Below are 57671 nucleotides of genomic sequence, written 5' to 3'. Positions count from 1 at the left end.
TCAACAGTACCTTATTTACCATGATGCGTTATGCCAGTAAAAACACCTTTTTAATTGAAGAACAAAGGCTTCAACAAGAATTAGCGAAAATGATTATTGCCTTTTTAGCGACGGATTAAATACTACATTCCGATTATCAACACACAGTAATGTGTAGTGTATTGGTGAGCAAAGTGGTTGATGATTAGGTGTTCAGTACATTCTTTGTTACCCTAAAAATAACCGACATAGTGGTTTTTTATTGGAAAGTTATCATTTCTGTACTCACAGTTTTGATTGTTCCCTTTATAAACTCTGATGAGTTTTTTTATAGATTAGACGTTTTTTATTATTCACTTTCCGTCTTCTAGTGTGCCTAAGCAACGCAACAGCTATTAGAATAGTATGGAGAAAATATGCATTCCAAAACATCATCTTGGTTGTCCAACGTCAACCGAAATGTTTTCTTTAGCACGGTATTGATTATCTCTTTATTTCTATCGTTTGCTATTTTTACCCCTGGTATTTTTGAGAGTTTATCTGCCCAAGCAAAGCAATGGATTACCGATTCTTTTAGTTGGTTCTATATTTTATGTGTGGCGATTTTCCTTGTTCTTTTGGTTTATATCGCTTGCTCCGCGAGTGGCAATATTAAACTAGGCCCAGATCATAGTCAGCCAGACTATAGTAAAGGTTCATGGTTTGCGATGCTGTTTACCGCAGGGATGGGCGTAGGACTCATGTTCTTTGGTGTGGCTGAACCTGTCATGCACTATGTAACCCCACCAAATAGTGATCCTGAAACTGTTCAAGCAGCCAAAGAAGCATTGAGAATTACCTTCTTCCACTGGGGAGTACATGCATGGGCTGTCTATGCGTTAGTAGGTTTGTCACTGGCATATTTTGCTTATCGCCATAATTTACCCCTTAAAACACGTTCCGCTCTATATCCGATTATCGGTAAACGAATTTATGGGCGTTGGGGGGATGCAATTGATACCTTTGCAACAGTTGGTACGATTTTTGGTGTTGCGACTTCATTAGGTTTTGGTGTGTTGCAGGTCAACGCAGGCCTAAATTATTTATTCGGTCTTGATCAAAGTACTTCAACACAAATCGTACTGATTATTTTTGTCAGTATTTTGGCTGCTTTATCTGTATTTGCTGGTTTAGATAAAGGTGTAAAGCGTTTATCTGAACTGAACTTGATCCTTGCTGTTGTTTTGGTCACCTTTGTTTTTTTAGTTGGGCCGACATTACATTTACTGCGTACAACGGTTGAGAATACGGGGCAATATCTATCTAACTTATTTGTGATGACTTTTAATCTTCAGGCATATGAGTCAACAGGTTGGATTGGCGGTTGGACTGTATTTTATTGGTCATGGTGGATTGCTTGGTCGCCGTTTGTGGGGATGTTTATTGCCCGTGTATCTCGTGGGCGTACCATTCGAGAGTTTATTCTTGGAGTTATTCTTATTCCAACGGGTTTTACAATCGTTTGGATGGGATTTTGGGGAAATGCTGCACTATTTAGCATTATGCAAGAAAACAATATTGCATTAATGCAAATGGTGCAAAAAGATTCATCTGTAGCTCTTTTTGAATTTTTAAATCATTTACCATTCTCTGGTGTAATGAGTCTGTTGGCTGCATTACTAGTTTTACTCTTCTTTGTGACTTCAGCCGATTCAGGTGCATTAGTAGTGAACTACTTAACTGCTAAAAATGAAGAGACACCAGCATGGCAAAGAGTATTTTGGGTGGTGCTGATCGCCACGCTGACGATTTGCTTACTCTTGGTTGGCGGTTTATCAACATTACAAGCATCAATGTTAGTCAGTGCGTTACCGTTTGCATTAATTATGCTATTGATGGGGTGGGGGTTATTGAAAGCTTTAAATCTTGATGCAACCAAAGCCAAGATGTTGATCGAAGCACGCACAACACCAAGGGCAATGAATAATCCACGAAGTTGGCAGCAACGTTTAGGCTTGATTATGCATTATCCTCATACTGAAGATGAGGTGAAGCAGTATATTGCAACACAAGTCAGAAAAGCATTTGAAGCTGTACAAGCGGAATTTAAACGCCGTAAATTACAAGTCAGTATTGATGAAACGGAACAGGGCTTACGTTTACGTGTGGATCATCATCAGGAAATTAATTTTGAATATACGGTTTTTTCTCATCAAACCACACCACCTAGTTTTATGTTGGGGCAGAGTGAGGCTGAGGATGAAGACCGAGAATACTTTCAAGCTGAAGTCTTTCTAAGAGAAGGTGGTCAAAATTATGATGTAATGGACTGGACACAGGAAGATTTGATCCAAGATATTATTGATCAATATGAACGGCATTTATATTTCCTCAATGTGGTTCGTAGTTAGGCCAATCGATCAATCAAAATGAAAAAAAGATGTCCGAAAGGATGTCTTTTTTCATTTAGAACGAGAAAAAAATCATATTTTCGTGGATAAAATAGACAAACTCGCTTTTTTTGTAGAAAAAAGAAGCATGCAAAAGGAAATAAGAAGAAAAGGGGTTGTGTTGTTATGTGAATGCTGTAGAATGCACATCCATCGGCGGTGATGCGGATAAAAACTTGTTGATAAACAAGGATTTGGCTTAAAGTGGTTAGATTCTTGGTGTGGTTGATAAGTTGATAAAATATCTAAATTACCAGTTGACTTTAAAGAAATTTAGAGTAATATAGCCGACCTAGCTTGATGATGACGAATCATCGAGAAGATCATTAAGAGAATAGAAGAACAACTTGTGTGGATTTTTACTGGTTGATCGATCGAATATATTTTCATTGATTAATTGGTTTAAATTTCTCGAAGTTTATTTGAGCGAATATTAAGTCAGTAATTGATGAGCCAGAATTGGCACCTTGTCTTAACTAAGGTGCAAATGATTTTAACTGAAGAGTTTGATCATGGCTCAGATTGAACGCTGGCGGCAGGCTTAACACATGCAAGTCGAGCGGGGGAAGGTGCTTCGGTACTGGACCTAGCGGCGGACGGGTGAGTAATGCTTAGGAATCTGCCTATTAGTGGGGGACAACATTCCGAAAGGAATGCTAATACCGCATACGTCCTACGGGAGAAAGCAGGGGATCTTCGGACCTTGCGCTAATAGATGAGCCTAAGTCGGATTAGCTAGTTGGTGGGGTAAAGGCCTACCAAGGCGACGATCTGTAGCGGGTCTGAGAGGATGATCCGCCACACTGGGACTGAGACACGGCCCAGACTCCTACGGGAGGCAGCAGTGGGGAATATTGGACAATGGGGGGAACCCTGATCCAGCCATGCCGCGTGTGTGAAGAAGGCCTTATGGTTGTAAAGCACTTTAAGCGAGGAGGAGGCTTACCAAGCTAATATCTTGGATAAGTGGACGTTACTCGCAGAATAAGCACCGGCTAACTCTGTGCCAGCAGCCGCGGTAATACAGAGGGTGCGAGCGTTAATCGGATTTACTGGGCGTAAAGCGTGCGTAGGCGGCCATTTAAGTCAAATGTGAAATCCCCGAGCTTAACTTGGGAATTGCATTCGATACTGGATGGCTAGAGTATGGGAGAGGATGGTAGAATTCCAGGTGTAGCGGTGAAATGCGTAGAGATCTGGAGGAATACCGATGGCGAAGGCAGCCATCTGGCCTAATACTGACGCTGAGGTACGAAAGCATGGGGAGCAAACAGGATTAGATACCCTGGTAGTCCATGCCGTAAACGATGTCTACTAGCCGTTGGGGCCTTTGAGGCTTTAGTGGCGCAGCTAACGCGATAAGTAGACCGCCTGGGGAGTACGGTCGCAAGACTAAAACTCAAATGAATTGACGGGGGCCCGCACAAGCGGTGGAGCATGTGGTTTAATTCGATGCAACGCGAAGAACCTTACCTGGCCTTGACATACTAGAAACTTTCCAGAGATGGATTGGTGCCTTCGGGAATCTAGATACAGGTGCTGCATGGCTGTCGTCAGCTCGTGTCGTGAGATGTTGGGTTAAGTCCCGCAACGAGCGCAACCCTTTTCCTTACTTGCCAGCATTTCGGATGGGAACTTTAAGGATACTGCCAGTGACAAACTGGAGGAAGGCGGGGACGACGTCAAGTCATCATGGCCCTTACGGCCAGGGCTACACACGTGCTACAATGGTCGGTACAAAGGGTTGCTACCTAGCGATAGGATGCTAATCTCAAAAAGCCGATCGTAGTCCGGATTGGAGTCTGCAACTCGACTCCATGAAGTCGGAATCGCTAGTAATCGCGGATCAGAATGCCGCGGTGAATACGTTCCCGGGCCTTGTACACACCGCCCGTCACACCATGGGAGTTTGTTGCACCAGAAGTAGCTAGCCTAACTGCAAAGAGGGCGGTTACCACGGTGTGGCCGATGACTGGGGTGAAGTCGTAACAAGGTAGCCGTAGGGGAACCTGCGGCTGGATCACCTCCTTAACGAAAGATTGGTGACTGGTAAGAATCCACAACAAGTTGTTCTTCGAAGATGTATCTGAGGGTCTGTAGCTCAGTTGGTTAGAGCACACGCTTGATAAGCGTGGGGTCACAAGTTCAAGTCTTGTCAGACCCACCACTACTGACGAAGTGATGAATAATCACAAGCTGCTAGATAAAAAGATATATCGTTCATGATGATTGTAAGCTGGGGACTTAGCTTAGTTGGTAGAGCGCCTGCTTTGCACGCAGGAGGTCAGGAGTTCGACTCTCCTAGTCTCCACCACGTACTTTACGAAGTACGAGCTAAAGATTACAGAACTTAGTAAGTTAAACGCTTATTAACTTCTGTGATTTATCACAGTTTACTGCAAGCTGACGAGGCTGTAGTTAATCATTAACAGATTAGTAGAATTGAGTCTGAAATAAATTGTTCACTCAATTCATTCGAAAGAATGAAATTGAGAACTAGCAAAAACACTGAATCAAGCGTTTTGGTATATGAATTTAGATTGAAGCTGTATGGTGATTAAGTTCACAGACAACAAACCAGTAGCAATTAAGTTTGCAACGATAACACTCACTTGTATGTGTTAACGACTGTTTGGGGTTGTATAGTCAAGTAATTAAGTGCATGTGGTGGATGCCTTGGCAGTCAGAGGCGATGAAAGACGTGATAGCCTGCGAAAAGCTCCGGGGAGGCGGCAAATATCCTTTGATCCGGAGATATCTGAATGGGGGAACCCACCCGCTAAAAGGCGGGTATCAATAACTGAATACATAGGTTATTGAAGCGAACGAGGGGAAGTGAAACATCTCAGTACCCTTAGGAAAAGAAATCAATTGAGATTCCCTTAGTAGCGGCGAGCGAACGGGGATCAGCCCATTAAGTTGTGTGTGTTCTAGTGGAACGCTCTGGGAAGTGCGAACGTAGAGGGTGATATTCCCGTACACGAAAGGGCACACACAATGATGACGAGTAGGGCGAGGCACGTGAAACCTTGTCTGAATATGGGGGGACCATCCTCCAAGGCTAAATACTCCTGACTGACCGATAGTGAACCAGTACCGTGAGGGAAAGGCGAAAAGAACCCCTGTGAGGGGAGTGAAATAGATCCTGAAACCGCATGCATACAAGCAGTGGGAGCACCTTCGTGGTGTGACTGCGTACCTTTTGTATAATGGGTCAGCGACTTATATTCAGTAGCGAGGTTAACCGCATAGGGGAGCCGTAGAGAAATCGAGTCTTAATAGGGCGTATAGTTGCTGGGTATAGACCCGAAACCAGGCGATCTATCCATGAGCAGGTTGAAGGTTGGGTAACACTAACTGGAGGACCGAACCCACTGTCGTTGAAAAGCCAGGGGATGACTTGTGGATAGGGGTGAAAGGCTAATCAAGCCTGGTGATAGCTGGTTCTCCCCGAAAGCTATTTAGGTAGCGCCTCGGACGAATACCATTGGGGGTAGAGCACTGTTTCGGCTAGGGGGTCATCCCGACTTACCAAACCGATGCAAACTCCGAATACCGATGAGTACTATCCGGGAGACAGACTGCGGGTGCTAACGTCCGTAGTCAAGAGGAAAACAATCCAGACCGCCAGCTAAGGCCCCAAAATCATAGTTAAGTGGGAAACGATGTGGGAAGGCATAGACAGCTAGGAGGTTGGCTTAGAAGCAGCCACCCTTTAAAGAAAGCGTAATAGCTCACTAGTCGAGTCGGCCTGCGCGGAAGATGTAACGGGGCTAAAACTATGTGCCGAAGCTGCGGATTTGACTTTTAGTCAAGTGGTAGGGGAGCGTTCTGTAAGCCGATGAAGGTGTATTGAGAAGTATGCTGGAGGTATCAGAAGTGCGAATGCTGACGTGAGTAACGACAAAACGGGTGAAAAACCCGTTCGCTGAAAGACCAAGGGTTCCAGTCCAACGTTAATCGGGGCTGGGTGAGTCGACCCCTAAGGCGAGGCCGAGAGGCGTAGTCGATGGGAAATTGGTTAATATTCCAATACTTCTGTGTAATGCGATGAGAGGACGGAGAAGGTTAAGTCAGCCTGGCGTTGGTTGTCCAGGTGGAAGGTTGTAGGCATGTATCTTAGGCAAATCCGGGGTACTCTATGCTGAGAACTGATAGCAAGCTGTACTTGTACAGTGAAGTGGCTGATACCATGCTTCCAGGAAAAGTCTCTAAGCTTCAGTTACACAGGAATCGTACCCGAAACCGACACAGGTGGTCAGGTCGAGTAGACCAAAGCGCTTGAGAGAACTCTGCTGAAGGAACTAGGCAAAATGGTACCGTAACTTCGGGAGAAGGTACGCTGCTGACGGTGATGGGACTTGCTCCCTGAGCTATTGGCAGCCACAGAAACCAGGCCGCTGCAACTGTTTATTAAAAACATAGCACTCTGCAAACACGAAAGTGGACGTATAGGGTGTGATGCCTGCCCGGTGCTGGAAGGTTAATTGATGGGGTTAGCGTAAGCGAAGCTCTTGATCGAAGCCCCAGTAAACGGCGGCCGTAACTATAACGGTCCTAAGGTAGCGAAATTCCTTGTCGGGTAAGTTCCGACCTGCACGAATGGCATAATGATGGCGGCGCTGTCTCCAGCAGAGGCTCAGTGAAATCGAAATCGCTGTGAAGATGCAGTGTACCCGCGGCTAGACGGAAAGACCCCGTGAACCTTTACTGCAGCTTGACATTGAACTTTGACCTTACTTGTGTAGGATAGGTGGGAGGCTTTGAAGTTGGAACGCTAGTTCCAATGGAGCCGTCCTTGAAATACCACCCTGGTAATGTTGAGGTTCTAACTCTGTCCCGTAATCCGGGACGAGGACCATGTCTGGTGGGTAGTTTGACTGGGGCGGTCTCCTCCTAAAGAGTAACGGAGGAGTACGAAGGTGCGCTCAGCGTGGTCGGAAATCACGCGTAGAGTATAAAGGCAAAAGCGCGCTTAACTGCGAGACCCACAAGTCGAGCAGGTACGAAAGTAGGTCTTAGTGATCCGGTGGTTCTGTATGGAAGGGCCATCGCTCAACGGATAAAAGGTACTCTGGGGATAACAGGCTGATACCGCCCAAGAGTTCATATCGACGGCGGTGTTTGGCACCTCGATGTCGGCTCATCTCATCCTGGGGCTGAAGCAGGTCCCAAGGGTATGGCTGTTCGCCATTTAAAGAGGTACGCGAGCTGGGTTTAGAACGTCGTGAGACAGTTCGGTCCCTATCTACCGTGGGCGCTGGAAATTTGAGAGGATCTGCTCCTAGTACGAGAGGACCAGAGTGGACGAACCTCTGGTGTACCGGTTGTGACGCCAGTCGCATCGCCGGGTAGCTATGTTCGGAAGGGATAACCGCTGAAAGCATCTAAGCGGGAAGCCTACCTCAAGATAAGATTTCCCTAGGAATTTATTCCTCTAAAGAGCCGTTCGAGACTAGGACGTTGATAGGTTGGGTGTGGAAGCACGGTGACGTGTGAAGCTGACCAATACTAATTGCTCGTGAGGCTTGACTATACAACACCCAAACAGTTGTTGTATTCAAGATAAATTCAATACATAACTTGATTTAGTGTTAAAACTAGTTACAATACAGACTCATGAGCGAGGATAAGCAAAGATTAATAATCTTTGCCCGAGCGCAAGACATAAAGCTATGCTTTATGTTCTACTAATCCGTTAATAACTCTTTCGGTACTAAGTGGCATGAACTTAATAATAAGTTTAAAAGTAAGACCACCCAAAGCCAAAACAGTTTGCTGGCGACAATAGCAAGAGTGAACCACCTGATCCCTTCCCGAACTCAGAAGTGAAACCTCTTCGCGCTGATGGTAGTGTGGCACTTGCCATGTGAGAGTAAGTCATCGCCAGCTTTTAAATTCAAACACCCCCAACCTAATGGCTGGGGGTGTTTTTTATGGCATGAAGAAAAGGTTGAAAATAAGTGCTTAGCAATTTTTATTGTGGTGGTACTAAATTGTATTAAAAACACTTTATTGTCATATCTAAATCAAATATAAATATTTAAATAGAACAAATGAAGTTAATCCTAAGGCTATATAGATTTTTTATCAGAAAATTATAAAAAGGACGTTTTTGTGCTCAATGTCATTGTTCAATTAGTAGGTGGAATTGGCTTATTTCTTTTAGGCATGTCTTTGATGACAGATAGCTTAAAAGCAATTGCGGGTGAAGCATTACGACAATGGCTGGTTCGATTTACCAATTCCCCGATTAAAGCTGTTTTATCAGGGATTGGTCTAACAGTTGTGGTTCAGTCTTCTACAGCAACGACACTAGCTACCATCGGCTTTGTCAGTGCGGGTATCTTAAGTTTTAGTCATGCAATAGGTGTGATTATTGGTGCAAATATTGGGACCACAAGTACAGGCTGGATGGTTGCATTATTAGGATTAAAGTTTTCAATCGCGAGCTTTGCTTTGCCGCTTGTTGGTATTGGGGCGTTACTTAATTTATTCGGCAAAGAAAAGGTCACTTTTATTGGCCTAACTTTAGCTGGTTTCGGATTACTGTTCTTAGGTATTCAATTTCTACAAGATGCTATGAGTGGATTGGCATTACTCATCGATTTATCGCGTTGGGCAGAACCAAGTTTAATGATGAAGTTTTTTTTGGTGCTCATCGGTGTGTTAATGACCATTCTATTACAATCTTCGAGTGCAGCAATTACAACAACATTGGCTGCATTGTCTACTCAAACGATAAATCTTGAACAAACATTAGTTTTGGTAATCGGACAGAATATTGGAACGGTTGCCACAGCTGTATTGGCTGCTATCGGAGGTACAACAAGTGCAAAGAGAACAGCTGCTGTTCATGTGATTTTTAATGTTGTGACTGCTGTATTTGCTTTTATTTTACTATCACCTGCTTTTATTTGGGCATACCAGCATTTTGAGAGTGTTCAGCAATTAGGTCCTGTATTGTTGGTGGCTGCATTTCATACTACTTTTAGTTTATTAGGGGCATGTATTTTTATGCCTTTCTTAGCTAAGTTTGAACAATTGATTATTCGATTACTACCAGAAAAAGAGCATGCCACTACACGTTATTTAGATGAGTCGCTTTATAGCGTTCCAGCACTTGCAATTGCAGCTGTTGAACGTGCCTTATTACGATCGATTTCGGATATGTATGGTATTTTTGTGCGCTGTATTCGTGGACGAATGGTGGCAGAATTAGTCAAAACAGATGAGTTTGACTATACATTAAGCAAAATTGAAAGTTATCTTGATAAAATGTCTGCTCCACAATCTATAGCTGATCAACATCGGTTGTTGATTTTGCTAAGACTGGTTGTATATGTACGAGTGCTAAAAAATGATTTAAGTAGTGTGGCTCAAATAGAAAGTATCCAAAATCAAAGAAACATTGAAGCTTTAGCCAATCAGTTTGCCATGATTCTTGAGCAAATTATTCCTCATTTAATGCATGAGCCATTTTCTCGAATTCCTAAAGCCTTAGTAGATGAGTTAGCTAGTTTTTCTGCAGAAATGCAGGCCCATCAAGATTTAGTTCGGCAAAAAATAATTGAGGAATCCTCATCAAGAATGGTATCAGCGGCTTACACATTAGAACAATTGGCAGCACAGCGTTGGTTAGAGCATTTAGTGATACATTGTAGTCGTGTCACAATTTTATTAGGTGACAATGAACAAGTATTGGTCAATGAGCAATTAGAGGCTACGCAATCCTGACACTAAATTTTTATGTTCTAAAAGGATAGTTTTTCGTAAAAGCAATTGCTTTAAGCTTTCTTCATTTGCTGACAAGCCTATAATGATTGAGAATCATTCCAAATCTAATAAGGAAATAAATAACATGTCTACTGATCAACAATTTCCGACACCAGCCAATCTTGGTATTGCAGTGTATTCAAATAATGCCGAAGCAATTGGTAACACGCCTTTAGTGCGTATTAATCGTGCTATTCAAACAGGTGCAACGGTACTGGCAAAAATTGAAAGTCGTAATCCTGCATTTTCAGTAAAGTGTCGTATTGGTGCGGCATTGATTGCTGATGCAGAGAAACGTGGCGTACTTAAAGCTGGTATGCATATTGTTGAGCCAACCAGTGGTAATACAGGGATTGCGTTAGCATTCGTTGCGGCAGCAAAAGGTTATCCGATTACTTTGACCATGCCATCAAGTATGAGTTTGGAGCGTAGAAAAGTTTTGAAGGCGTTGGGCGCAAATCTCGTTTTGACTGATCCTGCGAAAGGTATGAAGGGTGCGGTAGATGAAGCAGTACGTTTAGCCACTGAAAATCCTCAGCAATATTTTTTACCACAACAATTTGAAAATCCGGCTAATCCTCAAATTCATGTGGATACCACGGGTCCTGAGATTTGGCAGGCAACCAATGGCCAAGTTGATATCTTAGTAGCTGGCGTGGGAACGGGTGGAACGATTACAGGAATTTCCCGCTATTTTGAGCAAGTTCAGAACAAGCCATTATATTCAGTCGCAGTTGAGCCTGCTGAATCTCCAATTATTACCCAGACTCGGAATGGTGAGAGTATCAGCCCTGCACCACATAAGATTCAAGGGATCGGTGCAAATTTTATTCCTAAAAATTTAGATTTAGATTTGGTCGATGAAGTTGTACCTGTAAATAGTGCCGATGCAATTGAGTGGGCAAGAAAATGTGCAACTCAGGAAGGGATTTTGGTGGGTATTTCAAGTGGTGCAGCATTAGCTGCAGCGGCAAAAATTGCTGAACGTCCTGAAAATGCAGGAAAAACTATTGTGGTGATCTTACCTGATAGTGGCGAGCGCTATTTATCTTCAGTCTTGTTCGAAGGAATGTTTGAAGAAGCTTAGTATCTTTTTAAAATCCAAAACCATGCTTGATCAGCATGGTTTTTTAAATATTACAGTGTACTTTTGAGCTCTTTTTTATGTCGCTCAACAGAGCGGGCATATTTTCTGGCTTTGTATCGATTGCTAAAACTGCGTTGATAGCCTGTCGGACCTACATAGTAATAACCCAATGCTTTGTGCCAACTGCCTGCGGATTTGTAATAGGTTGCAAGGACATGTGTACCACAATTGATATTGATATATTCATTGTATAAATCACCTGGGCAATCTTGTCTCCAATGACTTGGGATAATTTGCATCAGTCCAAGTGCCCCCGTTGGTGAGCGCGCATTTGAGCGATAACTGGATTCTTGACGAATCACCGCTGCCACTAAGAGGGGCGGAACATTGTGCTGTTTAGCACTTTGTAGAATAATGGGGGAAAGGCGGTCAGCTGTGGTTGGAGAAACAGAATAGGCTTGCTGAATACCTTTGGATAGTTTTGGGGCATTTAAACTACTACATGCGGTTAAACTCACAATGGATAAAAGCATTATCAATTTGAATGGAATCAAAAAGTAATTTTTGAGTGTAAAAAGAGTCGTCGTGTTAAAAACAACCAAAGTAATTCATCCACGTGCCAAAAGTTGGTCCGATGTTAGAAATTATGGGGTTGAAGATCAATAGAGATTCTGTTGTATAAATAATAAAACAAGAGCATTGTTTAGCGTTTTTCAATCGCTTCAGGATAGGCGTATACTGTTTCCAGTCAAGGAGTCACGATGTCTAAGCCTGAAGCACTGCCTACTCATATTGAGTATGGGTCTAAATCATTTACTGCAATTCTATGGTCGTTGTTCTTTGCAGGTTTTGCCTCATTTTCATCTTTGTACTGCGTACAACCGATGATGCCGATTTTTGCAAAATTCTTTCAGGTTTCACCTACACATAGTAGTTTCCCACTTTCTTTTTCCACCGTGGCTTTAGCCATAGGTTTATTGTTTACGGGTTTTATCTCTGATCGCTTTGGGCGAAAACCCATTATGGTTTTTGCTTTGTTTTTGGTTTCTCTTCTCTTGCTCATCAGTGCCTCATTTCCGATTTGGGAAGTCTTTTTGACTACCCGTATTTTTATTGGTTTGGCGGTGAGTGGCGTTGCTGCGGTTGCGATGACGTATATCGGGGAAGAGATTGCCCAGCAAGATATTGGTTTTGCTATGGGATTGTATATCTCCGGCACCGCCATTGGTGGGATGGGTGGGCGTTTGATCGCGGGTGTTTTAGTTGACTTTATTTCTTGGCAATCGGCTACTTATATCATTGGATTTTTGAATCTGGTCATCGCTTGTTTATTTTATTTGCTATTACCAAAGTCTCAACATTTTCAACCTTATCCATTTCGATTTTCCCGTTTTAAAGCTGCATTTGAACAGAACCTTAAAGATCCAAAATTACGGATTTTATTTGCTCAAGGTTTTATCTTAATGGGCTGTTTAGTGACGGTATTTAATTACATTAGCTATCATTTATTAGAAGCGCCATTTCATTTATCACAAACATGGATTGGTGTGATCTCAATTGCTTATCTAGCAGGTATTTATAGTTCACCTAAAGCGGCACAATGGGGCTTTAAATATGGACGTGATAAGGTGTTGCCTTGCTTGTTATTGAGTATGATACTGGGATTATTCATCACGCTTATTCCATCGCTATGGGCGGTTTTACTCGGTTTAACGATTTTTACTTTTTCCTTTTTCGCAGCACATTCAACAGCCAGCAGTTGGGTTTCTGTGCAAGCGGTGCAATATCGTGCGGTGGCCTCGTCCTTGTATTTATTCTGCTATTACGTTGGTTCAAGTTTGCTTGGTAGCAGTGGTGGTTTGATTTGGGAAAATTTTGGCTGGGTTGGGATTAATCTGAGTGTAGGGATGGTGTTGGTGCTTGGTCTGGTTTTGGCAGTACATTTAATGCTTAAAGAAAAAAATTAAAATAAAACGACAACTATAGTCGCACCAACTTGATAAAAGTTTTTGAAATTTAGTAAGTTAAGCCTATGTCATGTTGGCATAATTTTGATATTAAAATTGGGGAAAATAAGATGGAACTGCACAGTCGCGTTTACTATAAGCATCCTGATACCAAAGTAATGGGGCTATTAGAATCATTATTTAAAGATCATGCAGGGAGTGCAGAAAAGTTTCTAGAAGCTGCACTAGAGATTAATGCTGACGGTACGGAACTAACGCAAGCTTTATTAGATCAGATTGATTCAATTCAATACGATTTAGATCCAGAGCACTTAGATTATATTGTGGGTTATGCCGTTCTAGAGTTTACACATGGTTCAAATGGCGATGAAAATATTGAGAATATTCTATTATTTTTAAAAGGCTTATTACCTGATATTCATGCACAAGCTTGGGGTTGTGGAGATGATGATCCATGGGAGTTTTGGTTCAAATTTGATGGTGATGAACTTATTCGTGAAGATGATGAACCTTATAATGACCCTGATGAAGATGAAGAAATTAAAGCTTCTATTTACGTATGGTGGCATCAAGACTTACCTGTAGAAATTAAGGAAGGTTTCTTGAACGAAGACGAATAATTATCAACGCTTTATATGTGTATTTCCTCGAATAGTTACAAATTCTTTTTGAGGAAATGCTTTTGTTTATTTTTTAATCTATAAAAATGAATGAAATTCATGTTAAAATGATCGGCTTTCATCTTTGATGCTATCCCAGCATTTCAGCTAGCCGAGATTCGCAAGCCATGTCTACTGCCTATACCAAGCAAACTGCGCCAAAAGCGCTGTTTGATTACGACAAATATTGGGCGTCGTGTTTTGAACCTGCACCATTTTTACCGATGTCACGAGAAGAAATGGACTTACTCGGCTGGGATGCCTGTGACTTTATTTTAGTTTGTGGTGATGCTTATATTGATCATCCTTCATTTGTATCGGGCGTGATTGGTCGTGTGCTTGAGGCACAGGGTTTCCGTGTGGGGATCATTGCTCAACCTGATTGGACCAATGTTGAAAGTTTCCGTGTTTTAGGGAAACCGACTATTGCTTGGGGTGTAACCGCAGGCAATATGGATTCGATGATTAACCGTTATACGGCAGATCGTAAAATTCGTTCAGATGATGCTTATTCGCCAAATAATGAACCGAATAAACGTCCAGATCGTGCTGCCACGGTGTATTGTCAGCGTTGCCGTGAGGCTTTTCCTGATGTGCCAGTATTGCTCGGTGGGATTGAAGGTAGCCTACGTCGTATTGCTCATTATGATTATTGGTCAGATAAAGTTCGCCGCTCAATCTTGATGGATTCTAAAGCCGATTTATTAATGTATGGTAATGGTGAGCGTGCCATTATTGATGTGATGCACCGTTTAGCTAAGGGTGAAAAAATCCACGAAATTACCGATGTTCGTGGTACCGCATTTATTATTAATAAACACAATAAAGCATCGAAAGCACAATTCGTTGAAATCGCAAGTAATGACGTGGATAGCATTGGTCGTGTTGATCCAATTATCAATCCTTATGTCATGACTGAAGATATTGATGGCTGTGAAGTTGAAAAAGAAAAAGGCAACTCACTCGCACAATATCAAAACTTCCAAAAAGAAATTGTGACCAATCCAATCGTTCGTGAAGGTGATCAACTTGATCCAGATACGCAGATCGTACAGTTAAAACCTGCACCATCCAAAGCAATTAAACATAAATTACCGCCACGTGAACTCGCTGTGATTCGTTTGCCTTCTTTTGAAGAAGTAGCCAATGATCAAGTGCTTTATGCGCATGCCAACCGTATTTTGCATCTGGAAACCAATCCGGGAAATGCTCGTGCATTGGTACAACGTCATGGTGAACGTGATGTTTGGATTAATCCACCACCAATTCCGTTAACAACGGAAGAAATGGATTATGTCTTTGATTTACCTTATGCACGTTTACCACATCCAGCTTATGGCAATGCGCGTTTCCCTGCATTTGATATGATCAAATTCTCTGTGAATATCATGCGTGGTTGTTTTGGTGGTTGTACTTTCTGTTCGATCACTGAACATGAAGGTCGTATCATTCAAAACCGTTCAGAAGATTCTATCTTACGTGAAATTGAAAAGATTCGTGATACTGCGCCCAACTTCACTGGTATTATCTCCGACTTAGGTGGTCCAACAGCAAACATGTATCGTTTGCATTGTAACGACCCTGAAATCGAGAAGAACTGCCGTAAACCGTCTTGTGTTTATCCAGGTGTTTGTCAAAACTTACATACTGATCATGCGCCATTGGTTCAGCTTTATCGTAAAGCACGTGAAATCAAAGGTGTGAAGAAGATTTTGATCGGTTCAGGTCTTCGTTATGACCTTGCTGTGTTAAACCCTGAATATGTCAAAGAGTTGGTACAGCATCATGTTGGTGGTTATCTAAAAATTGCACCTGAGCATACCGAACATGGTCCATTATCCAAGATGATGAAACCAGGGATCGGAACTTACGACCGCTTCAAACAAATGTTCGAGCGTTTTAGTAAGGAAGCAGGGAAGGAGCAATATTTAATTCCTTACTTCATTGCTGCGCATCCGGGTACAACGGATTACGACATGATGAACTTGGCGATTTGGCTGAAAAAGAATGGTTTCCGTGCCGATCAGGTACAAACCTTCTATCCATCGCCAATGGCAACTGCGACCACCATGTATTATTCAGGCAAGAATCCATTGTCTAAAGTGGCGCGTTATACCGAAAATGTCGATATCGTGAAAGGTGAAAAACGTCGTCGTTTGCATAAAGCCTTCTTGCGTTACCATGATCCAAATAACTGGCCTTTATTACGTGAAGCATTGAAAGAAATGGGTCGTTCAGATTTAATTGGTAATTCGAAACAACATTTGATTCCAACCTATCAGCCACAAGGCACGGCTGAAGGTGAATATAAGTCTGCGCGTAAGAAAAACTCGAGTGTTGCTGGAGATTCTGCTAAACGTGGTCAATCATCTCGTCCAAAGTCTCATTCTGGTCAAAAACGTCCACAAAAAGGACAGGTGTTGACTCAGCACACTGGTTTGCCACCACGTGAAACTGGTGAGAAAAGACCTTTTTCGGGTAAACCAAAATCGAAAGTAAAAGCGCATCGTTAATTACGGTGCTCAAATGAAGAGAAGAGGACATCCAAAACGATGTCCTCTTTTTATTAAAAAGTGATAATTGTGTCGCAGTTCAATTTCAAAACTATAATTTATAGAAACATATACTGACAATATTGACTTGAATATTCAGTGTATGCTGATTATAAGTAGAGCTAGGGTAAGCTTTTACGACTTTGGTCGCCTAGTATAAAACGATTAAAAAATTTAAGTTTACGCTGTTGAAATAACTTTACTATCGTTTGTTATTGATTAAAAAATTGGCATAAAGCCAAAAAATGATTATAAAAAATCTAAAGGGATTAGTTAGAAATGTATTATTTCATAACCATTATTGGTTTGCTGCTCATTACAGCACTTGCACTTCGACGTTTACATCAAAATCGGCGTCAAGACAGTCCATTAAAGCGACGCGGTATATTAAATATTGCTGAACAAATTACTTTGATGCGTTTGCAGGCAGTGTTGCATCGTCATACTGTGCTTGCACATGTTTCTTTTGATGCATTGTTGACGACTAAATTTGCACATACACGACGCAAATATCAGGGCTTAGTTGCTGATTTTGTAGTATTGGATCAACAACTACAAGTTTTGGCAATTATTGAGATTGCAGACGAATCTTATGTGAATCGTCTGCATTTAAAACATTATCAAGATAGCTTGTTAGAGTTGGCTGGATATCGCGTATTGCGTTATAGCAGTATTCCAACTGAGCAAGAGTTGCGAGAAGATTTGTTACCTGATTTATTTGATCCAATGGTTTCATCGACTAGCACATTTACTGCCATGCCTCATACCGATCGGATGATGAAATATAATGTGCTTGCGGCAAAATCTTAATGGGCATCAGGTCGTACAGCTGTTACAGTCATTTCGACTAAAACATCAGGTGCATAGAGTTTAGATTCAACACAGGTACGTGCTGGGGGATGTCCCTCAGCAATCCATGCGTCCCACACCGCATTCATTGCTGCATAGTCTTTTTCAATGTCTTTCAAGAAAATCAATACAGACAAGATATGAGTTTTATCTGTGCCTGCTTCTGCCAGTAACCGATCAATATTGTCTAAGGTTTGTTGAGTCTGTGCGCTCACATCAACGCTGGTATCATCTGCCAGTTGGCCAGCTAAATGAACGAGATTTCCTGAAATTGCGACTTCGCAAAAACGTGATGTAACATGCAATCGTTGCACAGACATAGTGAAACTACCTAATTAAAAACTGTATCAATAAGATTGTACTTGAAGCATTCTGAGCACAGTGTAATTTTGTATAAATCAAGCTAAAAAAGTTTCTATTTCCATTAAATTAGGTTGTTGAATAAAGTCATGCGGCATGACAAGAAACAAGTTATCGCGGAAATTATTGTTTTGAAAAACTGAACAGATGAGAGGCTTTTGAGAAGACAGCTAAAGTGCCCTGTAATATTCGGATTTGATCGTCACGCCAACCACAGGAGCAAATGCTAAAAGCGAGGATTTCTTTAGCAAAGCAAATAACATGGATAATGTTACTGCGTTGCTTAGAGTACTGAAAACTGCATAAAAAGCAAACATAAATTTGAGCTAAAATCTTACTGTTGTATAAAAAAACAACATTACCATAGGGAAAGTTGTGATTCTTGCTGTAGAGCTTGCAGTTGATAAACACCAACGCCGACGAGGCGAAATTGAAAGCTTGGATCAATGTGCATTTCATTGAGCAGTTGTAAAACCACTTGCTCTAAATCTTGTTGCGAGCGAAGTGGGAGTTTAAAACTTTTACTATGCTGTAGGGTTTGGAAGTTTTTGAGTTTCAGTTTGACGTTAACGCCACGAGCTGTCAGTTGTTTTCTTTCTAAACTACGCCAAACTTGTTCAGCTAGAGGTTGCCAAGCATGATTGCATTCAGCGAGTGTATAGTCATCATCAAAGGTAATTTCTTTCGAGATTTGTTGCCGCTCACGCTCTGCTTTGACAGGACGATGATCAATACCTTGAGCATATAAGTACAGTTGTTTGCCGTATTTACCAAAATGATGAATGAGTACATTTTCTTCTATTTTTTGTAGGTCGCCTAAGGTGTGCAAGTTTAATTGATTTAATTTTTCATAGGTGACTTTGCCAACACCAGGGATTTTCTTTAGTGCCAAGTCTTGTATGAAATGTTGGATTTGATGAGGTTTAATTACAAATAAACCATTTGGTTTATTCCAATCGGAGGCAATCTTGGCCAAAAATTTATTCGGTGCCACTCCTGCAGAAGCTGTTAGCCCTGTTGCTGCAAAAATATCTGCACGAATTTGTGTCGCAACTTCAGTTGCACTCGGTATATTCTTTAGATTCTCTGTCACATCCAGATAGGCTTCATCTAACGACAAGGGTTCAATGATGGACGTATATTGCTGAAAAATTTGATGAATTTGTGCTGAAACTTTTCGGTATTTTTCAAAGTTAGGTTCAATCACAATCACTTGTGGGCATAGTTTTTTGGCTTGCCCCATCGACATGGCAGAGCGTAAGCCAAACACACGGGCGGGGTAGGACGCTGCGGCAATCACTGCACGAGGGTGATGAGAAGAAATCACCACAGGCAGATCTTTAAGATCTGGTCGATCTAGAAGTTCGACTGAAGCAAAAAAGGCATCCATGTCGATGTGAATGATTTTACGTATTTCATTTACCATCGAGGATGCCTTGTTTTTCTAGAAAAACACGCCACTGCTGTGGTGACTCTGCGTAAACATTTAAGTCGACAGCTTTAGGAATTCCGTCAATTTTTCCTGTTTGGCTATGTTGCCAAAATAACCATTTTCGGCCGTCTTTTAATTCGGGCTTAGCCTCGTAATCACGTACCCACAATGGTGTGTCATTAAAGCTTCCCATCAATACGATATGATAAAAGTTCTTCGAAATATAGAAAATTGGCTGTTTGCCATAATGTTGATGCAACTGATCATGCATGATCTGAATTTCTTTGAGTAGCTGCTCTTTGGTATAGGTATTAATACAGTTGCTGTCATATTCCAAATCAATGACGGGGGGGAGAGCATCCACTTTGTTCGGGACAGTCGCAATAAAATTTTCTGCTTGTACCTTGCCATCACGGCATAAACGATAGAAATGATATGCACCAACATGAAGACCTTGCTCTCGTGCTTTAAGCCAGTTGTCCTGAAATTTTCGATCTTTAAAATCACCGCCTTCAGTTGCTTTTACATATACAAATTGATATTGCAGCGGAGAGATCTTTTTCCAGTTAATTTCACCTTGATGATGTGATACATCAAAACCACGAATAGCATAGTCTTGCGCTGAAGCTTTTTGCTGGTAAAACAAACCGAAATAGCTCAGTACCCCCAATATGACAGCCAAACCGATACTGACATAAGTTGGATAATGTTGAGCATGTGGATGTTTCGCAGCTTTCTTTGCCATATTGTCTTTAACGTTATAAGCCCGCGATGAGCTAAGTAGAAATATCGATTATAGATTGATTGTTGCATTTTGGCTTTATTTTGGCTCACTCAGCAAAGCATTATTTTAGTCAGCAACTTCTTTAGGAATCTGCCAAAATACCATCGCAGTGATAATGTTAATACAACCTAATGCGATGAGGGCTGCATGGAAGGCATTTGTCACAGAGGCAGTCGGATAATATTGACCAAAGAGGTTGATCAATGTTCCTGCCAGAGCGACCCCGATACTCATCGATAGCATCATGATCATCGACAAGAAACTATTGCCACTACTAGCATCATGCTGCGGTAAATCTTTTAAAGTCAGCGTATTCATGCCGACAAATTGTAAAGAGTTCAACGTCCCAAAGATAAAGAAATGCAACACTTTTAGCCACAATGGTGTGTCTGCAGTCATCAGTGAAAAACTGGCGATACATAAACCCACTAATACGGTATTGGTCAGTAAAAACCGACGATAACCGACACGTTGAATAATTGGACGAATAATCGGTTTGGAGAATAATGATCCTAGCACCAAAGGAATCATCATTAAACCTGTGATAAATGGTTCAAAACCAAAGGCGACTTGTAGCATCAATGGCAAAATAAAAGGAATTGCATTGCTACCTAAACGCGCAAAGAAATTGCCTAAAATGCCAATTGAAAAAATTTTATGGCGGAACAATCGTCCATGAAACAAGGCATTCTGATGGTTATGTGCATGATAAGCATAGCCAAACGTTGCTAAAGATCCAATTACCAGTAGAGTGATGCTGATCCAGCCAGAATATTGTGGCGCAGCGATATTCTCAATCCCAAGAGACAGACCCACCATAGCAATCATCAATAAGATAAATCCACCGAGATCAAAGGATTTGACGGTTGGTTCTTTTTGATTTGGCATGACTTTAAGCGCCATGATTACCCCAAGTACGCCCATGGGGATGTTAATGAGGAAAATCCAGTGCCACGTGGCAACTTCGACTAACCATCCACCCAAAGTTGGCCCCATCAAAGGACCTATGAGACCAGCCAGACTCATTAAGCTCATCGCTGAAAGAAATTGGCTACGTGGAATAATTTTAAGTAAAGCCAAGCGTCCAACGGGCATCAATAATGCACCACCTATCCCTTGAATAACACGACAAATTAAGAGTTGATCTAAGGTCTGAGACAGACCACAACCGAGTGATGCCAGACTAAAAATCACCATAGCAGTAAGATAAGTATTGCGGATACCAAAGCGGTCTGCCAGCCATCCACTTAATGGAATAAAAGCAGCAACTGATAGGACGTAGGCAACAATTACCCCATGCATTTGTAATGGATTTTCATTGAGCTGAATTGCCATCACAGGAATCGCCGTGTTGACAATCGTGGTATCCAAGGCCTGCATAAAAAAGCCGATAGAAACCAATAGCACCAATAAACGAAATTCAGGCTGTACGGCTTGATGAGTGGTTGTTGTCATGAGTGGTGACGTGTGAAATATCTGCTTTAGTTTAATGGAATTGTATTGGAAATAAAGCCCAGAACTGTCAAAGATCTGTCATTGAATAGATCATGCAATATAGTCGAGTTTAATGCCTGATGTACGATATGAGCTTCGAAGAGTCGGTTGACATAAAAATGCGGATCTAGATTAATCCGCATTTTTTTTATAGGTGATGTTTAAACTTCAATGTGTGTTGGTGCATTGAGGTTCTTGATAACATTTGAAATTTGTTCAGGATTTTCACAGATAATAACTTTCGCACGATGCTGTGGTGGTAAGAAGCCCTCTTCAACAGCATGATCTAGCTGCGCAATTAAAGCATCATAAAAACGATTTACATTGTAAATAATCATCGGTTTTTGATGCTGGTTTAATTGTCCCCACGTAGCAATTTCTAAAATTTCCTCAAAGGTGCCTAAGCCACCGGGCAAGGCGATAAACGCGCTAGCACGTTCAGCCATTAAAGCCTTACGTTCATGCATGCTTTGAACAATATGTAATTCAGTCAGTTGGTTATGTGCAATTTCATAATCGAGCATAAATTCAGGAATAACGCCAACAACTTCCCCACCATGTTCAAGTACAGTATCTGCAACTTGTCCCATAAGACCAATACTTGCTCCTCCATAAACGATACCGAAGGACTGGTTAGCAATATGTTGAGCGAGTTCAATCGCAGTGTCACGATAAATAGGTTTGTTACCAGTGCGGGAACCGCAATACAACGCGATGAGGGGTTGGGTTGTCTTTATGGGAGTAGATATAATCGTTTTCTTTTCAGTCATTATTAGAACACTATTCATTTGGTTTATTTTTACCTTATCATTTTCATTGTGCTTGTCTAGTTTAAATCACGCATATGACAGTTTTATGCACATTTCGCATACAAAGGTATGAAATTGATTGAGTAATGAATTGAAAAAACATCCCTATAAAAAATGATGAATTTTATTTTGATCTTGCCTATACTGAAAATCCGTTAAGTAAAAAATGTACTTCTATGAGTAGTGGTTGTTGTCACTCCGCTTTGATATTTTATATTTCTAAAAAAAATGTTTTGGCTGTCAATGCTAACCTTTTAAATCAGCAAATCCATGCCGATCTTTATGATTCTGTAGGGGAGTCACATCTATGATTTTTGAATGGATGTCTGATCCCGCAGCATGGGTCGGTTTGGCGACTTTGGTGGTGCTTGAAATTGTATTGGGTATTGATAACCTTGTTTTTATTGCAATTTTAGCTGAAAAATTACCGCCAGAACAAAGAAATGCAGCTCGTAGAATAGGTTTGATTCTTGCGTTACTGATGCGCTTAGTCTTGCTAGCGTCCATTGCTTGGGTGGTCACTTTAACAGCACCATTATTTCATATTTTCGATCATGCTTTTTCAGGGCGAGATTTGATCTTATTACTGGGTGGAGCATTCCTTTTGTTTAAAGGAACTATGGAGCTCCATGAGCGTATCGAAGGTAAGCAGGCTTTAAGGCAGGAAAATCCTGTACATGCTGTGTTCTGGGTGGTTGTGGTTCAGATCGTCGTGCTTGATGCAGTTTTCTCACTGGATAGCGTGATTACGGCTGTGGGCATGGTGAAAGATCTCTCGGTAATGATGATTGCAGTCACCATTGCAATCGGGATTATGCTAATTGCCTCTCGACCATTAATGGATTTTGTAAACAAACATCCAACGGTTGTGATTCTGTGTCTTGGCTTTTTGATGATGATTGGTTTCTCATTGATTGTAGAAGGCTTTGGATTCCATATTCCAAAAGGTTACTTATATGCCGCAATTGGCTTCTCGGTTTTGGTCGAGGCAGTCAATCAAACCATGCGACGCAATCAAGAGAAATTGGTAACGACCACGGATTTGCGTTATCGCACTGCTTCTGCGGTGTTGCGAATGCTCGGCAATAAAGGTATCAATAGTGATAGTCAACACAAAGAAACCGAAGATGTATTGGCAACGCAGGCCTATGCCAATGAAGTATTTGATGAAGATACGGGTGTTTATCACAGCGTTCTAGTACAAGGTGTATTAGGCTTGTCTGAGCGCCCTGTGAAATCGGTGATGACGCCACGACCAGAATTGGAGTGGTTGGATCTCGATGCAGATCCAGCTGAATTAAAAGAACGTTTAATGGCAATGACCCATTCGCGTTTAATTATTGCCCGTGGTGAGTTGGACAATATTGAAGGTGTTGTACTTACTCACAAAGTGTTAAATGAATATATTGAAACAGGAGCAATTGATTTCGATAAACATTTACGTGAACCTGTGATTGTGCATGAAAATGCACAAGTTCTCATGGTCATGGAGCAATTGCGTCAAGCACCATTGCAAATGGCAATCGTACTCAACGAATACGGTTCGATAGAGGGGATTGCAACACCGATTGATATTCTTGAAGCGATTGCTGGTGAGTTCCCAGATGAAGATGAATTAGAGGCAGCGGCTGAAAGTCTAGAAGATGGCTCACTTTTATTGGAAGGCTCAACGGATATTCGACACGTTTCACTTTTGTTGGCGAAAGATTTGGTTGATGAGAGTGAAGAATACTCAACATTATCCGGGTATATTTTATTCCATCTAGGGCGCTTACCTGAAAATGGTGAAGCGGTGGAAGCCGATGGATATTTATTTGAAGTGGTAACGATGGATGGGCACAAAATTGAAAAAGTGCGTATTGTTGCTAAAGAAAAGCCTGAGCGAGGTTGAGCAAACATTTAAGTATGGCTTAGACGTATAACGTCAGAAAACAAGGCTTTGTTCTATTGTATTGATAAGTGACGAAAGCTTTTTAATAAGATGAATCGCTTAGCTGTAATTAGAATAGTAAATAAGTTAAATAGCCCTAGGGTTTGGCCATCGTGACAAGATGATGGTTTTTACTCGGGCTATTTTTATTTGAGAAAGAAACATGACACTGTTAAAGAACTGCCCATGTGGACGCGGCTTATATGTAGAATGCTGTCAACCGCTTCATTTAAAACAGCAAGTTGCTGAAAGTGCTGAGCAATTGATGCGCTCGCGCTATAGCGCCTTTGCCCTACAGCAAATTGACTATATTTTGGAAACAACGGCTCTGGGGCAACAAGCATTGTTAGATCGAGAGGCGATTGCTGACTGGAGTCAGTCTAATCAATGGTTAAAATTAGAGGTGCTTCGACATCAACCCAAGCTTGATAAAACACATGCATTGGTTGAGTTTAAAGCGCATTACTGTGATAAAAATCAGGATGGAAAACAGCCACATATTCATCATGAGGTTTCGCATTTTGTCTTGTATCAACAGCTTTGGTATTTTCTTGATCCTACTTTAGATATGCAAATCACCATGAAACAAGCATGTATTTGTGGCTCAGGGAAAAAATTTAAGCAATGTTGTGCACAATTCATCTAAGTTTGTCTTAAAATAGCGCACACTTTTCCGCCTTGTTTAAGGATTCAGGCAAATGTTACTCACCGTGATTTATATTATTGCCATTACTGCAGAAGCAATGACAGGTGCACTGTCAGCAGGCCGCCGTAGTATGGATTGGTTCGGTGTGACATTGATTGCTTGTGTTACTGCTTTGGGCGGTGGTTCTGTACGTGATGTTTTATTGGGGCACTATCCTTTAACTTGGGTGAAGCATCCAGAATATTTGGTTTTGACGTGTTGTGCTGCCTTTGTCACGATCCTTATTGCCAAATGGATGAAGCATTTACGTAATATTTTCTTGGTACTTGATGCACTTGGTTTAATCGGATTTACGATTATTGGCTGTCAGATTGCCTTGGAAATGGGGCATGGTTTTGTCGTCTCAGCAGTCGCTGGTGTATTAACTGGTGTATCAGGCGGTATTTTGCGCGATATTTTGTGTAATGACGTGCCTTTGGTGTTCCGCCGTGAGCTATATGCCAGTATTTCCTTTGTAGCGGTGATTTGTTATTGGGTATGTTTGCAGTTGGGGTTGGGCTTAGAGTTGACTGTGATTGCGACTTTGGTTTTTGGTTTTTCACTGCGTTTGATTGCGATTTATTTTGGTCTGGAAATGCCGAAATTTATCTACCAAGATGATGATGCCGAGTCTGCTTCATCAACTGATGAGCATTGATTAAGAATTACCTCAATTGAAGGTGATCATATGTTAAAGAAAATTAATATAAGTACTTATCACTATCATTCGGTCGAAATAGATGGATACGTACCCTTTGATATTCATTTTAATGAAAAATCCCCAGATTTATATTGGAGAGGGGGGAATGGCTCTACGTCTTTGATTGAAATAGGGCTTTTAAAAACAGGTGAATTATCAGCTATCAAACTTATCAGCTATGATCCGCAGCTAATTATTCAAACGATAAAATCATCTTCATCTAGCGATTTGAAAAAAGCATTGTTCCCTGTTTTTGATGTTTCGTCTTGGTCAGATGATTCGAATGATTTTTCAAGCAGATTTAAGGATGCATTTGATACAGAGTTCCAATTGTTTATTGGTAAAAATTATATTGAACTCGTATTTTTACCTTTAGAAAATACAATTGAATATGTGCGTGATTGTAATTTCAGTTTTGGTTTTAACGTTAATAATGAATTGACCTCCTTGCAAATCTTGAATATTGATGAAGTTAAAATGAAGTTATTCAGAGAAAGTCTCTGATTTGATAGCTGAAAAGTTGGTTCAGTACCTTATTCAATACAAATTCTCCGAACAAGACACCATTTGACGTTTAAACAACAACAAGGGCTTGTCACAACGCCTTCATCCACATAGCATACAAAATATTGACGATAACAAATAATTTTGGATGAATCGCTGAAATGACCAGCCTTGCACATCATGCAACCGAAAACCGTTCCGTAGCTGAATTCACAGAACAAGCTTACCTTAACTATGCCATGTACGTGATTATGGATCGTGCATTGCCGCATATCAGTGATGGTCTAAAACCTGTACAGCGTCGTATCGTTTATGCGATGAGTGAACTCGGTTTAAAATCGACAGGTAAACCGAAGAAATCGGCACGTACCGTTGGTGATGTACTCGGTAAATATCACCCACATGGTGACTCTGCTTGTTATGAAGCAATGGTGTTGATGGCACAGCCATTCAGTTACCGCTATCCATTGGTTGAGGGGCAAGGCAACTGGGGTTCACCTGATGATCCAAAATCATTTGCAGCAATGCGTTATACCGAAGCTAAACTCTCAGCGTATAGTGAACTATTACTGAGTGAGCTTGGGCAGGGTACCAGTGAATGGCAAGATAACTTTGATGGTTCGCTCAAAGAGCCAATTACCCTGCCAGCACGAGTACCTAATATTTTACTCAATGGTACAACAGGTATCGCAGTTGGGATGGCAACGGATATCCCACCACATAATCTTCGTGAGGTGGTCAAAGGAACGATTGCATTGATCCGGAATCCTGAAACCACAGATGAAAAATTGGCTGAATATATTCCAGCACCAGATTTACCGACTAAAGCTGAAATCATTACACCGCCAGAAGAATTACTTAAAATTCAAACCACAGGTCGGGGTAGTTACCGTATGCGTGCGGTATATACAGTCGATAAAAATGAAATCGTGATTACAGAGTTGCCATATCAAGTTTCAGGCTCAAAAGTGATTACTCAAATCGCGGATCAAATGATTGCGAAGAAATTACCATTAGTGAGTGATGTTCGCGATGAGTCAGATCATAAAAATCCAACGCGCTTGGTGATCGTCCTCCGTTCTAATCGTGTCGATGCTGAAACGGTAATGAGTCATTTATTTGCAACCACGGATTTAGAATCAAGCTATCGTGTCAATCTCAACATGATCGGTGCTGATGGTCGCCCACAGGTAAAATCTATTCGCCGTATTTTGTTGGAATGGATTGAGATTCGTAAGCAAACCGTGACACGTCGCTTGCAATATCATTTAACCAAGATTGAAAAACGTTTACATATTTTGGCAGGACTTTTGATTGCTTATCTCGATATTGATACGGTCATCCGTATTATTCGTGAAGAAGATCAACCAAAACCTGTGTTGATGCAGCATTTTGGGATTGATGAAATTCAAGCCGAAGCGATTTTAGAACTCAAACTACGCCATTTGGCTAAACTTGAGGAAATGGAAATTCGCCGTGAACAAGAAGAGTTAGAAGCAAAAGCGGCAGTAATTCGTGAGCAATTGGCAAATCCTGAATCATTAAAAAGTTTGATTATTAATGAATTGAAAGAAGATGCGAAAAAGTTTGGTGATGATCGACGTTCGCCGATCGTTGCCCGTGCTGAAGCGGTACAAATTCGAGAACAAGATTTGATGCCAGCTGAAACGGTCACGGTTGTATTGTCAGAAGCAGGTTGGGTCCGCGCTGCGAAAGGTGCGGATGTCGATGCTGCCAATTTAAACTATCGTGCAGGTGATCAATATCTCAGTCATGCTGTGGGTAAAACCAATCAGCGAGTCTACTTTTTAGATCAAAAGGGTCGAAGCTATGCTTTGCCGATTAGTAGCTTACCTTCGGCGCGAGGTTTAGGAGAACCGTTGAGTTCAAAACTTTCACCTGCAAGTGGTGTGTCGTTTATTCAAGTCTTGGTCGAAGATGATGCGAATGAATTACTGGTGGCAAGTTCGAATGGCTATGGTTTCAAAACTCAAGCAACACAGTTAGATACCAATGCCAAAGCAGGTAAAGCTTTCCTAACTGTGATGGAGAAGGCAAAGGCATTACCATTGTTGCCAATTCAGCAAGCAACGCATGTTGCAATCTTGAGTTCATCGGGCCGTTTACTGATTATTGATTTAGCAGAACTTCCAGTTCTGAATAAAGGTAAAGGTAACAAGTTGATACAACTTGATGAAAAAGAGCAAATTTTATCCATGACAACGCTGGCATTAGATGAAATAATCCAAGTCGCTGCAGGACAACAGCACTTAAAACTGAAGGGAGATGATCTCCAAAAATATCTAGGAAAAAGAGCAACAAAGGGCCAACTTTTACCACGGGGATATCAAAAAGCAAATAGACTCTTCATTCAGAGATAGGGCTAGTATTCTGTGATATAAATACGTTATATATGACGATGTATTCATATTGTTTGGATAGATTGACAGGGCAATTCAAAAAGTTAAAAAGAATGTTTTGCCATGGAAAGTAACGTTGTTACATTTTTAAGGATTACCACTCGGAGATAATGGCATTATGGAAAAGATTTGGTTTGCAGAATACCAAAAGACAGGAATTCCAGAAACAGTTGAACTGCCTGCTGAAAACACCTCACTTGTTGATATTTTTGAACGCAATTTCCAAAAATTTGGGTCACGTGATGCCTTTATCTTTATGGATAAAGTTTTAACGTTTAATGAATTAGAAGTTGCTAGTCGCAAATTTGCAACGTATTTACAAAGCTTGGGGTTAGCGAAAGGAACACGTGTTGCAGTAATGATGCCAAACGTTTTCCAATACCCTGTAGTTGCATTGGGTGTATTCCGTGCGGGTCTGGTACTTGTAAACGTAAACCCACTCTACACTGCACGTGAGTTAGAACATCAATTGAATGACTCTGGTTCAGAAGTGTTGGTGATCATTGAAAACTTTGCGAGTGTTTACCAAAGCATTATTGGTAAGACACCTGTAAAACATGTTGTTGTTGCTACTGTTGGTGACATGCTTGGTACTTTAAAGGGTACAATTGTTAACTTTGTTTTGCGTAAAGTACGTAAGCAAATCCCTGCATGGAATATTCCAGGTCACACCAAATTTAATGCGGCTTTAAATAAGGAAAGTCCAAGCAACTATAAACGTCCAAGCTTAACTTTGAGTGATACAGCAGTACTTCAATACACGGGTGGTACCACTGGCGTATCTAAAGGTGCTGAGCTTACGCATCGTAACTTAGTGGGTAACCTTTTACAGTGTGATGCCATTTTCTCAAGTAAGTTTGGTGATGCTGATGGTGGAAAAGAAGATCGTATTGTTTGTGCTTTACCGCTTTACCATATCTTTGCATTTATGGTTTGTGCGATGTACGGTATGTACAAAGGTCAAGCAAACATTTTGATCCCGAACCCACGTGATTTACCTGCTGTTATTAATGAGCTACGTAAATATCGTCCTTCGTTCTTCCCTGCTGTAAACACATTGTTTAATGCATTGGTAAATAACGAAGAATTTAAGCAACTTGACCATAGCAATCTTAAGATGGCTATGGGTGGTGGTATGGCGGTATTGCCATCAACTGCTGAAGCTTGGAAAAAAGTCACAGGTACAATCATTATCGAAGGCTATGGCTTATCTGAAACTTCTCCTGTGGCAACAGCAAACCCACCAGCAACAACTGAGTTCAGTGGCACGATTGGTATTCCATTACCATTGACTGATGTTGCGATCTTAGATGATGACGGTAATGAGCTTCCTCAAGGTGAACAAGGTGAGATCTCAATTCGTGGTCCTCAGGTCATGAAAGGTTACTGGAATCGCCCTGATGAAACTGCCAAAGTGATGACTGCTGATGGTTTCTTCCGCACGGGTGATATCGGTATTATGGATACACGTGGTTATTTCAAGATTGTGGATCGTAAGAAAGACATGATCTTAGTATCTGGCTTTAACGTATATCCAAGTGAAATTGAAGAAGTCATTGCACAACACGAAAAAGTATTGGAAGTTGCTGCGATCGGCGTTCCTGATGAAAAATCAGGTGAAGTTCCAAAACTATTTGTTGTGAAAAAAGATGACTCTTTAACAACAGAAGAAATTCTTGCTTTTGCGAAAAAGAACTTAACAGGTTATAAATGCCCACGTTATGTTGAGTTTATCGATGAGCTACCAAAGTCGAACGTAGGTAAAATTTTACGTAAAGATTTACGTAAATAATGTTCGAAACAAAAAAAGCGCCTTCTGGCGCTTTTTTTATCAACCAATTTTAGTTTGATTTTTTCATAAGCCAGCGATCAATATAAGGGCGGCCAATACCAACAATACCAACAAAGATAAACATCGTAATTAATTGAAAGCGCAATCGTGTTATATCAAAACCGTTGAAACTGAAGTAATTGTCTGCAAAAACATAAAGCACAATAATTGTTAACCAATGCCAAAGTGTGAGACGTTTAATCCCAACTGCATAAAATGCAATCGTTAAAATCACAAAAGTACCTAATGTTGATTGCCAGTTAAGATTTGCGCAGATCACACTTAATAAGAAGGCAACGATTGGAAGTACAATTTTTAGAATACGATCAACTTTGAGTTGGTGTTGTCGTTGTAATGCGAGAACATCCAACATTTCTTTTTGATCTTGGTTTTGCATAAACTGATCCTAAAAATAAAAATAGCATAGCTTTATTCAGATTAGACTGCATTACGAGCAGACCTGTAAAAATGCTTGTCGAACAAGTACAAATGAAAGTTTAAGTTATGATAGCATGATGAGACGAACTTCAAAGATGGGTGTCAAAGCATGCAAGGTATTAACGGTATTATATTGATTATTATCATCGCATGTTTATTACCTTATATTTTTACTTTGATTGCAAAATCAACGGGTGGCTTCCAAGCCAAAGACAATCAAAATCCTCGTGAATTTTTAGCAAAAACCACAGGTCTTTCAGCACGTGCGAATGCTGTACAACAAAATAGCTTTGAAAGCTTACCATTATTTATCGCTGCAATCTTGATGGCGGAATATATGGTTATTCCTGAACGATTCATCTTGACGTTGGGCTGGGCCTATATTGTTTTCCGAGTCATTTATGGGATTTGTTATCTCGCAAATTGGGCAACTTTACGTTCAATCATTTGGCTCTTTTCTATACTTTGTCCAATTTTTTTGTTTGTGATCACTATAAAAATGACTTAAATCAAATTGAATGTAAAATTCATCATCTCTAATACCAATATACAGCATCATTTTACTGGTATTCACGTTATAATCTGACCGATTTTTTATATTCAATTCAAATACACGAGTGTTGATATGAGTTATAGCAATATTCCTGCGGGTAAAGACGCACCAAATGATATCTATGTGATCATTGAAATTCCTGCAAATGCAGCACCTATCAAATATGAAATCGATAAAGATTCAGATGCATTATTTGTAGACCGTTTTATGGGAACAGCAATGTTCTATCCAGCAAACTACGGTTATGTGCCAAATACACTATCTGAAGATGGGGATCCATTAGACGTATTAGTTGTTACTCCACATCCTGTTGCTGCTGGCTCAGTGATTCGCTGTCGTCCAGTTGGTAAATTGAACATGGAAGATGATGGCGGCATTGATGCTAAACTCATTGCGGTTCCACATGAGAAGCTGTCTCCACTGTATAAAGATGTTCAAGAATATACTGATCTTCCGCCATTGTTGATCAGCCAAGTAGAACACTTCTTTGCTCATTATAAAGATTTAGAACCTGGTAAATGGGTTAAAATCAGCGGTTGGGAAGGAGCAGATGTTGCTAAAGCAGAAGTGTTAAAAGCAATCGAAGCGGCAAAGAAGTAATCTTTCAAGAAGATACGGCCTAATTTTATGCCTTAAAGTTAGGTATAAAAAAACCTCCATTCATTTGAATGGAGGTTTTTTTAACTCTTGACTAACGAAGAATTAGAAAAACTTCACAGGAATATCAAGCCATAGACGCCATTCATTGGTATCACCAATGTATGCGTTTTCATATTCGTTACTTGCACGGTAATACGAGTGGCGTACACGTAAGCTTGCATCTTTCGCAAAACCTGATTGAACTGTGTATTTCACTTGGTTAAAGAATTCACGTTCAGTTGCATTATCCGCAGTACGTACGCGACCTAATACAGTATCACCTACTTTAACAGCTGAACTAGTATCAATATCCCAACCATAAACAAATGCTGTAGTCCAAGTTAAACCTGGTACGCCGAAGCTTCCAAAGTCAAGACTATATTGCAGTTGAGCAGATTTCTCATCATTACCGATGAAGTCAGAAAGATATGAGTTTGGTAAATGAATAGTTTGGTGACCGTCTCCAACACCTTTACCTAGTCCATAGTCATAACCAGCATTACCACTGTTTTGTTGATAAGCGAGCATTACTGTATGTGGACCAGTGTTGTAAGTGGTTGAAATAGCCCAAATAGAGTTTTGATATTTGTCATCAGCTGAGCCGATATAAGAGTACAAACTGTTATTTGCTTGGCGATCCCAATCAGTGTGATATCCACTGAAATCATAAGTCAATGAGCTATTATTTGCTAAAGTTTGCTTATAATTCGCATTAATATAGTGGCGCTCTAGGCGATCTTTAATATCCGTACCATAATAAGCTGTATTTAATTGATCATTTACTTTGTATTTTGCGCCCCAAACTACAGCACGGTCTAATTCATTACCATCAGAATTAATTTGGTCAGAGTATTGGTTCTTGGTAAATTTACCGACGGTAACTTCCAAACCATCAATCTCACGGCTGTTTGCTAAAACACCTTCAAAGTATTCAGGTACTAAACGAGCTGTATTGCTTGAAAGAACTGGAAGATCGAGAATTTGAGTACCATAAGTAACGGTAGTGTTCGATACACGTGCTTTTACATAGCCACCGCCACGCGCCCAATGGTCATAAGCTGAACCATCTGGGTGCTTAGGAATCATGCCGTTACCCGCATTATTGTTTGAGCCTAATTTAAAAGATGCATCACCAATAATTCCGGCACCGAAACCAATAACACCTTGAGTGAAGCCAGAGTCTAGCTTAACCATCGCAGTTTGCGCATATGAGCTCGTGTCTTCCTTGCCGTGTTTTTTGTCACGATGTAAATAACCAGTACGGAAAAGAACATTTCCGCTTGCATCTTCAACAAATCCTTTTGCTTCGCTTTGTTCGCTTGCATATGTTGAGGTGATTAACGCAGCATTAATTAATACCGCTAAAGTAAGTTTCTGTGCCTTTGGCATAGCTAGCCTCATAAAATAAATTAATTTTGGGAAGAAACCGAAATTTTGACCAATTGTATAAGTTATACATGAAAAAGATAGATTTTTATTAAAAAATTTTAATTAATTTTAAATAAAATACTTATAAAATATTATGATTTATTTACTGTATAAAAATAAATCAAAATAAAATTAAGATAATGATTTTTATGTATAAAAAACTATATGTTGCATGTAATAGATGGTTGTTTTTGTGGGATTTGTTTCTCATTTAATGTGTGATAAAGACATATATTTTCTTTTTAAATTTAATGGCTTATTTAGACTTTGATTAAAAAACTATCAAACTAATTTGCAAAATATGACAACCCGATGAATGGCATTTTTTTGCCTACAAAAAAGAACAGCTTTTTCAGACATTATTAAGATTTTGGTGGTGCACTTTTATTGTGCTTTCTCTAATCTTGGACTAAATAACTTATATTCCAAAAGATCTAGTATTGAGAAATGTGTCTTGTTGCATCTTTATTGTGCAATAAGTGACCTAAAAGTGTTTATTGCTTTTAAATAGCTCATAAAACAAACATTGAATTTCTATTTTAGGTCGTTGATGAGGCACTTCATCTATTAAAGCAGCACTTTTATGGAACGAGAGCACTATTTTATAAGGAAACTTAAAAGTTGGCATAGCATTTGCATATGATATTTCGATGCAATTTAAAACATAAATCAGTCGAATATCCATCATGGGGGAGATCAATATGATGAAATTTGCATGTAAGGCTATTGCTTTAGGTATTTTTGCTGCGGCTTCAGCAACAACGATGGCTGATGATAAAACTTCAGTTTACGGTATTACCGCAGAAGGTGAAGTCACCGTTGTTACAGATTATCGCTTCCGTGGTGTTACTCAATCATCAAACAACCCTGCTATTCAAGGTGGTTTCACATTTTCTCATGAGTCTGGAGCATATTTAAGTCTCTGGGGGTCAAGTGTTGACTTTGGTATTTCTGGTGTGTCAACGGAAACTGATGCAACACTAGGTTATAGTAATAGCTTTGCACTAACACCAAATATGCAAGCAACCTATGATGTCGGTGTCATTCATTATGGCTATATTGGTTCTAAGTCAAATTATACGAATGAAACAAATGGCAAAGATGGTTTGGCATTTACTGAAATTTTTGCCAGTTTAGCTTTCCCAAATACAATCTTTGCAGACGATGAACTGAGCGTAGGGGTAAGTTATTCACCAGATTATTGGGGGAGAACAGATGACTTCTGGTATTTTAATGTTGGTTATTCAGCACCGATTGCAGATACAGGTTTAACAGGTGTTGCTTCAATTGGTTACAATAAATTGAAGAATAAAGATGCCTTAGCAATTGTAGCTGGTGGCCCTGGCAAAGATGATGATTATATTGACTATAAGGTTGGTGTTGGTTATAGCTTCTTAGGTCTAGATGCTGGTTTGGATGTTGTTGGTACCAACATCAGCAAATCTGGTATGACGAAGAACGATAAGAAGCCTTATGATACAGGTGTGATTTTTAGTTTATCTAAGTCTTTCTAAAAGCGATTTTCATGAATAAAAAGCCAGCAATTGCTGGCTTTTTATTTAAATAGAGTTCTAAAACTACCCTTTTGCAGATTTAAACGCCCCATAAAGTTCTATATTGCTTCAGTTTGGCTATTTCTTTTAATCCTAATGATATTTTTATATATGGAAGATTGAAAAGTAATGTAAATTATTTATTAAGTATTTGTTTTTAATGGGTTTATATTGATTGGTATAGCATTTGCAAATTACACCGTGATGCAATTCAAAACTTAAATCAATTGAATATCTAAATCATGGGGGAAAATCAATATGATGAAATTTGCAGGCATGACCGTTGCACTAGGGGTATTTTCAACACTATCTACTTTAACGTTAGCGGAAGAGTTGAAGCTTCCATTTCCAGGTTCTATTTCAGGAAATATTAATGTTGTATCGAGTTATAACCTGCGTGGGATGACCAATTCACCTGAAAGTGATACACCTGCAATTCAAGGTGGATTGGATTATACGCATGACAGTGGATTTTATTTGGGTTATTGGTTTTCGACCTTGGCTGCGGCCTATGCTGATTTTAATACTTCTCCAACTTATGTACCTCAAGAAAAGAAATCTTTCGAAAATGATTTTTATGCAGGGTATAAAGGGAAAATTACTGAAGATCTCGGTTATCAAATTGGAGCAACTGTTTATTACTATTATCCAGGTTGGGAGTCTACAGGTTACGAAACAATTGTAGGATTGAGCTATAAAGATTTTAGTATTACTGCTCAAACCCTGTTAAATAATGTGACCTTTGGTAATAAAGGTGATACGTATTTCTTAGCGAGTTATACACCACAGTTGCCAGGCGGATTTACAGGTAAAGCGCAGGTTGCGGCGTATTACTATGGTGATGATGATGAATATTTAACCTATCAAGCGAAGGCAGGCGACGTCACCAAAACGGATTTTGCTTTCCGTCATGCGACATTAGGTCTGTCTCATCCCTTGGGTGCAACAGGCGCAACTTGGAGTTTGGATTATATTTTTGGTGGTTATACTCGGGATGAAGTCAAACATAAGAACAAAGTTGTTTTAGGTCTGGGTTACGCTTTTTAATAATAAGAAGAATTGAAGCGACCTGAGGGTCGCTTTTTTAGCGTATTTAATTTGAATTGCCTCGATAAGATAAGGCTTCTGTTAAGTGATTGCTTGAGATAATTTCACTTTCTGCTAGATCTGCAATGGTTCGGGCAACGCGTAGTACCCGATGGTAGGCACGTGCAGAAAGATTCAAACGTTGTTGTGCCATTTCAATAATTTTGGCAGAGCTTTCATCTAAACGAGCGTATTGTTCTAATTGTTTGGGTGAAAGTGCTTGGTTTAAGCATTGCTGTCTATCGATTTGTTGGTGATAGGCTTTGATAACGCGTTTGCGAACGGTTGCGGAGTCCTCACTTGCTGTTTGATCTTGTAACTCCTGTGCTTGTAATGGTGGGACATCAATATGAAGATCAATACGATCTAATAATGGACCTGAAATGCGATTTTGATAGCGTTGAATGCTTTCTGGAGAACACTGACAGCGACTATCCTGATTGAACGCATAGCCACAAGGACATGGATTCATTGCTGCAATAAACTGAAAATTTGCTGGAAAAGTCATTTGTCGTGCAGCACGAGAAATCACAATTTCCTTGGATTCAAGAGGTTGGCGTAGAACTTCAAGTACTTTACGGTCAAACTCCGGAAGTTCATCTAAAAATAATACACCTAAGTGGGCAAGCGTAATTTCACCAGGTTTAGGTTGTGAACCACCTGTAAAGAACTTTAAAAAGTGAGATAATAAACCTTAATTACCATAATAAATGAAATTAAGGGAATTCACTATGTATGAACCTGTAAGAAAGATTGGTATAAGTTCAAGGAGTATTACAGGCACAATGCCTAATGGAAATCGTTATGAATCATCCTTAGAAAGAGATTTAATGATTTTAATGGATTTTGACCCTTCTGTGCATTTGTATACTCCCCAACCTCTTGTAATAAAATATCAATCTTCAGATGGAAAAAATCATAGATATACACCGGATGGTTTAATTGAATACCGATCCAGAGATAAGTCAAAAAAAGCAAATGTAATTTTAGTTGAAGTTAAATATAGATCAGATTTTGTAAATAAATTTAATGAAGTCTTGCCAAAATTTAGAGCAGCAAACTTATATGCAAAAAATATGGGATGGGAATTTAAAATTTTTACGGATGATAGGATAAGAGGTCCTTTTTTAGAAAATGCTAAGTTTTTAAATGCCTATAAATCTTATTTCCATGAAGATTTTGATCTTTTAATAACTGAAAAATTAGAAAAGTTGAGAGTTTCAACACCAAAAGAGTTGGTTTGTTCGATTTTTAAAGATAAGTGGAATCAAGCTAAAATGATTCCAGTTTTATGGGGAATGATTGCTCGTAGAGAAGTAGGCTGCGATCTAACAAAAACACTTACAATGAAAACAACAATTTGGAGTTTGTAATATGCGCAGAATACTTCCTGGTTGTAAAGTTCACTGGAATGAGGAGGAATGGATTCTTATAGATATTGTTGATTTAAAAAAAGTTCTTTTGAAAAACTTAAAGGATAAAAATATTGAATTAGTAAATGCATTAGAAGTTAGTTTGGGTGATTCGGAAAATAGAACAAATTTACTTCAAGATATACCAAATGAGACATGGTTAGAAGCTTGTAAACTTTTTGATTTAATTAGAGAGTTAGTTAAAGATAAAAAAAGAGCAAGAACTTATAAAGATTTAGATGATATAGCTGAAAAGCTAGGAAAAAGTAGAGCAACTATTTATCGATTAATTAAAAAACTTGAGAATGATTTTGTAGTATCAGCCCTAATAAAAAAAGCTAGAAAAGATCATGGACAACATAGGCTTAGTCAAGATGTTGAAAAAATTATAGAAAATGAAATTTCGACTTTCTATTTAGTACCCGAAAGGCCTACAGTTGTTGAGTTATGGGAGCAAGTTTCATTAGTATGCCGTGAAAAAAAGATTAAGCCACCGAGTATGACAACTCTTCGACGGAGGCTGAACTTACTACAAGATCGGTTAGTAGTTTCAAAAAGATTTGGTTCAAAAAAGGCAAGGGAACAATTTGAGCCAATTAAGGGTAGTTTTCCTGGAGCAGATATTCCTTTAGCTGTGTATCAAATTGATCATACCCCTATAGATGTAATATTAGTTGATGAAGAATATCGCAAACCTATTGGGCGAGCTTTCCTGACGATAGTAATTGATAGTTGCACTCGAATGATAGCAGGTTTTTGTGTCTCTTTTGACCCAGTCGGAGCTTTAGCTACTGGTATTGCACTTAGTCATGCAATTCTGCCTAAAGAGATGTGGTTAGCTAAGCATGAAATAGGAAGTTCATGGCCAATATATGGAATTCCAAGAAAAATTTATGCAGATAATGCCAAAGAGTTCAGAGGAACAATGCTCGAAAGAGCTTGCCAAGAATATGGAATAATTTTAGAGAATCGACCTAAAGGTCTACCTAATTATGGCGGACATGTAGAGCGGGCATTTGGAACTTTTATGAAAAGGAGCCAATCACTTAAAGGAACAACATTTTCTAATGTTAAAGAAAAGGAGTCCTACAATTCTGAGAAAAAAGCTGTTTTAACTCTCAAAGAGTTTGAATCATGGTTTGCGACTTTTGTGCTAAAGGTCTATCACGAAAAACCCCACAATGGGATCAATAAAGTTTCACCATTGTCATTATATGAAACTTTTATATTGGGGGATGACAACACTAAAGGGATTGGTTTACCAACATTAATAGAAGATGAAACAAAATTAAAATTAGATTTCATGCCATTTGTTGAAAGAACTATTCAAGAATATGGAGTACTTATAGATAATATTTACTATTACGCTGATGTATTAAGGAATTGGATACATGCTAGAGATCCTAATAATTCAAAATTAAAGAGGAAATTTATATTTTCTCGTGATCCAAGGGATATTAGTGTTGTTTATTTTTTTGATCCTGAATTAAAAATATATTACCCAATTCCATATAGAAATATTTCGCATCCTCCTATCAGTTTATGGGAATTGAATTCCATTATAAAAGATTTAAATCAACAAAAATGTTTCGAAATTAATGAAGATACAATTTTTGAGGGATTAAAAGAAATGAGAAAAATTGCGGAAGTAGCTGCAGAAAAGTCAAAATCTGCAAGAAGAATGCAGCAAAGAAGAAAAGATTGGAGTAAGGACAAGCAACTTGTGCAGCCACAACCAACAAATCCCTTTGATAATCTAGCATTAAATTGGAATAACGATCAAATTTTACCTTTCTTAGACCTAGAAGAGGCTGAATAATGAATCTCGCACATTTAACAATAAATACATCTAAGAAATTAGAATTAGCAGATTCAGAAAGGATAGAACATTTATTAAAACCTAGATGGATAGGATATGGTCATTCTCAAAAAATTTTAGGAAAACTTGAGGATTTACTTGTATTTCCAAAACAGTCAAGAATGCCAAATTTATTAATTGTTGGTGAAACAAATAATGGAAAAACAGTACTTGTGAATCGGTTTAGAGATAAGCATCCACCGTTAGATAATCCTAATGGGGATGCAATAATTTTACCTGTTTTATATATTCAAGCTCCTCCTGGTCCTGATGAGCGAGGTATATATAATGCTATTTTAAATAGGCTTTTCGAGCCGTATGGAAAAAGTGAAGCTACTGATTCTAAAAGAGATAGAGTAGTTTCTGTATTAAGACAGTTAGACTTAGGAATGATAATAATTGATGAAATACAGCATCTCTTAGCAGGACCTTATACTAAACAAAGAACTTGTCTTAATGCACTTAAATATTTAGGAAATGAATTATGTGTTCCATTAGTAGGTATTGGTACAGCAGAAGCCATAAGAGCTGTGCAAGCGGATCCTCAATTGGCGAATAGATTTAACCCTGAAATATTACCCAAATGGAAGTTAGATCAAGAGTATTTAAGATTATTGGCTAGTTTTGAAAAGGTAATTCCATTGAAGCAACCTTCAAATTTAATAAATCGAGAATTGGCTGAATTGATTCTGAACATGTCTGGTGGAACAATTGGTGAAATTTCAACTTTGCTGAATATGGCATCTATATTTGCTATAAAAAATAAAATAGAAAAAATTACAAAACAAACTTTGGAAGAGTCTGGATACATAGGTCCCCATCTACGTAAACAGGCGGCAGCACGAGTATAATGGAAATTTGGCCAGTCCATTTACAACCTCTTAATGATGAATTACTTTCATCTTGGATGATTAGATTAGCACATGGTAATGGCTATAAAGCACATGATTTTTATGCCCATTATTTTGGGCGTCAGACTCAAATTTGGAATAGGGATATTGACTGTCAAACTCCAGATCTGATAATAAATAGGCTGCATTATTTTACAAAACAAAATGTTGATAATATTAGACATTTAAGTATGAAAAGTTATGAAAATATTTTGTTTGAACACTCAAATTCAGCTGTTTTAAAAGGAGTTTTATCTATTGGAATTAATCATAGATTAAGAAAGCGCTATGGCTTACAAATTTGCCCAATGTGTTTAAAAGAGGATAAAGTTCCATATTGTAGGAAATATTGGAGAGTATCATATTTAATTTCATGTCCAACACACGGCATTCAATTATATGACAGATGCTATAAATGTAGCTTTCCAATTACTCCACATAGAGTAGATATGATCGAAAAGTCAAAATTAGTGACTAATTTAAATATTAATTTTTGTTCAAATTGCTTTACTAAGTTATCAAGTTCACCAATAATTAAAGTTAATGAAAACTTAAATATATTGTCAAATTTTATACTTTTAGCTCTCCATAAAGAGCATGTATTTATAAGTTCTGATCCAATTTTTGCAAATTTATTTTTTCTAGGCTTAAGGGGAATTGTCCAAGGGTATATTAGAAATTTAGGTAATGAGATTTCAAGTAGAACAAACTCAAGAGCAATTGAATTACTTGAATTTAGTGATAGATTAAAAGTACTTAATGGGTGTGCCAATTTATTAGTTAACTGGCCTAAAAATTTCTTAGATTATGCTTATCAGTATAAACACCCATATACTAATTTTATATCTAAAAATTCTAGTGGTAAAATGCCATTTTGGTTATATAAAGTTTTTAGATAACAGACTTTTGGAGGACATTGTGCATTCTATGTTAGATATTAAAAGAGTTCTTTTGGATGAGCATAATTCTATAGAAAGTATTGCTCATAAAATCCCCCCTACTTTTTTCCAGACAGGTGGAGTAATTATTAATTTTTTTGGAAATGAAAAAATAGAAAAAAGCGCAGAAATTTTTGTAAACTTTTTTGGAAATAGAATTCCAATACTATTGAATGCAGATACTGTTGTAACCAAAGAAAATGGAATTATTGGACAAAAAGTTTTTTTTGATACCAACTTTGTCTCAAATTTACCTAAATATTTTTCTAGTGATAGATACAAGCTAAAAAATGATAAAAATAATGAAGTAATTAGAATTGAAAAAATAATAGAAGATGTAATCAATAAATATAATTGTTCTTATGATTTTAATTTTATTTTTTTTGAAAATATGAGGGAGTATGAAAATGATAGTTTTCATCCAATTAGAAAAATTGCAGCGATGTTAGTTTTGAAAGAAGTTATTGACAATAAAAATATGGAATTTAGAGATATTAGATTTTTTGATGATATTGATAAAATTGAAAAGTATATTGGAGAATCAAAAGAATTGTGGAAATCTTATCTAGAATCAGAAATGATGCAAGTTTTTAAAGTTAATCATATTTTACATTATTTAGTTTTATTACGTTTTTATACTATTTATTGGAGAAATCCAAATCAATCTGATGAAGATATTTTTAATGGGCTTGTTTCATTTGTGAAGAAAAATTTTAAAAAAATACCAATTAAAAGTTTATATTTTTGTTGGAAAATATTAAAGATTTATAAAAGTAATCTTAATTCTAATGATTTTTCAATGTTTACAGAAAAACCCTTAATGTCATTAAAGACAAAATCATTAAAAAGATTACATGCTCTTTCATGGGACACTTATTCATATCGTTTTTTTGAAACTTTTTCAACTGAAAAATTTGAAGATAAGCCAAATTTTGTTTACTTACCATTACTTACATCATTGGATAATAATATGGTTAAAACTATAAATAATTGTCCAGTAAAGGCTATTTATTATCATCCAGCTAGTTTAAATGTAGAAATGGTTTTTGATGATGAAAAAGAGTTTTCTATTTTTTTTAGTAAATATGCCGAAAGATACTATAGTGGATACAAGCCTTTTACTGCTGTTGAAACAGATGAAGACACACAAAAATATTACAGCTTGGTAGCAGTATTGGAAGAATTATGTGAAGGAATGCTTAGTTTTCGAAAAAAATCTATTTTTAATACTTGAAATCCTATCTTTTTGCTATTTAGGTTTGATAGAATTTATAGATATTTTACAAATGATATTGATTCTTATTATGTTTTGACAAGAGTTTTTATTTAGAATCCGTCTACTACTTTAAGGGGAATGAATATGGCTATCTATGTAGATAACATGCGCATCAAACATAAAGGAAAAGAGTGGTGTCATTTAATGGCAGATAGTCTTGATGAATTACATGATTTTGCATTGTATATTGGTGTAAAACGTTGTTGGTTTCATCGAACAGCTACATATCCGCATTATGATGTTACCGTTGAAATTAGGACAAAAGCGATCACTTATGGAGCTGTTCCTACTGAGAGGGCCAAAATTATAGAATGCGGGAAAAAATTAAAAATTGAGTTGCTTAACCAAAGTGCTACAAAAAGGTATAATATGCTACAAGGAGAATTATTTTAATTGGCAATTAAATGCATATTAGAGAAAAAACATTAGATGATTTATTGAATACTACTTATACCTCTATATTAGAAAGTGGTGATGAACTTACTGCATCAAAGGGGGATAATTTTGAAATAAGAAATGCCATTCTGACACTTGAGAACCCTAGATCTAGGCTAAGTATATCTGAAACTAGAAGTAAACTTATAAGTTGTATTGGGGAGTTTTTTTGGTATTTAAATGGAAGTGATGAACTTGATTTTATTGAATACTATATAGCAAATTATAGAAAATTCATTGGATATGATAAAACTGAAGTGTTACCTGCATTTGGTGCATATGGTCCGAGAATTTTTGGTGAAAATAGCCAGTTTAACAAGATCATAGAAGTCTTGAAGGAAAAACCAACTAGTCGTAGAGCTGTAATTGCAATTTATTCAAAAGATGACTTATTACGACAAGACCATAGGGATATACCATGTACATGTTTTTTACAGTTTTTTATAAGAGATGATAGATTACACCTAACTACAACAATGAGATCTAATGATGCTGCTATTGGTTTAGTACATGATGTATTTAGCTTTACATTAATTCAAGAAATTATGTATACGAAGTTAGTCAGTTTTTTTCCAAACCTTCAACTTGGGGAATATACTCATATAGTTGGTAGCTTACATATTTATAGCAAAGATTTACCTGACATTAGGCATTATTTAGGTAATGAAGGGTGGCAGAATATAACAGGAATGTTTCCATTAGAGCCAACCCTTATCGACGAAGAATTACCTAAAATTATTAAAATAGAACAATCACTTAGATTAGGTGTCAATTTATCTGTATTAGAAGTAAATGATCTAAAAGATCCCTTTTGGAAAGAGTTAGCCGTTATTTTATTTGCATATTATTTCTTTAAAAAAGAAGACTTAGAAACTTTAAAATTGTTAAAAGATTTATGTCAAAGTGATCCAGTAATTTACTTTTTAGCAAAAAAATGTGATGAATTAGTTCATAAGGGGTTTAATAATGAAATTTTATAAAAAAGATAGATTAGCTAATGACTTAGTGCAAAAGATTAACGATTTTAGTTTAAATATTACGGCCCTGCCAGGCACACACTCTCCAATACAGATTGACGTATTAGCTAGGCAATTAGTAGATAGTGTAAATCGTGTAGACTATTTTAGAATTTTAGAAGAACGTACGATTAGTCCAAGTCGAGCCGATCCTCATAATGGATTATTTGATCCAATTAGAGCAATACTTTATTTAAAAAATCATGATTATGATGAAGCTTGCTGGCTTACATTTTTATTAGTTTTCACTGGTGAAAATTACCATTCCAAGTGGAAGTTCACTAAATTATTGTATGGAAATCTAAAGAAAAACCCAATCATTACTTGGGCAAATATAAATAGAAATCCAACACTGATAACTTCTTGGGTTAATAATTATGAAAATAGTAACGAAAAAATAAAATTTGGAAATCATCGAAAATATGTTTCAGTTAATCATATAGTGGATGCCTTTCAAACATATATGGATTGGGTGAATACAAATGGAGGGCATTCAAACTTATTTAGATCGAATAGCTTATCTGCAGAAGATTTGTTTTCAAATCTTTATAAAACAATCCCAATCTTTTCTTTTGGACGATTAGCAAAATTTGATTATTTATCAATGTTATATAAAACAGGATTGGCTGATATTAAAGCAGATAATTGTTACATTTCTGGTTCTACTGGTCCAATAAAAGGGGCTAGGCTACTTTTTGGTAACAAATCAGGTAAAGAATTGGATGCTGTTGCTATAAACCTTGCTGATTTTCTGGGTGTAGGTTATCAGGAAATGGAAGATGCTTTATGTAATTGGCAAAAACTGCCTGATAAATATGAATATTATACTGGTTAGTCATAAATTTTGTTGTGCCCATTGGTAAAATAGTTATAAGGAATTATTCCTTGTAGTTTCAAAATACCTGTTAAAAGACTTGGAGAAATATTAATTTGTCTTGCAATTTGACAAATATTTCTCCAACTTTTTTCTTTGGCTGAGTACATTAATTTTTTATTAAACATACTTATAACATCTTCATTTGTATAAGGATATAAAATTTGTGAAAGCATGAAATTATCTGCTTGAGTTTCTAATTCCTCAGTTGTTACTTTTTCCGCAGGAGCACCTTGATCCGCGAAAACCATTTCTTTGGAATGTAATACTAAATGTCCTGCTTCATGAAAAAAAGTTTGCCAAAAGACATCATCTTGGTTGTATTTTGTCGTAATTATAATTAGTCCAGTATGATTATTTATAAACTTCGAAATACCACGAATAGGCGACTTATTTAATGTATCTAATACAATGAAAGCTACACCACATTGATTGCAAATATTTTGAAGCTCTAACTTAAAGTCATTAAATTTCCTAACTTTAGAGAGTTTTTTGATTTCTTGAAGTTTTTCAAGAAATAAAGCTTTATCCCATTGTTTTGTAATTAATTGTTTTTTTGCTTCTAATTCGGCTTTTCTTACAAGTGTTGCAATGTTTAATTCTGATGAGCTATATTTCCCAATATTTTTGAACTTAATTCGTAAGTTATGCTGAATGATATATTTTTTAGTTAATATACTAAATTCAGAAATACCAAAAAAGGATTTAAGATGGACTTGATCCAAATAATCATAATTTGATTTTGGTATCCAATCAGTTTTTTTTAACTCTGTTATTAAACCTCTATAATCGTTAAAGTTATTATCTACATGACTATTTTCTATTCTTAGAGTATTTAATGTAAACTGGTGTTGAATGTTAAGCCAAAATTGAGCTGTACCGCCAATAGTTTCTTCTAAGATTTTCGAAATATTTATATCTATAGGGGTATTCTTGTTTACCAAGTCATGGAGTACTTTCTGAGTTCTCGAGTGTAATTTTGAAGTATCAACTTGATTTAATACAATAAAATTCTCAACAATTTTAGATGGAGGATAAATCCAATTTGGCTGGAATTCACTATTTAACATGTTGTATTCCTCACCTCGATTAACTGTAAACGTGTCACTTTTTCCCAAGGAAGTGAACCATCAGCAGCAACAGCAACATTCTTATGTGCTTGTTTGAATATAATACTTGTATTTTCGTCTAAAGAAATTTCTAAATTTTCACCATGAAAACTTAAGGTGTGTTGTAAGGGAAATTCAACAACATTTTGACTGGAATTTAAGACCAAAAGAAAAAATTTCAATTTATCAACAATATGTGCAGAGTACTCAAATAGGCTGATGAACTCATTTAATGCATTATCCCTCAGTTCTCTTGATCTGAACGAAATTATCATTGATGAACCTTTGTGTCTTAAAGTATATACTTAAGGAGATTCTATCATTATCTTTCGGTCGGAGCATTATAATTTGGATTTCATTAAAGTCGCTGCGGCAGTCATTCAAAAAGATGGTTTATATCTTTGTGCTCAAAGAAAAGAAAACAAATACAGTTATTTATCTATGAAGTATGAATTTCCTGGTGGTAAGATCGAGGAAGGTGAAACTTTGCAGGACGCAGTAGTTCGAGAAATTTATGAAGAACTTGGTGTTAAGATAGTTGTCCAAAAAAAAATTAAAAAAGTGAAACATTGTTATCCAGACTTTAATGTTGAGATTACTTTTTTTGCCTGCAATTTAATCGATAATAACAATTTGAGTAATTTAGAACATGAAAAAATTATTTGGATGAAAGCTCCAGAGCTTACATCACTTGATTGGGCTGCAGCAGATATACCTATAGTTAATTTATTACAACAAACTCTTTAAATTGATTCTATCGTTAAGGTGAATGAAAAGATGAGTCGAATGGAAAATACTTCTGAAGAAGTAATTGCTTTTGCATTATGTAAAAAGAAGTTAGAGTCTTTTTTTGGTCCAATTACTCTAATACGAGATCAAGTTGATAAGCCAGATTTTGCAATTGAATTGGTGAACAAAGAACGAATTGGGGTCGAAATAACTGCAATAGATAATCAACAACTTATTATGGATAAAAATACAAATTTTGATATTAACCTCGAAGATTGGTATTTATTTTTTAAACAAAATAGTAGTAATAGTATATTAGGATTAAAATCTAAAGATATCGAATTATTGAAGAGAATAAAAATAGTAGATGTTAGTAAAAGTGATGGTTTTATTGAACTACATAAAGAATATTCAGTTAAAACCACCTCAAACAAAAAGCTTTATAATATTTTTATCAAAAGTTTGTCGAAAGCAAAAAGAGATAAAATACTTGCTATCAAAAATCGAGAGAACAATACATATTTCTTAGACAAGACTATAATTAATAATCAATTTTGTCAGAATGCCATACACCCAAAAATTAAAAGATTCAATGAAGTATATTCAAAAAAGTATCCGAAAACTTTATTGATTTTGCATTGCCAATCATTTGAGAGTAAGAACCTGTACTTAGATCTTGCTCAAAAACTTTCTGATTATTTGAAAGTTCAAAAAAATCCTTTTGATAAAATTTTATTAGTAGATTTCAAACATAAAGAGTTTATAGGTGTTGTTTATGATAAAGATAATAAATATAAAAAATATTTTTTTGCAACTCTTGTAAGAGGGAAAGATATTTATGAAGAACATGCTTCCCAATATTTTAATGTCTCCAGTGCTGATACATATGTGTTTAAAAAATATAAAAAGTAAAACAAACTTGTACAAATTTGCCTAAAGTAGCTTTCTTATAATGTTTTTAGCAACCAGTTCAGTTCTGTTACTTCTGTTATGTTCTATTCTATGATGTTCCCATTTTTGTGCATATTTAACTTGGTCAAGCACCGCCCATCCTTTTGGTGTCGTTCTTACTAAATCATTCAATAGGATTTTGAATGCTATATCTAAGATTTTCTCACCTGTATGAGCTCGTATTAACTGAGCTGATAAAGCAGCGCCCTTTCTTGGTGCAATATCAATTAAATAATAAAAAGATCCTTTAAATTCCATCTCAGCAACTATAAATGGTCTTGGTTTTTGATCATCATCTTGTAAATGCCATTTATGAAGATTCTTTATGAATCTATTGAATTGATTAATAATTCCTCTAGGATGTTCTTTTGCATTATTAACAGCAATAGTTTCAAATTTATATCCTAAGTTATTCAAAATTTCTAAAACGTCAAAAAAATATTCTAGATCAACTGGTAGATTTGGCTCTATTTGTAATTCTGATACTCCATTAGTTGAATTTACTACTGGCCCAGTACTTACGTTATTGGTATATTCTAGATTCAAATTTGTAAATGATGCATTTTGATACCGTTGTATATCTTTTTCTTCTTTTAATATCTCTAAGTCTGAAATATTTGCGCACAACGTAAAATCAAGTTTTTGATTTTGATATTGGCTTGAGACTTGATCATCGGTGAAATTTAATAGTTCAGACTGATCATCTTTATTCTGTGGATTATCCAATTTTTGTGGAGGCTGCCCTGTTCCTCCTTCATATGCAGCTTGCATATTTTCTGCTTGTTCTTTTCCTTTTTGATTTGAATTTTTTCTAAGAATTATTAATTTTGAAAATTCAAATTCAGTTATAAATTCAATTATTTCAGTAACTAGGAAACCATAGGCTTTATTATTATCCATAATATATTTCCCTTTTACTTTTAAGCTAAATTCTTTTGAAAAAGGAAAGGAGATTTTTATTCTTTTAGGATAAGGAGTCTCAATTGAATTAGACTCTTTTAATAATGATTGTCTTAATGTTCTCAACTCAATCTTTGCTACAAGGTTGGTAGCAATATTTGCGATCATAGGTGCTTCAATGTCTTTGAAGTCTCTATGTAGGTGAATCCTAAAAGTCTTATTATTAATAAATCCAGATGAATCTAGGTCAAGTAGTTTACCAATTTGCCCAAAAATTATATGTCGAGCAGCTTTAGGAGAAGTTACATAACATGATTGAAATATAACTATTGAGGGTATATATATTCTTGAAAAATTATTCGTATCATAAAAAACATTTAAGTAGTTTCCAGCACTTCTAGCTTCACTATTAGTAATAAGATAATAACGATTTGTAAGATGGTTATTCCATTCGGTGGTATGGTTTAAACCAGTTTCAGCAACACTTCCATTTATATGTTGATAACAAACCTCTCGTTCGGTATCTGAATTAAATGTAAATTGTTGATATTGTGATGTAAAAGAAATGTCTCTAATGCCATTTCTCCAAACAGATCCTATAGTAACAAACTGAATTAACCCAATTTTGATATCATGAACTGAGCTGATGTATTGATTGTTAAAGGTTTCTAGTGATGTATTTGATAATGTATGTTTACGCTCTATATTTGGTTTGATCTGTGCTAAATAAATTCTAATACGTGGTTCACCATCCATATCATTATAGACGCCACCAAGCCACTCTACTTTCCAAAAATTATTATCATGAGGAAAATCAACTATCTCTAACATTTTTTAAATTTTTATTGATGAAATATTAAAGATATAATTTCATTCATTTTGGCTAATTGCAATTATTTAGAACAAATTTAAACTTAATATCAAAAAATCCGGTTCTTTACACCACCTCCGACTAATGCAATTGCAGATGCAGTGTGGTGTGGGGCACGGAAAGGGCGTTGCCCAAAATGGTGTGGAGCATTTGCCACAGAGTAAATACTCGCAACTTCCAAATTTTCTTGAGCATTGAGAGGTGGCAGAATAGAAGCCAAACGCGAGGCGAGCAAGGTTTTACCCGTACCTGGTGGACCTTTGAACAGTAATGAATGACCACCTGCGGCCGCAATTTCGAGTGCACGGCGAGGGCGAAGTTGTCCTTTCACATCGGCGAGATCAAATTGATATTGTGAGCTGTTGATATTTTCTCGTTGTGGTGCAGCACTGAGCTTGGTGTTGCCCAAAAAATGTGCACAAACTTCTTGAAGGTGTTGAGCCGCATATACTTCGAAGTTTGGGAGTTGACTGGCCTCATCTAAGTTTGCAGCCGGGAGTAACATACGATGCTTGGCTTGCTGACAGGCCATTGCTATGGTCAATGCACCAGAAATTGGGCGTAAATGACCATCAAGTGCTAATTCACCAATAAATTCAAACCCCTCTGTACATTGTTCTGGTAATTGCCCTGAAGCAATCAAAATACCCAGTGCAATCGGTAAATCGAGGCGAGAGCCGTCTTTAGGTAAATCTGCTGGCGCTAAATTAATGGTTAAGCGTTTGGTTGGAAACAAGAATCCACTATTGATAATTGCTGAGCGAACACGATCTTTGCTTTCTCGGACAGCAGCTTCGGGTAAACCAACGATGGTCAAAGAGGGTAGCCCTGAGCTGATATGAACTTCGACCTCGATTTGGGGTGCATGTAGCCCCAATAATCCCCTCGTATAAATTTTTGCAAAAGACATTTTATTGTTGTTCCATTGTGGTGCTTTATTTTTAATCATTTCAAGGTGCTTTTTGCACCGAGTTGGTGCTTATTTTTTGTTCTGCACCATTTCCTCTAAAGTTTTCATCTGTTGCTGTAATTCGGTGAGGCGCTGATTTGCTAAATTTAAAGCTGTTCTTTGGCGATCAAGCTCTTGCTTAGAAACCAGATCCAATTTTTCGATACTTTCATTTAATAATGCTCGCAAGTTTTTTTCTAAGTCTTTTTTAGGCTGATCAACTTGTTGCAAAATTGCTTGTAAAAGAGTTTCAATCATAAAGTGCTCAATAGGTTATGTATATTTGCTGCTCAGTGTACCATTGCTTGTTAGAATCCTCTAGCACTGCTGAGTAGCTTGAGAGATGACTGAGAAATCTAATTAAATCTTGGCAAATCATACTTATTTTCAATGGATGATCTACTTCTATTCGCTTAAATAGGTTATAAAGAAGCCGTATGTCCAATATTTAAATCCCCCCCAACCTTTGAATATTGGCATGAAAATTGAACATAAAACCTTACTGGTGAAAATAAGCCGAAGGAAAACACACATGAAGCTTGTAACTGCAATTGTAAAACCATTCAAGTTAGATGATGTGCGTGAAGCACTCTCTGATATTGGTGTTCAAGGGATTACCGTAACTGAAGTCAAAGGTTTCGGACGTCAAAAAGGTCATACTGAGTTGTACCGTGGTGCAGAGTATGTTGTTGATTTCTTGCCGAAAGTGAAAATCGAAATCGCGATTAGCGATGAGATGGTAGATGCGGTTATTGAGTCAATCACTCGTGTCGCAAGCACTGGAAAAATTGGTGACGGGAAAATCTTTGTCACAAATCTAGAACAAGTCATCCGTATTCGTACTGGTGAGACTGGACCAGATGCTGTCTAAATTGGCACAAAGTTTGCTGAGTTAGAAATTAAGAGAAATAGCTCACAAAATGAGGTTGGGGGACACGAATGAAAAAAATGCTTATGGCGCTTAGTTTATCTGGCGCACTCCTAGGTGGTTCGACTGTCGTATGGGCAGAAGAAGCTGCTACAACTCCAGTTACAGAGCAAACAGTTGTTGTAACTGAGACTGATACATTACCAACAACTGTTGAGGTTGAAACTCCTGCTGAAGTGGCTGCTGAGCCAGAAGCAGAAGCAACATTAGATACCGGTGATACCGCTTGGATTCTTGTTTCAACAGCATTGGTTCTGTTAATGACGATTCCTGGTTTGGCTTTATTCTACGGTGGTATGGTTCGTAAAAAGAACGTACTGAGCACGATGGCACACAGTTTTGTTGCTGCTGCAGTAGTAAGTATTGCTTGGGTCATTATTGGCTATACCTTAGCTTTTGGTGAAGGGAATGCTTTTATTGGTGGACTTGATAAGCTGATGCTGTCAGGCATAGGTACTGATGCACTGAGTGATTCAATTCCTGAGATTCTATTTGTTATCTTCCAAATGACCTTTGCAATTATTACGGTTGCGATCATTAGTGGTTCGATTGCTGAGCGCATGAAGTTTGGAGCATTTGTTGCTTTTATCGCGATTTGGGTTGTTGTGGTATATGCGCCGATTACTCACTGGGTATGGGGTGGTGGTTGGTTAGGCAATGATGGTGCTTTAGACTTTGCTGGTGGTACTGTCGTTCATATCAACTCTGGTGTTGCTGGTTTAGTTGCGGCTTATATGCTTGGAAAACGTATGGGGCTTGGCCGTGAATCTATGGCACCTCATAATCTTGCGTTAACTGTTGTCGGTGCGAGCTTACTTTGGGTAGGTTGGTTTGGTTTCAACGGTGGTTCTGCATTGGGTGCAAATGGTTCAGCGTCTTATGCTATTGTTGTAACTCAAGTTGCAGCAGCGGCAGCAGCATTGTCTTGGTTAGTGGCTGAAAAAGTTGTTCGTGGCAAGGCTTCAGTTTTAGGTGCAGCTTCAGGTGCGGTTGCTGGTCTAGTTGTGATTACTCCAGCTGCAGGTTTCGTAACTGTAGGTGGCGCATTGATCATGGGTCTGATCGGTGGCGTTGTTTGCTTCTGGGGTATTACCGCATTAAAACGTACGCTGAAAGCGGATGACTCTTTAGATGCATTTGGTTTACATGGTGTTGGTGGTATCGTTGGTGCAATCTTAACTGCCGTATTTGCGAGTGAATTCATCATGGGTGATGATGCTCCAGCAAATATGTTGACTCAATTATGGGTGCAGGTTGAGGGTGTATTAGCAACTATCGCATATAGTGCTGTGATGACCTTTATTATCTTAAAAGTGATTGATCTCGCAATTGGTATCCGTGTGAGCAATGACGATGAGCGTATGGGTCTTGACTTGAGTCAACATGGCGAACGCGTTGAATAATTAAAATTATTGACTTAAGAGCAGCTCCCAATAGGGCTGCTTTTTTTATGCATAATAAAAGAGCGATAAGCCTCTAGTTCTGCAATGCAAGAAACTTTGCTACACTTAAGCAAAGTGAGGAAATAATCGCACCAATATGCATTGTCCATTTTGTAACGCCGCTGATAGTAAAGTCATTGACTCCCGTTTGGCTGCCGAAGGCTGTCAGATTAGGCGTCGCCGTGAATGTGTGGTTTGTGGTGAGCGTTTTACAACGTTTGAAAGTTATGATGTTGTGATGCCGCGTGTATTGAAATCAGATGGTAAAAGTGAACCGTTTGATGAAGCAAAATTACGCCGCTCACTGATGCATGCTTTGCAAAAACGTCCGGTGACCCAAGAACAGATTGAAACGGTTCTCAGTGATATCCAATCACAAATCCGTCGTCTCGGTGAGCGTGATGTGAAATCGAGAATGATTGGTGAAATTGTAATGCAAGCATTGTTTGCATTGGATCATGTTGCTTATGTTCGGTTTGCCTCCGTTTATCAAGATTTCCAAGATGTTGAAGCTTTTCGCCATCAGATTGAGCAGATGCAACAACGTGAAAATGAAGTCTAAGTTAGAGAGATTATGTCTGAGTTAACCCCAAATCATTTATCTCAAGCGCAGTATTGGATGCAACGAGCAATTGATTTGGCTCGACTTGGACAATATTCAACTAAACCTAATCCCAATGTGGGTTGCGTTATTGTTAAAGATGGGCAAATCATTGGTGAAGGTTTCCATCCGAAAGCAGGTCAGCCGCATGCAGAAGTATTTGCATTACGTCAAGCGGGTGAAGATGCAAAAGATGCAACGGCTTATGTGACCTTAGAACCTTGTGCGCATTATGGTCGTACACCTCCTTGTGCTGAAGCTTTAGTGAAGGCGCAAGTGAAGAAAGTTGTGATTGCTTGTTCGGATCCGAATCCATTGGTTGCAGGCAAGGGTGTAAAGATTTTGCAGGATGCCGGGATAGAGGTTGAAACAGGTGTTTGTACCGAGAATGCAAAAGGTTTAAATCTAGGCTTTTTAAAAGCAATGTCTACAGGTTTACCTTATGTCCGTTTAAAAGTTGCATCAAGCCTAGATGGACGTACTGCGATGGCGTCAGGTGAGTCCAAATGGATTACAGGAAGCTCTGCGCGACAAGATGTACAGCATTGGCGTGCTATTGCTGGAGCAGTCATTACAGGAATTCAAACGGTTCTAGCCGATGATTGTGAGCTGAATGTCCGAGTATTAGAGGGCATTGATCTTTCTACAGTGGTACAGCCCAAACGAATTATTTTAGATCGTCAGGGACAACTGCCTCTCACTGCCAAGATTTTGCAAAATCCTGAAACTGTGATGGTGATGACACCATTTCGTCAAGAACTTGCTGATTTAGGCGTGATACAATTGTCACCGCAACCTTTAAATCAGTTATTGCAAACCCTTTCTCAACAATACCAAATTTATGATGTATTGGTTGAGGCGGGTGCAACTTTATCCACCGCCTTTTTACAGCAAGGTTTGGTTGATGAAATGATTAGTTATGTTGCACCAACTTTACTTGGTCAATCTGCTCGCGCTATGTTCAATGCTGAATTTAGCAAAATGGCCGAACAACGACGATTTGAGTTGGTCGATGTAACCCAACTTGGGCAAGACATTCGCCTGAGATTGCTCCCTATCCAAGAGTTGATATGAATCCAGAACCATCGGTTTATCACAAACGTCGTCATGCGGCCCGTACGACTGACGAATATCTTTTTCATCAGTTAGTTCCATATCTTGGAAATAAACGCCGTCTTTTGCATCTGATTTTAGAAGCGCTTGAGATTACTGGGACGCTGAATAGTAAGAAAAAGAATCCACCGATTTTTGCGGATTTCTTTGCCGGCAGTGGGGTGGTTTCTCGTTTGGCCCGTCAGAATGGCTACCGTGTGATTGCTAATGACTGGGAGCCGTATAGCCATGCGCTGAATCATGCGATTTTAGCTTGTGTTGATGCGCCAGCATTTAAAGAATTGGGTGGCTATCAAAAAGCCATTGATTATCTGAACCGTTTGCCTGAAGTGAAAGGCTGGGTTACACATAATTTGTGCCCACGAAATGATGATGTCTATGATCCTGCTCGTGATCGTTTGTTCTTTAAGCGTCGTAATGGGATGCGAATTGATGCGATTCGTCAGCAGATTGCAACTTGGCAGGCACAGGGTGCGATTAATGATGTTGAAATGAGTGCTTTACTCGCGCCGTTACTCTACTCCGCCAGTTTTGTGAGTAACACCAGTGGGGTGTTTAAAAGTTTTCACCAAGGCTGGGGAGGACGTACTCAAACGGCTTTGGAACGAATCGAATCATTACTTTGGTTAACACCAAGCCGTTTCTGTGAGATTGGAGATGCAAAACGTCCCGCCGCAGAAATGTGGTGTGTTGATTCTCAGCATTTGGCCAATCAAATGAGTGGCTTTGAAGTTGATGTTGCTTACCTTGATCCACCTTATAATCAGCATGCCTACAGCAGTAACTATCATGTCTTGAATGCGTTGACTTTATGGGATCAGGTTGATTTACCTTCACCTGATACCAAAGGTTTCAAGAGCGGGATTGATCGTGCGTGGCGCAAAGAACGTCCAAGTCCTTATAATTCTTCCAAGCATGCCAAAGATGCCTATGAGAAGTTATTGGAAACGATTAATGCGCGCTATATCTTGACCAGTTATTCGACTGATGGGAATATTGAGCCAAAAGATTTACTGACCGCAAATTTAAAACGTGGCAAGGTCACGTTGTTAACGCAAGATGTTCCACGTTATCGCGTTAGTAAGCAGCGTCAGTCAGAGCGCGCACGCGTACTTGAATTTATTGTGATTACAGATACTCACGCAAAGTCTGGTCCGCCATTGCGGCAGTTACTTGGTCAGTTGTATCACTTTGCCGAATTGGGCGGTGTCGATACTACAGGAAATAGTACCCAACTTGCACTTTGGTAAGATAACAAAAACACCACTTTGCCATACAAAGTGGTGTTTTTGTATTTAATTTCCTTATTTAATCGGTTAATACAATAAATAGAATCGCTTTGTTAGATAACCCACTGTTTTTATGATAAATATCTTGTAATTTTTATTGTATTTCTAGATGATGAAGCTTAATCTTTTTGAATTTATTTACTATGGTGTTTTATATTAATTTATAGATAAAACAAATAATTATGCATACTCTTTATGTGGTGGTTATTCGTTCTTTAAGTTGGATTTGGGTAGGGAGTAGTTTTATCAATCGTTCAAAAAACTATCAAAGATGATTGACCGATTTTAAAAATAAATATAGTTTTCCGAGCTGAATTTAGGGTCTTGCCTATGAGTAGCGATGACCAAGAGAGGTTGTTATGAGTCGCTCGGAACCCACATTATTGGGGCAATGTGTAGCTGAATTTTTTGCTACCGCAATTTTTTTATCATTTGGTATCGGTGTGGTGGCTGCACTTAAACTTGCTGGAGCAGATTTAGGTCTGTGGGAAATCAGTATTGTTTGGGGCTTAGCAGTTGCCTTAGCAATTTATTTATCGGCGGGTATTTCAGGTGCACATCTTAATCCAGCAGTGACCATCGCTTTGGCTTTATTTGCAGGCTTTGATAAACGCAAAGTTCCTTTTTATATCATTGCACAAGTGGCGGGCGCTGCAACCGGTGCGTTGATGGTATATGGACTGTATAGCAGTTTGTTTGTAGATTTCGAACAGACGCATCATATGGTACGAGGTAGTATTGAAAGCCTTGAGTTAGCTGGAATTTTTTCGACATATCCGCATCATTTATTGTCGCTTGGTCAGGCGTTTATGGTGGAAATGTTTATCACCATGCTATTACTTTGGTTAATCATGGCGATTGGTGATGACAGTAACGGTTTACCGCGTGGGCCTTTAGCACCAATTTTAGTTGGTCTATTGGTTGCCGTAATTGGAGCATCTTTTGGACCGCTGACAGGCTTTGCCATGAATCCTGCACGTGATTTTGGCCCGAAAATCGTTGCCTATTTTTCAGGATGGGGACCCGTTGCGTTTACGGGTGGACGAGATATTCCATATTTTATTGTTCCTATTCTTGCGCCAATTGTTGGGGCTTGCTTAGGAGTATTGGGCTATAAACTGTTTTTTAGCCATTTCTTGTTGAGCAATAAAGTTGAAGAAACGCATCCTGTCGAAAAACAAGTATCAGAAATGCAATAGTTGATCACTTCATCTATATCTATAGCAACATGGGCGGTCAGAGGATCGCCCTTTTTATTCATCTGAATTTGAACTAAGCGTGCCTTGTTATCTGGGTTTCTTTGCTTTAAGGTATTTGCTTTACTGTGATGCGTACTGCAATAAAGGTAGGTTAAAAAGTCCCATGTTTACAGGCATTATTGAAAGTTTAGGTAAGGTAGAAAGCTTACAAAGTGTAGGTGGTGATGTTCGTCTGCGTATTCAGACTGATTTAGATATGTCTGATGTGCATTTGGGCGACTCAATTGCTACCAATGGGATCTGTCTCACTGTGATTGAATGGGGAGATAACTGGTATGCAGCCGATGTTTCACGTGAGAGCTTGAACCGTACCACACTAGGCCAATGGAAAGTTGGTCAAGCTGTCAATGTGGAAAAAGCAATGTTGCCAACGACACGTTTTGGTGGGCATATTGTGAGCGGTCACGTTGACGGTTTAGGTGAGATTACGCTGGTTCGTGAAGATGCGCGTTCCCTCTATTTTGAAGTTACAGCACCTGTTGAACTTGCAAAATATTTAGCAGAAAAGGGGTCTGTGACGGTAGATGGAATTAGCCTGACCATTAATCACCTACGTGGCAATATTTTAAGTTTAAACTTGATTCCGCACACTGCAGAACGGACTAATATTGGTACATGGCAAGTGGGGACTAAAGTGAATTTGGAAGTTGATGTACTTGCGCGTTACATTGAGCGTTTGTTGCTAGGCGATAAGGCGGCCGAGCAAAAAGCTGAATCGAATATTAGTATGGCTTTTTTAGCTGAAAATGGATTTTTAAAATAAAATCTAGCTAATTAAAAAGCCCAGTTTCGCTGGGCTTTTTAATATTTACTGGTCGTTAGAAAATTCACTATTTTTCAAGATGTATTCGATTTCGTCTTGCGCCACTGCATGTAGTTTAGCTCTG

48 protein-coding genes, 2 tRNA genes, 3 rRNA genes and 2 pseudogenes (2 of these 55 running past the window's edge) are annotated in these 57671 nt (G+C 38.3%); 40 read left to right on the top strand and 15 right to left on the bottom strand.

Annotation, left to right across the window (positions count from 1 at the left end):
- From F2A31_RS14765 to cysK, 9 genes are all read left to right on the top strand, one after another.
- Positions 1–119, top strand: the end of a protein-coding gene (locus F2A31_RS14765) for a TetR/AcrR family transcriptional regulator (protein WP_150027278.1). 478 nt of this gene lie to the left of the window's left edge; only the last 119 of its 597 coding nucleotides appear in the window; its start codon lies off the left edge, out of view; the stop codon is at positions 117–119.
- A gap of 276 nt (positions 120–395) precedes the next feature.
- Positions 396–2369: a BCCT family transporter gene (locus F2A31_RS14760; RefSeq protein ID WP_150027276.1), complete on the top strand. Its 1974-nt coding sequence runs from the start codon at positions 396–398 to the stop codon at positions 2367–2369.
- A gap of 533 nt (positions 2370–2902) precedes the next feature.
- Positions 2903–4439: ribosomal RNA gene (locus F2A31_RS14755) — 16S ribosomal RNA — on the top strand.
- 59 nt (positions 4440–4498) lie between these two features.
- Positions 4499–4575 (top strand) — tRNA-Ile (locus F2A31_RS14750).
- Between the two features lie 71 nt (positions 4576–4646).
- Positions 4647–4722 (top strand) — tRNA-Ala (locus tag F2A31_RS14745).
- Positions 4723–5052: 330 nt separating this feature from the next.
- Positions 5053–7944: ribosomal RNA gene (locus F2A31_RS14740) — 23S ribosomal RNA — on the top strand.
- Positions 7945–8185: 241 nt separating this feature from the next.
- A 5S ribosomal RNA gene (rrf, locus tag F2A31_RS14735) occupies positions 8186–8300 on the top strand.
- Together the 16S, 23S and 5S rRNA genes with 2 tRNA genes alongside form the textbook arrangement of a ribosomal RNA operon.
- Positions 8301–8525: 225 nt before the next feature.
- The gene (locus tag F2A31_RS14730) at positions 8526–10145 is read left to right on the top strand and encodes a Na/Pi cotransporter family protein (protein WP_150027274.1); all 1620 of its coding nucleotides are present in this window, start codon (positions 8526–8528) and stop codon (positions 10143–10145) included.
- A gap of 124 nt (positions 10146–10269) precedes the next feature.
- The gene (gene cysK / locus F2A31_RS14725) at positions 10270–11271 is read left to right on the top strand and encodes a cysteine synthase A (protein WP_005084077.1); all 1002 of its coding nucleotides are present in this window, start codon (positions 10270–10272) and stop codon (positions 11269–11271) included.
- A gap of 50 nt (positions 11272–11321) precedes the next feature.
- Here cysK and F2A31_RS14720 read toward each other — a convergent pair whose 3' ends face one another.
- Positions 11322–11873, bottom strand: a complete 552-nt coding sequence (locus F2A31_RS14720; protein ID WP_150027272.1) for a lytic transglycosylase domain-containing protein — start codon at positions 11871–11873, stop codon at positions 11322–11324.
- 159 nt (positions 11874–12032) lie between these two features.
- On the opposite strand from F2A31_RS14720, the gene F2A31_RS14715 reads away from it, so the two are divergent.
- The 4 genes from F2A31_RS14715 (at position 12033) to F2A31_RS14700 (ending at position 17259) form a co-directional block, all read left to right on the top strand.
- Positions 12033–13238, top strand: coding sequence for an MFS transporter (locus F2A31_RS14715; protein ID WP_150027270.1), 1206 nt, complete (start codon positions 12033–12035; stop codon positions 13236–13238).
- Positions 13239–13348: 110 nt separating this feature from the next.
- Complete coding sequence (locus tag F2A31_RS14710; RefSeq protein ID WP_150027268.1) at positions 13349–13858, top strand: hypothetical protein; 510 nt, start codon at positions 13349–13351, stop codon at positions 13856–13858.
- Positions 13859–14025: 167 nt separating this feature from the next.
- Entirely contained in the window at positions 14026–16410 is a 2385-nt protein-coding gene (locus tag F2A31_RS14705; protein WP_150027266.1) for a YgiQ family radical SAM protein, read from the top strand.
- A 318-nt stretch (positions 16411–16728) separates the two neighbouring features.
- Entirely contained in the window at positions 16729–17259 is a 531-nt protein-coding gene (locus F2A31_RS14700) for a DUF2726 domain-containing protein (protein WP_004637523.1), read from the top strand.
- On the opposite strand, the gene F2A31_RS14695 is transcribed toward F2A31_RS14700, so the two are convergent.
- The 5 genes from F2A31_RS14695 to F2A31_RS14675 form a co-directional block, all read right to left on the bottom strand.
- Positions 17256–17618 (bottom strand): RidA family protein, encoded by a 363-nt coding sequence (locus F2A31_RS14695; RefSeq protein ID WP_005084062.1) that lies wholly within the window; start codon positions 17616–17618, stop codon positions 17256–17258. The genes F2A31_RS14700 and F2A31_RS14695 overlap by 4 nt on opposite strands.
- A 398-nt stretch (positions 17619–18016) precedes the next feature.
- Positions 18017–19072 carry a DNA polymerase IV gene (dinB, locus tag F2A31_RS14690; RefSeq protein WP_171490686.1) on the bottom strand — a complete coding sequence of 352 codons (1056 nt, stop codon included), beginning with the start codon at positions 19070–19072 and terminating at the stop codon, positions 18017–18019.
- A 1-nt stretch (position 19073) separates the two neighbouring features.
- A complete protein-coding gene (locus F2A31_RS14685; RefSeq protein ID WP_150027262.1) occupies positions 19074–19835 on the bottom strand; it encodes a glycoside hydrolase family 25 protein in 762 nt (253 codons plus the stop codon).
- A 105-nt stretch (positions 19836–19940) separates the two neighbouring features.
- Positions 19941–21329 (bottom strand): multidrug transporter subunit MdtD, encoded by a 1389-nt coding sequence (gene mdtD, locus F2A31_RS14680; protein ID WP_150027260.1) that lies wholly within the window; start codon positions 21327–21329, stop codon positions 19941–19943.
- Between the two features lie 200 nt (positions 21330–21529).
- Entirely contained in the window at positions 21530–22156 is a 627-nt protein-coding gene (locus F2A31_RS14675; protein ID WP_150027258.1) for an LOG family protein, read from the bottom strand.
- 328 nt (positions 22157–22484) lie between these two features.
- Between F2A31_RS14675 and F2A31_RS14665 the strand changes: the two genes are divergently transcribed.
- The 6 genes from F2A31_RS14665 to F2A31_RS14640 all read left to right on the top strand — a co-directional run bounded on the left by F2A31_RS14665 (position 22485) and on the right by F2A31_RS14640 (position 30208).
- Positions 22485–24068, top strand: a complete 1584-nt coding sequence (locus F2A31_RS14665) for a TerC family protein (RefSeq protein WP_150027256.1) — start codon at positions 22485–22487, stop codon at positions 24066–24068.
- A gap of 202 nt (positions 24069–24270) precedes the next feature.
- On the top strand, positions 24271–24753 hold the full coding sequence (locus tag F2A31_RS14660) for a YchJ family protein (RefSeq protein ID WP_150027254.1): 483 nt from the start codon (positions 24271–24273) through the stop codon (positions 24751–24753).
- 52 nt (positions 24754–24805) lie between these two features.
- The gene (locus F2A31_RS14655; RefSeq protein WP_005087871.1) at positions 24806–25450 is read left to right on the top strand and encodes a trimeric intracellular cation channel family protein; all 645 of its coding nucleotides are present in this window, start codon (positions 24806–24808) and stop codon (positions 25448–25450) included.
- Positions 25451–25480: 30 nt separating this feature from the next.
- On the top strand, positions 25481–25996 hold the full coding sequence (locus F2A31_RS14650) for a hypothetical protein (RefSeq protein ID WP_150027252.1): 516 nt from the start codon (positions 25481–25483) through the stop codon (positions 25994–25996).
- 161 nt (positions 25997–26157) lie between these two features.
- A complete protein-coding gene (gene parC, locus F2A31_RS14645) occupies positions 26158–28377 on the top strand; it encodes a DNA topoisomerase IV subunit A (protein ID WP_150027250.1) in 2220 nt (739 codons plus the stop codon).
- A gap of 157 nt (positions 28378–28534) precedes the next feature.
- Positions 28535–30208, top strand: a complete 1674-nt coding sequence (locus F2A31_RS14640; RefSeq protein ID WP_150027248.1) for an AMP-binding protein — start codon at positions 28535–28537, stop codon at positions 30206–30208.
- A gap of 49 nt (positions 30209–30257) precedes the next feature.
- On the opposite strand, the gene F2A31_RS14635 is transcribed toward F2A31_RS14640, so the two are convergent.
- On the bottom strand, positions 30258–30644 hold the full coding sequence (locus F2A31_RS14635; RefSeq protein WP_150027246.1) for a hypothetical protein: 387 nt from the start codon (positions 30642–30644) through the stop codon (positions 30258–30260).
- A 150-nt stretch (positions 30645–30794) separates the two neighbouring features.
- Between F2A31_RS14635 and F2A31_RS14630 the strand changes: the two genes are divergently transcribed.
- Complete coding sequence (locus F2A31_RS14630; protein WP_150027244.1) at positions 30795–31193, top strand: MAPEG family protein; 399 nt, start codon at positions 30795–30797, stop codon at positions 31191–31193.
- A gap of 117 nt (positions 31194–31310) precedes the next feature.
- Complete coding sequence (gene ppa, locus F2A31_RS14625) at positions 31311–31838, top strand: inorganic diphosphatase (protein WP_038343414.1); 528 nt, start codon at positions 31311–31313, stop codon at positions 31836–31838.
- A gap of 102 nt (positions 31839–31940) precedes the next feature.
- On the opposite strand, the gene F2A31_RS14620 is transcribed toward ppa, so the two are convergent.
- Positions 31941–33266 (bottom strand): OprD family outer membrane porin, encoded by a 1326-nt coding sequence (locus tag F2A31_RS14620; RefSeq protein WP_150027242.1) that lies wholly within the window; start codon positions 33264–33266, stop codon positions 31941–31943.
- 740 nt (positions 33267–34006) lie between these two features.
- Between F2A31_RS14620 and F2A31_RS14615 the strand changes: the two genes are divergently transcribed.
- Entirely contained in the window at positions 34007–34819 is an 813-nt protein-coding gene (locus tag F2A31_RS14615) for a TorF family putative porin (protein ID WP_150027240.1), read from the top strand.
- A 297-nt stretch (positions 34820–35116) separates the two neighbouring features.
- Complete coding sequence (locus tag F2A31_RS14610) at positions 35117–35905, top strand: TorF family putative porin (RefSeq protein WP_150027238.1); 789 nt, start codon at positions 35117–35119, stop codon at positions 35903–35905.
- A 46-nt stretch (positions 35906–35951) separates the two neighbouring features.
- Here the strand turns inward: F2A31_RS14610 and F2A31_RS14605 are convergent.
- Positions 35952–36605: pseudogene (locus F2A31_RS14605) on the bottom strand (ATP-binding protein); the annotation flags it as partial.
- 70 nt (positions 36606–36675) lie between these two features.
- Here F2A31_RS14605 and F2A31_RS14600 point away from each other — a divergent pair.
- The 8 genes from F2A31_RS14600 to F2A31_RS14565 all read left to right on the top strand — a co-directional run bounded on the left by F2A31_RS14600 (position 36676) and on the right by F2A31_RS14565 (position 44604).
- On the top strand, positions 36676–37317 hold the full coding sequence (locus F2A31_RS14600; RefSeq protein WP_171490606.1) for a TnsA endonuclease N-terminal domain-containing protein: 642 nt from the start codon (positions 36676–36678) through the stop codon (positions 37315–37317).
- Between the two features lies 1 nt (position 37318).
- A complete protein-coding gene (locus F2A31_RS14595) occupies positions 37319–39175 on the top strand; it encodes a Mu transposase C-terminal domain-containing protein (RefSeq protein WP_150027232.1) in 1857 nt (618 codons plus the stop codon).
- Positions 39175–40065 carry a TniB family NTP-binding protein gene (locus tag F2A31_RS14590; protein WP_150027230.1) on the top strand — a complete coding sequence of 297 codons (891 nt, stop codon included), beginning with the start codon at positions 39175–39177 and terminating at the stop codon, positions 40063–40065. The genes F2A31_RS14595 and F2A31_RS14590 overlap by 1 nt, the downstream gene beginning before the upstream one ends.
- Positions 40065–41003, top strand: coding sequence for a TniQ family protein (locus F2A31_RS14585; RefSeq protein WP_150027228.1), 939 nt, complete (start codon positions 40065–40067; stop codon positions 41001–41003). Before F2A31_RS14590 ends, F2A31_RS14585 begins: the two co-directional genes overlap by 1 nt.
- A 28-nt stretch (positions 41004–41031) precedes the next feature.
- On the top strand, positions 41032–42276 hold the full coding sequence (locus F2A31_RS14580) for a hypothetical protein (RefSeq protein ID WP_150027226.1): 1245 nt from the start codon (positions 41032–41034) through the stop codon (positions 42274–42276).
- A gap of 126 nt (positions 42277–42402) precedes the next feature.
- The gene (locus tag F2A31_RS14575; protein WP_150027224.1) at positions 42403–42711 is read left to right on the top strand and encodes a DUF4031 domain-containing protein; all 309 of its coding nucleotides are present in this window, start codon (positions 42403–42405) and stop codon (positions 42709–42711) included.
- Between the two features lie 11 nt (positions 42712–42722).
- Positions 42723–43733 (top strand): thymidylate synthase, encoded by a 1011-nt coding sequence (locus F2A31_RS14570; RefSeq protein WP_150027222.1) that lies wholly within the window; start codon positions 42723–42725, stop codon positions 43731–43733.
- On the top strand, positions 43720–44604 hold the full coding sequence (locus tag F2A31_RS14565; protein ID WP_150027220.1) for an alpha-glutamyl/putrescinyl thymine pyrophosphorylase clade 3 protein: 885 nt from the start codon (positions 43720–43722) through the stop codon (positions 44602–44604). Before F2A31_RS14570 ends, F2A31_RS14565 begins: the two co-directional genes overlap by 14 nt.
- On the opposite strand, the gene F2A31_RS14560 is transcribed toward F2A31_RS14565, so the two are convergent.
- Positions 44601–45713: a hypothetical protein gene (locus F2A31_RS14560; RefSeq protein WP_150027219.1), complete on the bottom strand. Its 1113-nt coding sequence runs from the start codon at positions 45711–45713 to the stop codon at positions 44601–44603. The two genes, F2A31_RS14565 and F2A31_RS14560, sit on opposite strands and share 4 nt — an antisense overlap.
- Positions 45707–46027, bottom strand: a complete 321-nt coding sequence (locus F2A31_RS14555; protein WP_150027217.1) for a hypothetical protein — start codon at positions 46025–46027, stop codon at positions 45707–45709. Before F2A31_RS14555 ends, F2A31_RS14560 begins: the two co-directional genes overlap by 7 nt.
- 73 nt (positions 46028–46100) lie before the next feature.
- On the opposite strand from F2A31_RS14555, the gene F2A31_RS14550 reads away from it, so the two are divergent.
- Positions 46101–46499 carry a (deoxy)nucleoside triphosphate pyrophosphohydrolase gene (locus F2A31_RS14550; RefSeq protein WP_150027214.1) on the top strand — a complete coding sequence of 133 codons (399 nt, stop codon included), beginning with the start codon at positions 46101–46103 and terminating at the stop codon, positions 46497–46499.
- Positions 46500–46538: 39 nt separating this feature from the next.
- Positions 46539–47393, top strand: a complete 855-nt coding sequence (locus F2A31_RS14545; protein ID WP_150027212.1) for a hypothetical protein — start codon at positions 46539–46541, stop codon at positions 47391–47393.
- Between the two features lie 21 nt (positions 47394–47414).
- Here F2A31_RS14545 and F2A31_RS14540 read toward each other — a convergent pair whose 3' ends face one another.
- From F2A31_RS14540 to F2A31_RS14530, 3 genes and pseudogenes are all read right to left on the bottom strand, one after another.
- Positions 47415–49163, bottom strand: coding sequence for a hypothetical protein (locus tag F2A31_RS14540; RefSeq protein WP_150027210.1), 1749 nt, complete (start codon positions 49161–49163; stop codon positions 47415–47417).
- A gap of 110 nt (positions 49164–49273) precedes the next feature.
- Positions 49274–50113 (bottom strand): annotated as a pseudogene (locus F2A31_RS14535) (YifB family Mg chelatase-like AAA ATPase); the annotation flags it as partial.
- Between the two features lie 69 nt (positions 50114–50182).
- Positions 50183–50410 (bottom strand): accessory factor UbiK family protein, encoded by a 228-nt coding sequence (locus tag F2A31_RS14530; RefSeq protein WP_004637578.1) that lies wholly within the window; start codon positions 50408–50410, stop codon positions 50183–50185.
- 274 nt (positions 50411–50684) lie between these two features.
- On the opposite strand from F2A31_RS14530, the gene glnK reads away from it, so the two are divergent.
- The 7 genes from glnK (at position 50685) to F2A31_RS14495 (ending at position 57547) form a co-directional block, all read left to right on the top strand.
- Entirely contained in the window at positions 50685–51023 is a 339-nt protein-coding gene (gene glnK / locus F2A31_RS14525; protein ID WP_000780326.1) for a P-II family nitrogen regulator, read from the top strand.
- A 68-nt stretch (positions 51024–51091) separates the two neighbouring features.
- On the top strand, positions 51092–52483 hold the full coding sequence (locus tag F2A31_RS14520; protein ID WP_150027208.1) for an ammonium transporter: 1392 nt from the start codon (positions 51092–51094) through the stop codon (positions 52481–52483).
- A 136-nt stretch (positions 52484–52619) separates the two neighbouring features.
- Positions 52620–53084, top strand: a complete 465-nt coding sequence (gene nrdR, locus F2A31_RS14515) for a transcriptional regulator NrdR (RefSeq protein WP_004637581.1) — start codon at positions 52620–52622, stop codon at positions 53082–53084.
- Between the two features lie 12 nt (positions 53085–53096).
- Positions 53097–54197, top strand: coding sequence for a bifunctional diaminohydroxyphosphoribosylaminopyrimidine deaminase/5-amino-6-(5-phosphoribosylamino)uracil reductase RibD (ribD, locus tag F2A31_RS14510; RefSeq protein WP_150027206.1), 1101 nt, complete (start codon positions 53097–53099; stop codon positions 54195–54197).
- On the top strand, positions 54194–55486 hold the full coding sequence (locus tag F2A31_RS14505) for a DNA adenine methylase (protein WP_150027204.1): 1293 nt from the start codon (positions 54194–54196) through the stop codon (positions 55484–55486). The genes ribD and F2A31_RS14505 overlap by 4 nt, the downstream gene beginning before the upstream one ends.
- 398 nt (positions 55487–55884) lie before the next feature.
- Entirely contained in the window at positions 55885–56724 is an 840-nt protein-coding gene (locus F2A31_RS14500) for an MIP/aquaporin family protein (RefSeq protein WP_150027202.1), read from the top strand.
- A 163-nt stretch (positions 56725–56887) separates the two neighbouring features.
- Positions 56888–57547: a riboflavin synthase gene (locus F2A31_RS14495; RefSeq protein WP_004637586.1), complete on the top strand. Its 660-nt coding sequence runs from the start codon at positions 56888–56890 to the stop codon at positions 57545–57547.
- Positions 57548–57592: 45 nt separating this feature from the next.
- Here the strand turns inward: F2A31_RS14495 and blhA are convergent, their stop codons facing one another.
- Positions 57593–57671, bottom strand: partial view of a cell division protein BlhA gene (gene blhA, locus F2A31_RS14490; protein WP_150027199.1) — the 3' end only. It continues 548 nt past the right edge of the window; the window shows 79 of its 627 coding nt (coding positions 549–627); the start codon falls outside the window, past its right edge; the stop codon is at positions 57593–57595.

This window comes from Acinetobacter suaedae (genome assembly GCF_008630915.1).
GTDB lineage: Bacteria > Pseudomonadota > Gammaproteobacteria > Pseudomonadales > Moraxellaceae > Acinetobacter > Acinetobacter suaedae.
The sequence above is the reverse complement of the archived record's forward strand: the minus strand, read 5'-3'. Positions and strand labels throughout refer to the sequence as shown.

Excerpts from the sequence above, each read along its gene's own strand:
- F2A31_RS14760 (WP_150027276.1), top strand. The coding sequence starts at position 396 with ATGCATTCCAAAACATCATCTTGGTTGTCCAACGTCAACCGAAATGTT.
- cysK (WP_005084077.1), top strand. The coding sequence starts at position 10,270 with ATGTCTACTGATCAACAATTTCCGACACCAGCCAATCTTGGTATTGCA.
- F2A31_RS14715 (WP_150027270.1), top strand. The coding sequence starts at position 12,033 with ATGTCTAAGCCTGAAGCACTGCCTACTCATATTGAGTATGGGTCTAAA.
- F2A31_RS14710 (WP_150027268.1), top strand. The coding sequence starts at position 13,349 with ATGGAACTGCACAGTCGCGTTTACTATAAGCATCCTGATACCAAAGTA.
- F2A31_RS14705 (WP_150027266.1), top strand. The coding sequence starts at position 14,026 with ATGTCTACTGCCTATACCAAGCAAACTGCGCCAAAAGCGCTGTTTGAT.
- F2A31_RS14700 (WP_004637523.1), top strand. The coding sequence starts at position 16,729 with ATGTATTATTTCATAACCATTATTGGTTTGCTGCTCATTACAGCACTT.
- F2A31_RS14695 (WP_005084062.1), bottom strand. The coding sequence starts at position 17,618 with ATGTCTGTGCAACGATTGCATGTTACATCACGTTTTTGCGAAGTCGCA.
- F2A31_RS14685 (WP_150027262.1), bottom strand. The coding sequence starts at position 19,835 with ATGGCAAAGAAAGCTGCGAAACATCCACATGCTCAACATTATCCAACT.
- mdtD (WP_150027260.1), bottom strand. The coding sequence starts at position 21,329 with ATGACAACAACCACTCATCAAGCCGTACAGCCTGAATTTCGTTTATTG.
- F2A31_RS14675 (WP_150027258.1), bottom strand. The coding sequence starts at position 22,156 with ATGAATAGTGTTCTAATAATGACTGAAAAGAAAACGATTATATCTACT.
- F2A31_RS14665 (WP_150027256.1), top strand. The coding sequence starts at position 22,485 with ATGATTTTTGAATGGATGTCTGATCCCGCAGCATGGGTCGGTTTGGCG.
- F2A31_RS14660 (WP_150027254.1), top strand. The coding sequence starts at position 24,271 with ATGACACTGTTAAAGAACTGCCCATGTGGACGCGGCTTATATGTAGAA.
- F2A31_RS14655 (WP_005087871.1), top strand. The coding sequence starts at position 24,806 with ATGTTACTCACCGTGATTTATATTATTGCCATTACTGCAGAAGCAATG.
- F2A31_RS14650 (WP_150027252.1), top strand. The coding sequence starts at position 25,481 with ATGTTAAAGAAAATTAATATAAGTACTTATCACTATCATTCGGTCGAA.
- parC (WP_150027250.1), top strand. The coding sequence starts at position 26,158 with ATGACCAGCCTTGCACATCATGCAACCGAAAACCGTTCCGTAGCTGAA.
- F2A31_RS14640 (WP_150027248.1), top strand. The coding sequence starts at position 28,535 with ATGGAAAAGATTTGGTTTGCAGAATACCAAAAGACAGGAATTCCAGAA.
- F2A31_RS14635 (WP_150027246.1), bottom strand. The coding sequence starts at position 30,644 with ATGCAAAACCAAGATCAAAAAGAAATGTTGGATGTTCTCGCATTACAA.
- F2A31_RS14630 (WP_150027244.1), top strand. The coding sequence starts at position 30,795 with ATGCAAGGTATTAACGGTATTATATTGATTATTATCATCGCATGTTTA.
- ppa (WP_038343414.1), top strand. The coding sequence starts at position 31,311 with ATGAGTTATAGCAATATTCCTGCGGGTAAAGACGCACCAAATGATATC.
- F2A31_RS14620 (WP_150027242.1), bottom strand. The coding sequence starts at position 33,266 with ATGCCAAAGGCACAGAAACTTACTTTAGCGGTATTAATTAATGCTGCG.
- F2A31_RS14615 (WP_150027240.1), top strand. The coding sequence starts at position 34,007 with ATGATGAAATTTGCATGTAAGGCTATTGCTTTAGGTATTTTTGCTGCG.
- F2A31_RS14610 (WP_150027238.1), top strand. The coding sequence starts at position 35,117 with ATGATGAAATTTGCAGGCATGACCGTTGCACTAGGGGTATTTTCAACA.
- F2A31_RS14600 (WP_171490606.1), top strand. The coding sequence starts at position 36,676 with ATGTATGAACCTGTAAGAAAGATTGGTATAAGTTCAAGGAGTATTACA.
- F2A31_RS14595 (WP_150027232.1), top strand. The coding sequence starts at position 37,319 with ATGCGCAGAATACTTCCTGGTTGTAAAGTTCACTGGAATGAGGAGGAA.
- F2A31_RS14590 (WP_150027230.1), top strand. The coding sequence starts at position 39,175 with ATGAATCTCGCACATTTAACAATAAATACATCTAAGAAATTAGAATTA.
- F2A31_RS14585 (WP_150027228.1), top strand. The coding sequence starts at position 40,065 with ATGGAAATTTGGCCAGTCCATTTACAACCTCTTAATGATGAATTACTT.
- F2A31_RS14580 (WP_150027226.1), top strand. The coding sequence starts at position 41,032 with ATGTTAGATATTAAAAGAGTTCTTTTGGATGAGCATAATTCTATAGAA.
- F2A31_RS14575 (WP_150027224.1), top strand. The coding sequence starts at position 42,403 with ATGGCTATCTATGTAGATAACATGCGCATCAAACATAAAGGAAAAGAG.
- F2A31_RS14570 (WP_150027222.1), top strand. The coding sequence starts at position 42,723 with ATGCATATTAGAGAAAAAACATTAGATGATTTATTGAATACTACTTAT.
- F2A31_RS14565 (WP_150027220.1), top strand. The coding sequence starts at position 43,720 with ATGAAATTTTATAAAAAAGATAGATTAGCTAATGACTTAGTGCAAAAG.
- F2A31_RS14560 (WP_150027219.1), bottom strand. The coding sequence starts at position 45,713 with ATGTTAAATAGTGAATTCCAGCCAAATTGGATTTATCCTCCATCTAAA.
- F2A31_RS14555 (WP_150027217.1), bottom strand. The coding sequence starts at position 46,027 with ATGATAATTTCGTTCAGATCAAGAGAACTGAGGGATAATGCATTAAAT.
- F2A31_RS14545 (WP_150027212.1), top strand. The coding sequence starts at position 46,539 with ATGGAAAATACTTCTGAAGAAGTAATTGCTTTTGCATTATGTAAAAAG.
- F2A31_RS14540 (WP_150027210.1), bottom strand. The coding sequence starts at position 49,163 with ATGTTAGAGATAGTTGATTTTCCTCATGATAATAATTTTTGGAAAGTA.
- F2A31_RS14530 (WP_004637578.1), bottom strand. The coding sequence starts at position 50,410 with ATGATTGAAACTCTTTTACAAGCAATTTTGCAACAAGTTGATCAGCCT.
- glnK (WP_000780326.1), top strand. The coding sequence starts at position 50,685 with ATGAAGCTTGTAACTGCAATTGTAAAACCATTCAAGTTAGATGATGTG.
- F2A31_RS14520 (WP_150027208.1), top strand. The coding sequence starts at position 51,092 with ATGAAAAAAATGCTTATGGCGCTTAGTTTATCTGGCGCACTCCTAGGT.
- nrdR (WP_004637581.1), top strand. The coding sequence starts at position 52,620 with ATGCATTGTCCATTTTGTAACGCCGCTGATAGTAAAGTCATTGACTCC.
- ribD (WP_150027206.1), top strand. The coding sequence starts at position 53,097 with ATGTCTGAGTTAACCCCAAATCATTTATCTCAAGCGCAGTATTGGATG.
- F2A31_RS14505 (WP_150027204.1), top strand. The coding sequence starts at position 54,194 with ATGAATCCAGAACCATCGGTTTATCACAAACGTCGTCATGCGGCCCGT.
- F2A31_RS14500 (WP_150027202.1), top strand. The coding sequence starts at position 55,885 with ATGAGTCGCTCGGAACCCACATTATTGGGGCAATGTGTAGCTGAATTT.
- F2A31_RS14495 (WP_004637586.1), top strand. The coding sequence starts at position 56,888 with ATGTTTACAGGCATTATTGAAAGTTTAGGTAAGGTAGAAAGCTTACAA.